The sequence below is a fragment of the Burkholderia sp. PU8-34 genome (assembly GCF_053427725.1).
In genome coordinates this window covers 1-56,021 of the sequence record NZ_JBSAXC010000022.1, presented here as the reverse complement: position 1 = coordinate 56,021, position 56,021 = coordinate 1, and the positions used below count along the sequence as shown (strand labels likewise).

Genomic DNA, 56,021 nt, shown 5'->3' with positions numbered 1-56,021 from the left:
TTCTATTACATCTTCGATGGCGAGCCGGCGGCCGAGAATGGCTTCCTGCAGCTGCGCGACGACGTGCCGGGCCTCGGCCTCACGCTGAAGACCGAGTTCCTCGACCAGTTCGACATCGTGGAGTGACCATGCACGCACGTTACCAGGGCGTCTTTCCGGTGGCGCCGACGATCTTCACCGCGGACGGCGCGCTCGACCTCGCCGGCCAGCGCCGCGCGATCGACTTCATGATCGACGCCGGTTCGCACGGCATCTGCATCCTCGCGAACTACTCCGAGCAGTTCGCGCTCGGCGACGACGAACGCGACGTGCTGACCCGCACCGTGCTCGAGCATGTCGCCGGCCGCGTGCCGGTGATCGTCACGACGTCGCATTTCAGCGCGCGGATCTGCGCGGAGCGCAACCGGCGCGCGCAGGCGCTGGGCGCATCGATGGTGATGGTGATGCCGCCGTATCACGGCGCGACGTTCCGCGTGCCGGAGGCGTCGATCCATGCGTTCTTCCGCGAAGTGAGCGACGGGCTCGACATTCCGCTGATGATCCAGGACGCGCCCGCGAGCGGCACGACGCTGTCGGTCGACTGTCTCGCCAGGCTCGCGCGCGAGATCGACGCGGTGTCGTACTTCAAGATCGAGACGCCCGGCGCGGCGGCGAAGCTGCGCGAGCTGATCCGCGTCGGCGGCGACGCGATCGAAGGGCCGTGGGACGGCGAGGAGGGCATCACGCTGCTCGCCGATCTCGACGCGGGCGCGACGGGCGCGATGACGGGCGGCGGCTATCCGGACGGGATCCGCAAGATCACCGACGCGTATTTCGCGGGCCGCCGCGATGAAGCGTGCGAGCAGTACGCGCGCTGGCTGCCGCTGATCAACTACGAGAACCGCCAGGCGGGTTTTCTGGCGGCGAAGGCGCTGATGAAGGAAGGCGGCGTGATCGCGTGCGACCGGCCGCGTGCGCCGTGGCCCGACCTTCATCCGGATATGCGGGCGGGCTTGCTCGACGCGGCACGGCGGCTCGATCCGCTCGTGCTGCGCTGGGGGCGTTAGGTGCGTTAGGTGCGTTAGGTGCGTTAGGTGCGTTAGGTGCGGTAGGCGCCGGTTCGCGCGCGGGGCGAGCTTCGCGGTAGTCACGTGAGCCGCACGTGCCGCGCCGACGGGCAGACGTTCGCAACGATGCGGAACGCGCGTGCATTACGCATCGGGCATCGGCGGCCGCCCCCGCGCAGGTTCGTCACGGCATGACAGCGGTCCATCAGAAGGCCGCCGCAGCCATCACCAACAAAGCTGTGCATGGGATGGGAGCAAGCGCCAAAGCGCCAACTCCCATCGACTGCGAAGCATGGGACCGGAGTCAGTGCCAAAGCACCAACTCCGGTCGACAGGAGACAACATGAACACATTGACCCCGGCCACCCCGGCCTACGAAGCCGGCGAAGCGATTCCGCGACGCCGCTGGCTGCGCGTGATTCCGCCGCTGCTGCTCGCCTGCATCATCTCGTACATGGACCGCGTGAACATCGCGTTTGCGATGCCGGGCGGGATGAATGCCGATCTCGGGATGGATGCGACGATGGCCGGCCTCGCCGGCGGGATCTTCTTCTTCGGCTACCTGTTCCTGCAGATTCCCGGCGGCCGGCGCGCCGCGCTCGGCAGCGGCAAGCGCTTCATCGCGTGGTCGCTCGTGAGCTGGGCCGTGCTGTCGGCGTTGACGGGCCTCGTCACGCACACGTGGGAACTGCTGACGCTGCGCTTCCTGCTCGGCGTCGCCGAGGGCGGCATGCTGCCCGTCGTGCTGACGATGGTCAGCAACTGGTTCCCCGACCGCGAGCGGGGCCGCGCGAATGCGATGGTCATCATGTTCGTGCCGCTCGCCGGCATGATCACCGCGCCGCTGTCCGGCTTCATCCTCGCCGCGTACGACTGGCGCCACCTGTTCTTCAGCACGGGCGCGCTGTCGCTGCTGTTCCTGATCGTCTGGCTGCTGTTCGCCGACGACAGCCCGGATACCGCGCGCTGGGTGTCGCCGCGCGAGAAGGCGTACATCCTCGACGCGCTGCGTGCCGAGCAGGAGCGCAAGCGCGCGGCCGGCACGCCGACCGCGGCGTCGTTCGGCGCGTTGATGCGCAACCCGACGATCTGGCTGCTGATCGCGATCAACTTCTGCTACCAGGTCGGCATCTACGGCTATACGATGTGGTTGCCTACACTGCTGAAGAACCTCACGCACACCGGGATGGGCAAGATCGGCCTGCTCGCGATGCTGCCGTACGTCGCGATGATCATCGGCATGTTCGCAACGTCGTATTTGTCGGACCGAACCGGCAAGCGCCGCCTGTTCGTGCTGCTGCCGCTGGTCGGCTTCGCCGCGTGCCTCGCGCTGTCGGTGCTCACGCAATCGACGATGCCCGTTTCGTTCGCGTTCCTGATCGGCTGCGGGTTCTTCCTGCAGGCGGCGGCCGGCGTGTTCTGGGCGATTCCGCCGAAGCTCTGCAGCGTCGAGACGGCCGGCAGCGCGCGTGGCCTGATCAACGCGCTCGGCAACCTCGGCGGGTTCTGCGGCCCGTATGCGGTCGGCGTGCTGACCCAGCACGTGAGCTCGGCGGCAGGCGTGTACAGCCTCGCGGTCACGCTCGCGGTGGCGGGCCTCCTCGCGCTGACGCTGCCGAAGCGCTGCGAGGACTGACGCGGACTGGCGCGCGGCTTCGCGAGCGCAATGCAAAGAGCCGACACTGGCCGCGGCGCGATGCGCGTGCCGCGGCGACACATCGAAGAACGGAGACTCACGATGAACGACATCCTGTTGCTGGTGCAGAAGTGCGCCCATACCTTCAGCTTCTACGATCTCGAAACGAAAACGGCGCTCAAGCACATCGTGCTGCCGAACTTCCCGCATGAATTCACCGTCGACGCGAACAACCGCTACGCGTACGTCGGCATCTTCGGCATCGAGACTGCGTGGTCGCGCGGCCACGAAGGCGATCACCGCATTGCCGAGATCGACCTCGTCGAGCGCACCCACACGCGCATGCTCGACCTGTGGCCGTACTACCGGCCGCACGGGATGGCGAGCGACAGCGAGGGCCGGCTGTATGCGATGAGCGAGGCGCACGACATGCTGCTCGTGTTCGATCGCCCGACCGTGCAGCCGGTGCCGAACATGGCGGTGCCGTCCGGCGGCGTGAAGACGCACCTCGTAACGCTGACGCGCGACGCGAGCCGCGCATACGGCGTGCATCTGCTGTCGAACACGGTCACGCAGTTCCATCCGCGCGACGCGACGGTCGCGCCGCGCGCGGTGATGCCGGGGCCGCGTCCGGAAGGCAACGCGCTGTCGAGCGACGAGCGCACGCTGTACGTCGCGAACCGCGGCGACGACACGCTGGTCGCGATCGACACCGGCACGATGACTTGCGGCCGCCGCGTGAAGACCCGCAGCGATCCGAACCGCATCTACCGGACGAGCGCGCCGGACGGCCGCGACCTGCTGCTGCTGACCAACTCGGGCGAGCAGTCGATCTCCGTGTTCGATGCCCAGCAACTCGAGGAAATCGAGCGCGTCGCGCTGCCCGCGAACCCGACTGCGCTGTCGTTCCATCCGTCGCGCCGTGCGGCCTATGTGTCGTTCCAGGACGACTACGTGCGCGAACTCGATCTCGATAGCTGGCGTTTCGTCAGCGCATTGCCGACGCTGCGTGAGCCGGATGCATCGTATGTACTCGCCGGAACGCGCTGACGGGCGCGACGGGGCGCCGCCGGACGGCATGCCCGATGCGCTCGTCGATGCGCATCACCACCTGTGGCGGCTCGATGCCGGTGCGCACTATCCGTGGCTGCAGGATCAGTACGATCCGGCGCGCTTCATGTTCGGCGACTACGCGGCGCTGTGCCGCGATTTCGGCGTCGACGAATACCGGCGGGCCGCGCACGGCGCACCGCTCGTCGCGAGCGTGCACGTCGAGGCCGAACGCGCGCGCGACGAGGCGCTCGCGGAGACGCGCTGGCTGCACGACGTCGCGGCTGCACAAGGGCTGCCGTCGGCGATCGTCGCGTGGGTCGACCTGCTGGCCGACGACGCAGCGGAGCGGCTCGCCGAGCAGGCCGCGTGGCCGCGCGTGCGCGGCGTGCGCTTCAAGCCGCGCACCGCGCCCGCGCCCGACGCGGCCGTCGACGGCCCCGGCACGCTGCGCGATCCACGCTGGCCGGCCGCGCTTGAACGGCTCGCTGCGCACGGCCTATGCTGGGATTTGCGGGTGCCGTTCTGGCATCTCGGCGACGCGGCGGCGCGGCTCGCGGATGTGGCGGCCGTCGACGTGGTGCTCGAACACGCGGGATTGCCGTGGGACCGCTCGGACGCGGGGCTCGCGCGCTGGCGGCGCGGGATGGAAGCGCTTGCTGCGCTGCCGCGCGTGTCGGTGAAGCTGTCCGAATTCGGCTTGCGCGATGCGGCGTGGAACGACGCGGAGAACCGGCGGATCATCCGCGACGCGATCGAGATATTCGGGTGGGAACGGTGCCTCTTCGCGAGCAATTTCCCGGTGGCGGGGTTGCGCGTGACCTATCCCGCGCTGCTGCGCACGTTCGCCGGCGCCATGGCCGACCTGAGCGACGCGGCGCGCCGCGCGATCTGGCACGACAACGCGGTCCGGATCTACCGGATCGATCTCGACGAACCACACAAGCAGGCAGGTAGATGATGCAGATTTCCGGACAGATGGTGATTGGCGGCGCGTCGGTGCGCGGCACGGCAGGGGCGCTGCGCGCATTCGATCCCGCGCGTGGCGTCGAACTGGAACCCGAATTCGGCGCGGGCGACGCGGCGGACGTGGATCGCGCGTGCAGCCTCGCGGCCGCCGCGCTCGATCCGTTCCGCGCGATGCCGCTCGACGTGCGCGCACGTTTTCTCGACACGATCGCCGACAACCTCGTCGCGCTCGGCGACGCGCTGATCACGCGCGCGCATCAGGAATCGGCGCTGCCCGTCGCGCGGCTCGAAGGCGAGCGTGCGCGCACGGTCGGCCAGCTCAGGCTGTTCGCGGCGCTCGTGCGCGACGGCCGCTGGCTCGGCGCGACGCTCGATTCCGCGCAGCCTGATCGCCAGCCGTTGCCGCGGCCCGACCTGCGCCTGCGGAAGATTCCGGTCGGCCCGGTCGCGGTGTTCGGCGCGAGCAACTTCCCGCTCGCGTTCTCGGTCGCGGGCGGCGATACGGCGTCGGCATTCGCGGCCGGGTGCCCGGTCGTCGTGAAGGCGCATCCCGCGCATCTCGGCACGTCCGAACTGGTCGGGCGTGCGATCCAGCAGGCGGTGGCCGCGTGCGGGCTGCCGGAAGGCGTGTTCTCGCTCGTGATCGGTGCGGGCAACGCGATCGGCGAGGCGCTCGTCGCGCATCCGGCGATCAAGGCGGTCGGCTTCACCGGCTCGCGCGGTGGCGGGCTGGCGTTGATGAACATCGCGGCGAAGCGTCGCGAGCCGATTCCCGTTTATGCGGAGATGAGCAGCATCAACCCGTTCTTCGTGCTGCCCGCCGCGCTCGCGGCGCGCGGCGGCGAGATCGCGCGCGGCTTCGTCGAATCGCTGACGCTCGGCGTCGGCCAGTTCTGCACGAACCCGGGGCTCGTCGTCGTGCTCGACGGGCCCGACACGCAGGCGTTCGTCGACGCCGCCGCGCAGGCACTCGGGCAGAAGGGCGCGCAGACGATGCTGACGACGGGGATCGCGGCCGCCTATCAACGCGGTGTCGCGCAGCGGGCGGCGTCGGCGGGCGTGAGCGCGGTTGCCCAGGGTGTGCAGACCGGCGCGCAGGCCGGCTCGCAAGCGGCAGTGGTGCCCGCGCTGTTCGCGACGACGCAGGCCGCGTTTGTCGCGGATACCGCGCTCGAGGACGAGATCTTCGGGCCGACGTCGCTGATCGTCACGTGCCGCGACGTCGACGAGATGATCGATCTGGCCGAGCACGTCGAAGGTCAGCTCACGGCGACGCTGCATCTCGAACCGGCCGACTATGCGCTCGCGCGGCGGCTGTTGCCGACGCTCGAACGCAAGGCCGGGCGCATTCTCGCGAACGGCTATCCGACCGGTGTCGAAGTCGCGCATGCGATGGTGCATGGCGGGCCGTTCCCGGCGACGTCCGATTCCCGTGCGACGTCGGTGGGGACGCTCGCGATCGAGCGGTTCCTGCGGCCCGTGTGCTATCAGGCGCTGCCGGCGGAACTGCTGCCGGAGGCGTTGCAGGATGGCAATCCGCTGGGTGTGTGGCGGTTGAAGGATGGAGCGTTCGGGAAGGGGTAAATGGAAGTTGATGAGGCGGCTGGTGAAGCGGCCGACGGCGGACAGGCCAGCGCCGGGTGAAACAACGGGCATGCGCCTGACCTTTGTGTGTCCCGGTCAGGGGCGGCTGGTTGAAATGGTGCTGCCGGGGCTCAGCACGCGTGCCACCATTTGACGAACCGCTTGCCTTGCCTGCCGCGCGGCCGGCTCATCGTAGGCGACCGTCACCCCTCGTTCGACACAGGGGTCGTTGTACGAAAAGGGTTCCTGGGTCTTCGCGTTGACCAGCACGCCGTTATCCAGTTCGATTTCCCGGCAATTCCGGGTGGTTTGGGCCTGCGGCAACTGAACCGGTGGCCGGAGCGCCAGCGAATCGAACTGATGATGGGCCCCCGGGTATTCGGTCAGCAGCACATCGTTGCCTTTTGCTTTCAGGCGTTCCACATAGGCGCGGCAGGACGCAACCGGGTTGTAGTTGTCCGCCGCGCCCTGGAATATGCGCACCGGCTTGTCGACGAGGCTGTCGTCCTCGCGATACGTGTAGGTGCAGTCCGGGTAAAACGCGATATAGGCCGCGAACTGTGTGCCGGGCACGGCATGCATTCGGTGAAATCGCTTCAGGCTCGCATAGAGCGCATTTTGTCCGCCTCGCGAAAACCCGATGAGCATGATCCGCGCCGGATCGATCCGCGGGTGTCTGGAAAGCACGCCCAGCGCGCGATATGCGTCCTCGGCCTGGGCCAGCCGGGGAAGCTGGGCTTGGTCGTTGTTGGTGTTGACGATGTTGCGCCCGGAAAAGCTGTCGAGGACGAACGTCGCGACGCCCATGTCGAGCAAATCGTGTTCCCAGTCGGTCACGCCACTCGACACGCCGCCCGAACCGTGCAGCAGGATGACCAGCGGAAGCCGCGTTGCTTTACTGTCGGGAAGGCGAAGGACGCCTGCGATCGTCACCGCTCGGCCGTCCTCGTGGCCGGCCAGGAATTCCTGATCGGTCATCGTGACGGTCTGGATCGGAATGACTTCGGTGCGGACCACCTGCGTCAGTCCCGCACGCGGCAGGAACACGAGTGCGAACAGTGTGGCGAGCCGCACAACGTAGCACGCGCATGTCGGCCTCATGGCAGCCTCCTTCTTCGACCTTGACCTGTGCAACAGCCTGCATGCGCAGCACCATCACGCAAGCATATTAGGTGGCAAAGCTCGCCGCTGCCAGGGACGCGGGCTGGCTGTATTGCCGCACCCGGAGCGATGGTGGCCCAATGCACACATTCGGCGATGGGCATATTGGGGTGTGAACAATCGAAGTCGCCGGCGGGCGGACGGCAGATGGCCCGGATTTCTGGCACCATCAGGCGGCACCGCGCGCGATCGCCGCCGCGGCAGGACGATTCGAATGAAGAGGGAGACAATGCGATGCGCTCAGCACCGCAATCCGCGCACGCCGACGCCTTGACGCCGAACACCGGCGCGAACGAACCCGACCGCCTGGCCGCATGGCGGCTCGCGATCCGCCTGTCGCTCGGCAGCGCGATCGCGCTCGGTCTCGCCCGCTTTTCCTATGCGCTGCTGCTGCCGCCGATGAAGGCCGACCTCGGCTGGAGCTTCGCGCAGGCCGGCGCGCTGAACACCGCGAACGCCGCGGGCTACCTGCTCGGTGCGCTGGCATTTCCATTGCTGTCCCGGCGCTGGCGGGCCGGCGCGCTGCTGACCGCCGGATGCGCGATCACCGCGCTGCTGATGGCCGCATGCGGGATCGTCGCCGATTCGAATGCGCTGCTCGTGCTGCGGCTCGCGACCGGCATCGGCAGCGCGCTGATCTTCGTCAGCGGCGGGGTGCTCGCGGCGCGTCTCGCGTCTGCCGTGCCGCGCGATGCCGGCTTGCTGCTCGGCCTCTACTACGGCGGCACCGGGTGGGGCATCGTCGCGTCGTCGCTGCTCGTGCCGGCGACGCTCGCGCCCGGGCCGCACGGCTGGCAGCGCGCGTGGTTCTTGCTCGCGCTCGCCTGTGCGCTGTTCGCGGGCGTCGCGGTGTCGGCCGCGACGCGCATCGAGCATGCGCATGCGGCTTTCGTCCCGCCGCGCAACCGGGCCGCGCCGGCCGACCCGGCGGCACATGTCGCGCGCTTTTCCTTCGCATTGGCCGGATACGGCTTGTTCGGCGTCGGCTACATCGGCTACATGACGTTCATCGTCGCGCTGCTGCGCGGCGCAGGGATGAGCGGTGCCGTCGTGTCGGGCTTCTACGTGATGCTCGGCGTCGCGACGGTCGTGTCGGCGCGGCTGTGGTCGACGCTGCTCGACCGCATGCGCGGCGGCCAGGCGCTTGCCGTGCTGAACGCGCTGCTCGGCGTCGCGACGCTGATGCCTGCGCTCGTCGTGCATCCGGCGGTGGCGTTCGCGTCCGGCGTGCTGTTCGGCGCGACGTTCCTGTCGGCGGTCGCGTCGACGACCGCGTTCGTGCGGCACAACCTGCCGCCCGACGGCTGGGCGAAAGGGATCAGCGCGTTCACGACCGTGTTCGCATTCGGGCAGATCGCGGGGCCGGTCGCGATCGGCTGGGTGTCGGACAGTGCGGGGCTCGCACGCGGGCTCGTGTATTCGGCGCTGGTGCTGTTCGCGGGCGCGGCGCTTGCCTTGTGTCAGCGGGCGTTGCCCGCCCGCTCGTAAGCCTTCGCATGCCGGTCATCCTGCGGGTGCTTCGCGCGACGCCGGATGCATCGTGTCCAGCACGATCCCGAATGCCACCATGCCGTCCGGCGCGCTGCCGTGCTGCGCGATCCGGCGGTTGACCGATTCGTCGGCGTGCGGGTTCACGGCGCGCACGCGGCCCGCGCGACGCGATGAAACGCGCGGCTGAAATAGATCAGGCTGTCGCCGTCGGCGCGCATCCTGATCGCCGACGCCTGCACGAACATGACCGAATGCGAACCAACTTCCTTCAGCTCGACGATCGTGCCCTGCAGGCTCGCGAGCGCGTCGCGCAGCACGGGCACGCCGTGCTCGCCGTCGTCCCACACGGGCAGGTCGAAGCGCCGCGCCATCGGCAGCTCGGTCTGCCCGGCGAATTGACGCGCGAGGGTTTCGTGCTCGGCGGGCAGCACGTTGATGCATACGCGGCGGTTCTGCTCGAACGTCGCATGCATCGCGCTCGATCGGTTGATGCAGACGAGCAGCGTCGGCGGCGCGTCCGTGACGGAGCAGACGGCGCTCGCGGTGATGCCGCAGCGGCCGTGCGGGCCGGCGGTGGTGATCACGTTGACGGCGGCGCCGAGATGGGCCATTGCCTGTCTGAAATGCCGTTGCGCGTCGGACGGATCTTGGCCGGGGGGTCGCGGGGTGTCGGACATGTGCGCTCCTGGTTGGGCGGATATTGCGATGGCGCGTCGTGCAATGCACGGGCGACACGCGAATGAAGACAGCGTACGCGACGAAAAAACGGAAGGCCATTCGCACGATTGGCGTCGAAGATGGCGTTGCTGCCAACGCGTCTAAAGGTTCTACCTAGGCGGTTCGCGCGCTGCGCGGAAAAACACGCGAGCACGCGTTTCATCTCTACGTAAAGGGGTTTTCGGGGTTTTCATCAACATTTCGGCTCGTTATGATGTGCCGCAACTCCTCCAAAAGACGAGGCGGTGACGCGAGCGGAACGCCGCCTGCATCACGCCCGATATCCCCCGATATTTCGCGAGACACCCGATGACGTCATCCGCTCCAATCGTATATATCGTCGACGACGACAACGGCATGCGGACGTCCCTGGCGTGGCTGCTTGAATCGGTCGGCATCCGGTCCGAAGGCTTCGCGAGCGCGACCGACTTCCTCGCGCGCTTCGACGCGACGGTTCCCGCCTGCCTCGTGCTCGACGTACGCATGCCGGAAACGAGCGGCTTCGACGTGCAGGCCGAACTGAACGCACGCGGCGCGACGCTGCCGGTGATCTTCGTGAGCGGTCACGGCGACATTCCGATGTCGGTGCGCGCGCTGCAGAACGGCGCGATCGATTTCGTCGAGAAGCCGTACAACTCGCAGCAGATGCTCGAGCGCGTGCAGCGCGCGATCAAGCTCGCGCAACAGCGACATGCGGCGGGGCAGCGCCATCGCGAATTGCGGCAGCGGCTCGATGCACTGACCGCGCGCGAGCAGGAAGTGCTGCGTGGCGTGATCGACGGCAAGGGCAGCAAGCAGATCGCGTCGGATCTGTCGATCAGCGTGAAGACCGTCGACGTCCATCGCGCGAGCATCAAGGAGAAGCTCGGTGCCGCATCGATCGCGGCGCTCGTGCGCGACGTGCTGGCGGTGTGGGGCGACGGCGAGCATCCGCCGCGCTAGCGGCGCGTTCACGCTAACAGCGGGAACAGGTCATGGACGCGTGACGCATCGCGCGCGGCGGCCGCCGGTGCCGGGCCGCACGTTCTCGACGCCGCAGGCGGCGAAATATCCCGATCAACGCATGTAAAGCCCGCCGTTGATGTCCCAGCACGCACCGTTCGCGAAATGCGCGTCGCCGGACGCGAGCAGCACAGCCGCATCCGCGACGAACGCCGCCGAGCCGAGCCGGCCGCCGGGCAAGCTGGCGAGCACCTGCCGGAGCTTGTCCGGCGACACGCTCTCGTAGACGATCGGCAGGTCAAGCGGGCCGGGCGAGATCGCGTTGACGGTCACGCCTTGCGCGGCGAGATCGCGTGCGAACACCTTGGTCAGCGTCAGCGTGCCGCCCTTCGCGGCCGCGTAGTGCGCGCCCGTCGCCGAGCCGCCGTTCTGCCCGGCGAGCGATGCGATGTTGACGATGCGGCCCTCGCCGCGCGTCGCGAAGTACTGGCCGAACACCTGGCAGCCGAACAGCACGCTGCGCAGGTTCACGTCGATGACCTGGTCGAATTGTTCGGCCGTGATCTCCATCGCCGGCACGACCTTCGACGCGCCTGCATTGTTGACGAGCGCATCGACGTGTCCCCAGCGGGCGACGAGCGCATCACGCGCGGCTTCGAATTCGCGCTTCGACGTCACGTCGAGCGGTAGCCCGATTGCGCGCTCGCCACCCGGATCGAGTGCGTGCGCGTGGGTCTGCACGGCGTCGTGTGCGATGTCGGCGAGCGCGACGCGGTAGCCGGCCGCATGGAATCTGGACGCAATGACGGCGCCTAGCCCGCGCGCGGCGCCGGTGATGAGTACGACTCGATCGGACATGGATCGGGGCTCCCTCGATGAGGTGCGCGAGCGTGCGCACCGGGTGGATGTCATGCGGCGAAGGCCGCTTCGAAATGCGCGGCGACCGCGCAGACGTGCTCGTCGGCGCCCTTGCGGCCGACGATCTGCAATCCCGCTTTCAGCGGCGAGCCGGCGACCGGCAGCGGCACGCTGATCGCGGGATGGCCGCTGAGGTTGAACGGACGGATCAGCGACGACATCGCGATCACCGAGGTGCCGCCGCGCGCGGCGTCGAGCGTGATCGGCAACGCAGGCAGCGTGGGCAGCACGAGCACGTCGACGTCGGCCAGCGCGCGGTCGACCTGCTCGGTGAAGCGCTGGCGCACCTGCTCGGCGAGCGCGAGTGCCGCGGACGTCGTCATCGCGGCGGCGCGCAGCCGGGCATCGAGATCCGCGCCGAGCTTGCCAGATGCGACGAGATGGCCGAAGGCCTGCGAGGTTTCCGCGTTGATCACGGCGAGCCCCGCGTCGAACGCTGCGCGAAGGTCGCCGAGCACGATCGCCTGCGACCGGCATCCGGCCTGATGGACGGCGTCGTCGAGCGCGGCGAGGATGGCCGCGTCCGCATCGACGGCGATTTGTCCGACGGTGCAGTCCGCCACCGGCTGCAGCGCGCGCGCACGGTCGAACCCCGGCGCGATTGCCGCCATCGCGGCGGCCAGCGTGCCGACGTCGCGCGCAAGCGGCCCGACGCAATCGAGTGTCGATGCCGCGGGCGCGACGCCGCGCCGCGACACGCGCGCGAAGGTCGGCTTCAGGCCGATCACGCCGCAGCAGGCGGCCGGGCCGCGGATCGAGCCGCCGGTGTCGGTGCCGAGCGCGGCGTCGACCGTGCCGAAGCCGACGAGCGACGCGGAGCCGCTCGACGAGCCGCCGGGAATGCGCGACGCGTCCTGCGGATTGAGCGGCGTGCCCGTGTAGTCGTTGATGCCGGTCATGCCGAACGCGAGTTCGTGCATGTTCGCCTTGCCGGCGATCTGCCAGCCGGCGTCGAGCAGGTGCTGCACGACGTCGGCGTGGCGCGCGGCGGGCGCGGCGTCGGCGAGCGCGCGGCTCGCGGCGGTGGTCGGCCGGCCGGCGATGTCGATCGTGTCCTTGATCGCGATCGTCGGGCCGGGGCCGCCCAGCGTGAAGGTGTCGATGAATCCGGTCATGGGCGGGCTCGCATGATGACGTTCGGGTGGGTTCAGGGCCGGGAAGCGGCGGCGAGCGGCCATGGGCCGTTCATCAGCCGCTCGGTACGGAAATGCCGGATCAGCCAGGTTGCGCCGCCGTCGGCGGGAACGAAGTCGACGGTGAGCCGCGCGGCGATGAGCTCGGCCGACGCATCCGCATAGCGCGACGCCTGCAGCATGATCCAGCGGCCGCATGCGGTTGCGCCTTCGGCGCCGACTTCGATCGATTCGGACGTCAAAAAATGCACGTTCGCGGAGAAGTGCGGATCGGGCGGCAAATAGCGCCGCAGCATTGCGACGATTTCCGCCGTGCCATGCACGCGGCCGAACTTCCGCGCGTACTGCGGGCCGATGCCTTCCCACACCGCGTCGTCGGCGAACAGGCCGGCGAGTGCCGGGCCGCTGCCGGCGTCCTCGGGCACGTCGCACAGCGCCATGTAGCGCGTCATCGTCGCGCGCACCGCGCGCTCCGCGTCGAGCAACGCGATGCGCGCGGCGAGCGCGGCGAGCGTGTCGAGCGAGACCGGCGCAGTGGTCGGGAGCGTGTTCATCACGCGCCTCACTGTGCGGGGCGCGCGGCCGCCGGCACGGTCAGCGCGCGGCCGACCCGCGCCTCGATCTTGCCGTAGCGCCAAAGGTTGTATTCGCCGACAGGCGTCGTGCGGTACAGGTTGCAGACGGCGACCGCGGTGTCGAAGTCGGCGACGTCGGCCATGATGTAGAAGGTCCATGGCGCGCCGTCCGACTGGCCGACGACGAGGCGGTCGTCGTCCATCACGCCGAGCACGCGCACGCCGGGCATGGCTTCGACCGCGGCGAGCATCGCGCCATACGCCTGCCAGACTTCGCCGATCTTCTCGCGCGGCAGGTCGAAGAAGTTTTGCGTGACGCCACAGCAGAACAGCACGCGCAGCGGCAGCGGAGGGGTATCGGACATGATGAGGGGCTCCTTTGTGAAATCCGGGTGATGGCGATCTGGTTACAGGTATCCGGCGAACGGCGTGGCGCCGGTGAACACCGCACCCGCCGCGTCGAAATTGCCTTCCGCGAGGAACGCGTGCTGCGTGACGACCATCGCGTCGCGCAACAGGCGCTGCAGCGGATGCGTGCGATAGATCGCCGGCGTGCCGCCGAGGCGGTACGCGCGCTCGACGACGCTCGCGCCTTCGCGCGCGATGTGCGTCGCGGCGAGGCGCAGCAGGCTGACCTGCTCGGCCGTCACCGTGTCGCCGGCGAGGATCGAGCGCCACACGCCGTCGGTCGTCTCGTAGAAGAACGCGCGTGCGGAACGCAGCTGCGCTTCGGCCTTCGCGAGCTCGATGCGGAAGTACGCGCGATCGGCGAGACGCGGCGCGCCGGTCGTCGTCTTGCGCCCGCCGGACATCTGGTTCGCGACGTCGAGCGCCGCGCGCGCGAGGCCGAGGTTGACGACGGCGAGGACCTGCGACGCGTAGGCGATGGTCGGGTAGCGGTACAGCGGCTCGTCGACGGTCGGTTCGCCGCCGCGCACGAAAGTCCATTCGTGCGGCACGAACCGGTCGGCGACGCGCAGGTCGTGGCTGCCGGTGCCCTGCATGCCGACCACGTTCCAGTTCTCGACGATCTCGACCTGCTCGGGACGGAACACGGCGGTGCGCGGCTTGCCCGGCGCCTCGTCCAGCGCACCCGGCACGCTGATGCCGACGCCGAGCCAGTCCGCGCCCTTGCAGCCGCTCGCGAATTTCCACGTGCCGTTCACGCGCCAGCCGCCCGTTTCGGGCTGCGCCGGCTGCACCGGGAACAGGCCGCCCGCGAACACCTGGTCGGGGCCGCTCGCATAGAGCTCGGCCTGCGTGTCGAGCGGCAGCGCGGCGAGATAGACGTTCGCGGAGCCGAAGCTCGCCACCCACGCGGCGGAGCCGTCGGCGGCCGCAATCCGCTCGATCGTCGCGAGGAATTCGGCCGGCGCGCGCGCGTCGCCGCCGAAGCGGCGCGGCGTGCCCGCGCGATAGATGCCGGCCCGCTTGAACAGTGCGATTACATCGCGCGGCACGTGCGACAGGCGGTCGAATTCGTCGCGCCGTGCGGCCACGGTGGCGATCACTTCGTCGAGCGGCAGCAGCGGCTCGACGGAAGCGTCGCACACGGGCGACGGCTGGGCGGTATCAAGGGCAAATGCGGCGTTCGGCATGGCAGGCTCCTGTTCGGCATGGGTGTCGTGCGCAGGTCGACGGTGACGCGCGGTCGCGGCGCACGGAATGAAATGGTCCGAGCCAGTCTAGAAACACCATAAACACGCATCAATTGGTGCGATGGGCGGCGTTACTGGTGCCGTTCCCCGTCGCGCTAAAGAAATCTTCAGATGCGGCTGCCGCGCCCCGGTGTTATGGTGCAAAGCGAGAACGCGCCGCGCGACACCGCCGGCCGGCCGCCGAGTCCGATCATGAGTTTTCCTGCCGAAGACGATTTCCACCGCCTGCTCGATGCGCTGACGTCGTGCGTGCTGCTGCACGATGCGCAAACCAAGGCGATCGTCTGGGCGAACCGCGCCGCATGCATCGCGCTCGGCTTTTCGGTCGAGGAACTGCTGCCGCTGAAGGCGCCGGACATGACGCGCCCGGAACCGAAATACCGTCGCGAGATCGGCGTGAGCGCGATGGACCGTGCGATCACCGACGGCCCGCAGGTGTACGAATGGTGCTACCGGTCGCGCACGGGCGTCGACATGCTGTCCGAAGCGATCGCGACCTATGTGCCGCTGCGCGAGCGCGACGTGGTGATGGTGCAGTTCCGCGACATCAGCGCGGAAGAGGCGACGCGCCAGGCGCTGCGCCGCTACGAAGCGCGCTTGCGCGAGTTCATGCAGGATCTCGACGAGGGTGTCGCGGTGCTGACGCCGCGCGGCGGCGTGCAGTTCATCAGCGAATCGGGCCGCCGCGTGCTCGGGCTCGCGCCTGACGAAGCGCTCGGCGACGTGCTCGACTACTGCAGCGAGGCCGATCGCGACCGCCTGATCGCGCAACTGCGCGATGCGCCGAGCGTGCGCCCGTCGGAGCCGCAGCGCTACCGGATCGTGCGGCGCGACGGCACGGCCGGGTGGTTGCGCGTCACGTGCCGGCACGTCGAGATCGAAGGCGATCTCGACGGCCTGCTGATCCACTTCCGCGACATCAGCGACGAGGTCGCGATCGAGGACACGCGGCGCGCCGAGGCGCGGATGCTCGAATACGCGGGCCGCTACAACGCGATGGGCGAGATGGCGACCGTGATCGCGCACGAACTGAGCCAGCCGCTCGCGGCCGTGCGCAATTTCATCGAAGGGGCGATCCAGCGGCTGAATGCGGGCGGCGCGGCCGACGACGCGGTCTGGGGGCTGCGCAGCGCGGACCGGCAGGCGGAACACGCGGCGCTGATCATCAAGAGCGTGCGCGAATACATCGTGAAGCGCGAGCCCGTCGTCGCGGTGGTGGACCTGCGCGAGATTCTCGCGGACGTCGCGTACTTCATCGAGTTGCGCGCGAAGGAGGCGGGCGTGGCCGTCACGATCGCGCAGGCCGACCATGCGCTGCCGATTCGCTGCGAGCGTGTGCTGATCGGCCAGGTGATCCTGAACCTTGCGTTCAACGCGATCGAGGCGTTTGCCGGGTTCGAACGTACGCCGTGCGCGCTGGTGCTCGGCACCGCACTCGCCGCGGACGGACGGGCCGAATTGCGCGCAATCGACAATGGCCCCGGTGTCGCCGACGACGCGCACGAACGGCTGTTCGACGGCTTCTCGTCGTCGAAGGCGGGCGGCAACGGGATCGGGCTGTCGCTGTGCAAGAGCATCGTGACGCGGCACGGCGGCCGGATTTGCGCGAGCCGTGCAGTGGGCGGCGGGCTCGACTGCCGCGTGGCGCTGCCGCTCGCCGGCGTGTAAGCGTGCCGCCGCATCACGGCGGCGCGTGGGCGTGCGAGACGCGGCCGGCGAGCGCGGCATGGTCAGCGTCCGAGTGCGCGCGCGGTCTGGCCGCCGATGCCGAAGTCGGTGTTCGGAATGTCCTTGATCATTACGCGCGTCGCCTGCAACGGCGCGTCGAGCACCTGCGCGCTGGTCTCGGACAGCGCGGCGATCAGCGCGCGCTTCTGTTCGTCGGTGCGTCCGGCAATCAGGACCGCGACGATCACGGGCAGCGACGGCGGCGCGCCGTCGGCTGCGCTGCGTCCGCCGAGGCCGATATGCGTGGCGGGCAGCTCATTCAGCAGGATCCGCACGGATTCCGCGGGCGCGCCGATCGCGTCGACGGTCGCGCCGGTCAGGCGCGCGATCAGCTCCGCTTTGCGTGTGTCGGCGTGTCCCGCCGGCAGGAAGACTTCGAGTGTGGGCATTGGAGGTCCGGTCCGGGCAATACGTGAGCGGTTCGAAACGGGTTCGCCGGCGCGCTGGCGATGACGAACCCGCCGAGGCTCAGAGCAGGAAGCCGATCGCGCTCAGCGCTTCGGTCGAATCGATCAGGCGCACGACTTTCTCGGCGATCCGCATCTCGCCTTCGGCGTCGACGTGCAGCCGGTGCGTGACGTCGGCGGCGAACAGCGTCGCTGCGCCGCGCTTGTAGGCGACCACGACCTGCGCGGATTTCAGCTCGATGCTGTCCGCCGTGCCGCTCTCGAGCGTGAAGCGCGACACGGTGCGCACGGTGCGCGCCGCATCGGACGCGGACGCCGAATAGCCGGACGTCATCCGCTGCACGCGCTTCTCGCGCATGTCGTGATCGTCGTACACGTAGTTGAGCGTTGCCGCGAAATCGGTCGCGGCCGGATCGATCGGCACGACGTAGTGGCCTGCCGGATCCCACAGGTCGAGCCACGTGCGATAGTCGCGGCGGTCGAGCAGTTCCGCTTCGCGCCACACGAATTCGACCGCGTGGGCAAAGGTCTGCTGCGAGAAGAGTGCGTTTCGGTCATCCATCATGCCTGCTCCATCATCTTGCGCCATTGTTGGTATGCCTCGCGCATGCCCGTCTCGTCGGTTGCGTGCGCGGTCTTTTCGCCGTTCGCGGCGGTCGTTTCGCGGTTCAGACCGCGGTTGACGAGGATCGGCACGTCCGGCCCCGCATGCGCGCCGCGCTGCACGCGCTCCCACGCCTCGGCATCGTCCGGGCTGCCGAAGCCGAACGGGCCCTGGAAGTGCTCGTGGATACGCAGCCGCACGCGGTTCGCTTCGTCCGGGCCGCCGTCCATCGCGAGCGCGACGTGGCGGATCTCGGTCTCGTGCGCGGAAATCGGCCGCAGCACGCGGAAGAACGCCATCGACAGCGCGAGGTTCGGGAACAGGTTCAGGTTGAAGCCGACGCCCATCAGCGAGCGCACGATCCGGCGTACTTCCTCGGGCGTGTGACGCTCGGCGAGCGTCGCGGCCAGTGCATCGAAGCGCTCAGGCAGCGGCGCGCCGTCGTCCTGGTCGAGGTCGACCAGGTCCGGCACGAGCACCGCGAGGCTGTGGCCGTTGCCGAGCGAGCGGCAGAACGCGTCGTCGCTCGTCATGAAGCTCGTGACCGCGGCGGCGGTTTCGTCGTCGATCGACTTCATCCACGACTTGTGCACGACCGGGAAGTGATACAGGTCGGTGGTGTTCTCGAGCTGGATCTTCCAGTTGCCCTTGAACTTGAACTTGTGCTCGCCGTTCGCCTTGATCGGGTAGCCGGCGCCCTGCTTCATGAACAGATCGATCCACGGCTTCGCGCCGCCGAGAAAATCCTCGAGCGGCTCGATGTCGTCGTTGAAGCTTGCGAAGATCAGGCCCTGGTAGACGCCGACGCGCAGCTTTACGAGCGGCAGGTCGCCTTTCTCGCACACGCCTTCATAGCCGTCGCCATACGGCAGCGCGCGAAGCGCGCCGTCGAGCGCGTACGACCAGCTGTGGTACGGGCACGTAAAGCCTTTCGCGTTGCCCTTGTGTTCCTCGCAGACGGTCGCGCCGCGATGGCGGCAGCGGTTCTGCAGCACGTTGATCGCGCCGGTCTTGTCGCGCACGACGATCACCGGCTGGCGGCCAATCGTCGTCGTCACGAAATCGCCCGGATTCGGCAGCTCGCTTTCGTGCGCGACCCAGATCCAGGTGCGGTAGAAGATCCGTTCGAGCTCGGCTTCGAACAGCGCGGGGTCGTGATACATCGCGGGCGCAATGCGATCGGCCTGGGCGAGGCCGCGCAGCGCGCTGGTATCGATCGTCTGGTAAGGAATGTCGCTCATCGTCGTCGTGGGGAATGAATCGCGAAGCGGTCGCGAGGTCTCGGTTGCTAGGCATGCGTACTGGCAGCGTGGCCAGTCTCGCGCTCGTGCATATATCCGTCAAATTGATCTAAATGTGATTATCAAATAAACCCGATAAATAATAAGACGGCGCCGACTCGCGCCCGTCGTGCCGGGCCGGCGCCGCGGCGAGACGGGCGAGGCCGGCCATGCAGCCGCATTGGCGGCGCTGCCGGGCCGGTGCTCAGAACTTGTGCCGCATGCCGATGCGCACCGTGCTCTGGCGATCGCTGGTGGACGGCGTCAGGTTGTTGATTGCCGCGACCGCCGCGTTACCGGTCGAGTCGGTGCCCGACGCTTTCTGGTAGACGCCGATCACGTACACGTCCGTCCGCTTCGACAGGAAGTAGTCGGCGCCAATGGCGCCCTGGTAATAGCGAGCGCTCTGGGCGGACCGCGTCGCGGTCGCCGCGCCGCCTCCGGACGTGAAATCGAACGCGGTGCCGAGCACGAGCGCGGACGTGAGCTGGTACTTGAAGTTCACTTCGACGTTGTCGAACGTCGCATGCCCGCGGTAGCCGAGCGGATTCGGTCCGGATTCCGCGGTATCGCCGAGGTTCCTGAACTGCGTGTTCGAGTAGGTTGCGCCGAATGTGGCTGCGCCGATCGCATACGCGGCGCCCACGGCGGCGACCTGATAGGTTCGCGCGGACGCATAGCCGCTGTACACCGGCGACGAGATGAAGTTGCCGCTTGCGGTGGCCGCCGTGCTCGCGCCGTTGTCGCCGAAGAACCCGACGTTCGGATTGCGCACGTTCAGGTATGCGGCGCCGGCGGTCAGCGGGCCGTTCGCATAGCCGACGCCGATCGACCAGACCTGGTTGCGCGTCGCCTCGCCGGCGACGCCGCCGAGGCTGTACACGCCGCCGAGCCGGAATCCGTAGAAGGTCGGGCTGGAAAACTTGATCGCGTTGTTGACGCGATACGCGTTGTTCAGGTTGTCGAGATCGCCCGGATGCGCGGTGACATACCCGCCCCATTGCGTGCCGGCTTCGAATGGTCCGACGAAATCGACGACGGAGTCGTACTGGCGGCCGGCCAGCACCGTTCCCCATCCGCCCGACAGCCCCACGTATGCCTGGCGCCCGAACATCAGGCCCTGCGTACTGCCGCGATTCTTCTGGCCGAGCGAGCCGGTATTCGGATCGAAGCCGTTCTCCAGCGTGAAGACCGCGCGCAGCCCGCCGCCGAGATCCTCGCTGCCGCGCAATCCCCAGCGGCCCGCCTGCATGACGCTGCTCGACAGGCCGTACAGGCTGTGTCCGCCGGCGTTCGACGTCCAGCCGACGCCATCGTCGACGATGCCGTACAGCGTTACGGCGCTCTGCGCATGAACAGCTCCAGCGAACACGGCGAGCATGCCTGCCGTCAACGGATGCATCTTCATAGGTTTGTACTCCTTGTCAATCGGTCGGTTGGAAAACGGGGAGGGGAGTTCGCGGGCATGCGGGCAGCAGCCGACACGACGGTCATGCCTGCCCGCACGCGGCCACAGGGACGCGTCGGCCTCGCAACGCGCACGGTCGATTGCCGGACCGGCGGATGCGCTCGAACGCAGCGGACACCGTGTCGCGCCCAGCAATCTATGACGTCGAATTTACGGGGGCAAATCAATCAAATAGGGGTGGCACGATCGACCGGACTGATCGGCCGCCGCGTCGCGTCGGTCAGCGGCGCAGACGCCGGTCTGATGCGATGCATGCGGCAGGGCAGAGACCATGCACGCGATTCATGGACGGCATTTTTGGCGGGAATTTGACCGTGCATCGCGCCGCTCTTATCGTGGGTCCGGCGTAGAGAACTGACTCGATCGCGGACCTGCCAGCCGGATTCCATATGAGCAGGATTACTGACTTTGATCCACAGATCCCCATGAACTCACCAGCGCCCACCTCAGCGGTCACGCTCTCCGCCTCGCCCCATTCGAGCGCGGTCCGGCGTGCGGTCACGACGGCCGTGCTCGGCCAGGTCCTCGAATGGTATGACTTCTTCCTGTACGGAACGGCCGCCGCACTGATCTTCGGCAAGCTGTTCTTTCCGGTCGGCAGCGATCCGCTGACCGGAACGATCGCCGCGTTCGGCGGATTCACGGTCGGCTTCATCGCGCGGCCGATCGGCGGGCTGATCTGCGGCCACATCGGCGACCGCTACGGCCGCAAGACGGTGATGATGCTGACGATGTTGACGATGGGCATCGCGACCGTCGGGATGGGACTATTGCCGACCTACCGGGAGATCGGGATCGCCGCGCCGGTCGCGCTCGTGCTGCTGCGCGTGCTGCAAGGTCTCGCCGCAGGCGGGGAGTGGAGCGGCAGCATCCTGCTGATCCACGAGAACGCGCCCGCGTCGCGCCGTGGCGCACTGGCCGCGTGGAGCCCGTGCGGCGCCGCCTTCGGGTTCGTGCTGTCCACGGCGGCATTCCTGCTGATCCAGCAGCTTGCGCCGGCGGATATCGAAAGCTGGGGCTGGCGCCTGCCGTTCGTCGCCAGCATCGTGCTCGTCGTGCTCGGTCTGTGGATGCGTCGCTCCGTCGGCGAAAGCGCGGCATTCGCCGAAGCGAAATCCGCGCATCGTGCGAGCGCCACGCCGATCGTCGACGTGTTGCGCGAGTGCCCGCGCCAGGTGCTGACCGTGTTCGGCCTGCGATTCGGCGAAGGCGCCGTGTCGTATCTGTTCTTCGCGTTCTCGCTCGCCTACGGCAAGTTCATCGGCCTCAATTCCACGTGGCTGCTGAGCGGTCTCGTGATCTCGATGCTGCTGATGATTCCGGTGACGCTCGTCACGGGTCAGCTGACCGACCGGATCGGCCGCAAGCCGATGTACCTGATCGGCGCGATCGCGGTCGTGCTCGTCGCTTACCCGTATTTCGCGATGCTGAACTCCCACCAGTTCCCGCAGGTCCTCGCCGCGCTGATCCTCGCCAACAGCGTGACGATCGGCATCCTCGAAGGCGCGCAGCCGGCGTTCATCAGCGAGCTGCTGCCCGTGCACCTGCGGTTCTCGGGGCTCGGCATCGGCCGCGAGATCTCGTCGGTGCTCGGCGGCGGGCTGTCGCCGATGATCGCGACCGCGCTGCTCGCCCACTTCCGCAGCGCGACGCCGATCGTGATCTATCTCGTGATCCTCGGTGCGATCACGGTCGCCGTCACGTGCATCGCGCCGGAAACCTACCCGAAGGCGCAGCGCGACCGGGATGCGGTCAAGCCGCGCTGACCTGACCGTTCGTTTAGCCTCCCAATCCAGAGACTCTTCACTTCAGGACATCATCATGCAGCTCGCTCAAGTCATCCATGAAACCCTGCCGGACGACGTGCCGGGCCGAACCTTCGGCAATGCGCCGCATGTCGCGGACGCAGCGCCGCTGCCGCTCGACGCGGTGATCGCCGAGGTCGAACGCCGCCGCGACGAGTTCGACCGGCTGTCGCACGTACCGCGCGACGTGATCGCCACGATGAAGCGCGCCGGCATCTTCCGCGCCGGCACGCCGCGCCGCTTCGGCGGCGACGCGTTGCCGCCGCACATGTTCCTCGCGATGCTCGAACGGATCGCGATCGCGGACGGCTCCGCGGCGTGGGTGGCGGCGTTCGGCTCGGCCAACACCTACCTCGCCGCGTTGCCGCTCGACACGCAGCGGAAGATCTATGCGGACGGCCCGGACCAGGTGTTCGCAGGCGGGCTCTATCCGCTGCAGCCGGCGAGCCCGGCGCCGGGCGGCTACCGCGTATCCGGGCGCTGGCGTTTTGCGAGCGGGTGCAAGGGCGCCGACTGGATCGGCGTGGGGATCGGTGGCGCGCCGGCCAACGGCGGCGCGCCCGGCAAGCCGTTCACGGCGGTCTTTCCCGCCGCGGAAGTCGACATCGTCGACAACTGGCAGGTGGTCGGCATGCAGGGCACCGGCAGTCACGACCTCGCGCTGCACGACAAGTTCGTCCCCGCCGAATGGACGTTCGTGCGTGGCGGCGAGCCGACCGTCGACGAACCGCTGTACCGCTATCCCGCCGTGTCCTACCAGGCCCAGGTGCATGCGGCCGTGAACGTCGGCCTCGCGCGGGCGGCGCTCGATCTGCTTGCGGGCATGTCGGGCGTGACGAAGACGACGACCGGCGCCCCGCGGCTCGCCGACCGTGCGTACTACCGCGCGGGCCTCGCGAAAGCCGAGGCGAACTGGCGCAGCGCCCGCGCGTTTTTCTACGACTCGGCCGAATCGGCATGGGCGTCGCTGCTGAAGGGCAATCCGGTGTCGGCGTCGCAAGCCAACCTGTTGCGATTGAGCGCGACCCATGCGGCGCAGGTGTGCGCGGAGGTCGTGATGCAGGCCTATCAGCTGGCCGGCACGGCCGCGATCTATCGTGAAAGCCGCCTGCAGCAGCTCGTGCGCGATTCGATCGTGGTCACGCAGCACGCGTTTCTCGGCGAAGCGACGTACGACAATGCGGGCGCCGTCTTCGTCGGCACCGCACCGGTCACGCCGTACCCGTGATGCGCACATCGCGCCACGAACCCTCGCAACTGGAGTCTTCGATGAACGACACGATCAATCAGGACGATACCCTTCGTCACTTCCGGGAGGCGATGTCCCGCCTGCCCGCCGCGGTCAACGTCATCACGACCGATGGCACGCACGGCCGCTGGGGCATCACGGCGAGCGCGGTCTGTTCCGTGACCGACACGCCGCCGACCATGCTGGTCTGCATCAATCGCAACAGCCGCGCGCACGACGTGATGCGCGGCAACGGCAACGTCGCGATCAACCTGCTGCCGCCGACGTGCCAGGACATTGCGCAAGCGTTCGCCGGCATGACGTCGGCGCCGGCGGGCGCGCGTTTCGACGGCGCTCACTGGCGGCCCGGGCACACCGGCGTGCCGGTGCTGGCGGACGCGAACGTCAGCCTGGAAGGGCGCATCGTCGACAGCAAGGCGGTCGGGTCGCATACGGTGATGTTCGTCCGGATCGACCATATCGCGCTGCATTCGGAAGGCGACGGGCTGATCTATTTCGGCCGGGCCTTCCACCGGCTCGCGCATCCGCTTGCGGCGTGCGCGAGTGGCACGGGCACGGGCGCGATCGCGAGGTGACGCATGGAGGTGTGTCTTTTCCTGATCGCCGATCACGCGGGCGGCGAAGCGCTTCCGCCTGATGCGAACGAGGCTGGGGTGATGTTGCGCGGGCTGCCGCAGTTGAAGCGGCTCGTCACGCATCGCCCGATCGCGCTGCAGGCGGACCGGGCGGATCCCGCGCCGCGTCCCCCCGCGCCGTCATGCGTGCTGCAGTGCTACGTCGACGAGCTCGCCGCGCTCGAAGCGATGCTCGTGCCCGATGGTCCGGCGCATGCGTTCGTCGCGCATTGCCGCGCGCACGGACATCGCGTCGCGCAGCAGGCGATGGCCGTGCGCCGGATGGTGGCGGTTCATGGACGCGGCGTGCGTGAAGCGGACGAGCGATGCACGTACCTTGTCAGCTACGACGGCGACGCACGCGACATGAATGCGTGGCTCGCGCATTACCTCGATCACCACCCGCCGCTGATGGCGCAACTGCCGGGCGTTCGCGAGATCGAGATCTACACGCGCGTCGACTACCGGTCGGCGCTGCCGGTTCCGCGTGTCGACGCGATGCAGCGCAACAAGGTCGTATTCGACGACCCCGATGCGCTCGCGAACGCGCTGGCATCCCCGGTGCGCCGGCTGATGCGGCAGGATTTCGACGCGTTGCCGCCGTTCACGGGGGCGACGCCCCATTTCCCGATGGCAAGCCGTGTTTATGAGATAACATCCAGTCGATAGTGCGGCCGGCGCACTGACAACGAACGGGCGGGGGCCGCCGGCGATGGCGTTTCGCCATGCCGCCGCAACGCGCGGCGGTGCAGGGCGCCCGCCCGCGATTCGCGAAGACCATGACGAAATCGAACCCGGTTGTCACCGACCTCAATCTGCTGCGGGTGTTCCTGGCGATTTCGGACTTGCGCAGCCTGACGGCTGCCGGCGAGCGGCTGGGGCTGACACAGCCGGCCGTCAGCCATGCATTGCGGCGCCTGCGCAAGCTGTTCGACGATCCGCTGTTCGTTCGCACACCGGGCGGCATGGCCCCGACCGACGCCGCGCGCCAGTTGCACGGCCCGCTGACCAAGGCGTTCAGCATCATCAATCTCGCCGTCCAGCAGCTCGCGCATTTCGATCCGGCCACGGCGGAACGCGTGTTCCGGATCTCGATGTCCGACATGTCGGAGTTCTATTTCCTGCCGCCGCTGCTCGCGAAGCTGGCGGAAATCGCGCCGGGAATCCGGCTCGAAATCGCGAGCGCGGCGGTCGATGCAGTCAGCGCGGCGATGCGCGGCGGCGAGATCGATCTCGCGCTCGGCTACGTGCCCGAGCTCGACCCCGGCTGCGTGAGCCAGACCTTGTTCTCCGACGAGCATGTGTGCATGGTGCGAGCGGGACATCCGCTGCGCAAGCGCGTGCCGACGCGGGACGACCTGACCGCGCTGCGCTACGTGTATGCGAGCAGCAACGCGACCGGACACCGGATGGTCGAGAAATGGCTCGACGAGCTGCACTTCGAGCGTACCGTCGTGCTGCGCCTGCCGCACTTCATCGTCGCGCCGGAGATCGTGCAGCACACCGACCTGGCGATCATCTTTCCGCGCAGCATCGCCGAGCGCTTCAACCGCGGCCGCGCGTTCCGGATCTTCCCGCTGCCGTTCGCGTTGCCGCCGATCGAAATCCAGCTCCATTCGCATGTGCAGTTTTCGACGGATCCGGGCGTCGCATGGCTGCGCGGGCTCATCTACGAGATGTTCCATCGGCCCGACGCGTGACCGTGGGCGCAGACGCACGACATAGGGCACAGCCATCTTCAATATCCGACCGGCCGATTTAAAATCCGTGCAAGAATCAATCCGGCAAATATTGGAGACTGGCATGACATCCGTCGATCATCTCGATCTGAACCTGTTGCGCGTGTTCCAGGCGATCGTCGAGGAGCGCAGCCTGACCAAGGCCGGCGAGCGGCTCGCGCTGTCGCAGCCGGCCGTCAGCTATTCGCTCGGCCGGCTGCGCACGCTGTTCGACGATCCGCTGTTCATCCGCACGCGCGCCGGCATGCAGCCGACGCCCGTCGCGCTCGAGCTCGCCGGCATCGTCGGCAAGGCGCTCGACATGGTGCGCGAGGCGCTGCGCTATGCGGAAAGCTTCGATCCGGCGGTCAGCACGCGCACGTTCCGGCTCTCGCTGTCGGATGCGGGCGAGATGGCGTACCTGCCGGCGATCTGCCAGGCGCTGCGCGAACGCGCGCCGCGCGTCACGCTCAGCGTGCGGCCGATGCCCGTCGAGGAGATCGAGGAGGCGCTGCGCGCGAGCAGGCTCGATTTCGCGATCGGCAACCTGCCGGAGCTGATGCCGCGCACGCGTCACCGGCTGCTGTTCGAGGAGAGCTACGTGTGCATGACGGGCCGCCGCCGCGGGCTGCCGACGACGGACGCGCTGAGTCTCGAGCAGTTCCTGTGCGCGTCACACGTGCAGGTGAAATCGGTCGAGCACAGCCATCACGCACTCGACGACGCGCTGCGCGCGCAGGGCGTCGGCCGCAACATCGCGCTGGAAGTCCCGCATTTTGTCGCGCTGCCGGGCATCCTGACCGTCACCGACCTGTACGCGACACTGCCGAAGCGCCTCGCGCAGATCCTGAACCGCGACAACGCGTTCCGCATCTATGAACTGCCGGTGCCGTTGCCGTCCGCGCCGGTGACGATGCATTGGCACGAGCATTTCCACGAGGACGAGGGCATCGCGTGGATGCGGGAACTGATGGCCGACATCGTGCAGCGCTTCGAGCAGATGTGACGGGCGTGCCGGCGTGGCGGTGCGTCACGCCGGCGGCACGCGTCACAGATCGAGCACGAGCACCTGCGAACGGGCGCGCGACACGCAGCAGCAGATCACCGCGTTGCTCGCGCGTTCGGCCTTGCTCAGGCAATGGTCGCGATGGTCGGGCTCGCCTTCGACGACCGGAATCATGCAGGTGCCGCACACGCCTTCGCCGCACGACGTGTCGATCTCGATGCCGATGCCCGCGAGCGCATCGACGATCGATACGTCGCGATCGACCTGAACCGATTGCCCGCTGCGCTGCAGGCGCACTTCGAACGTGCCGGCCGTCGCGTTGTCTTGCGGTTGCGGTTCGGCCGAGAAACGTTCGAGGTGGATCGCATCGTCAGGCAGGCGCATGGTGGAGGCCTCGACCACGCGATCCATGAATGCCGACGGGCCGCACGTATAGACGTGCGCGCCGTCGCCGAGCGCCGCGACGCAACGTTCGAGCTCGCCCGCAAGCGCATCCGGCTCGACCCCGTAATGGAACGTGATGCGCGACGCGAACGGCGCGGCCGACAACTGCGCACGGAACGCCGCGTGCTCGCCGCTGCGCGCGAAGTAGTGCAACTGGTAGCGCGCGCCGCTTTGCTCGAGCCGATACGCCATCGACAGCAGCGGCGTGATGCCGATTCCCGCCGCGATCAGCACGTGCTCGCGTGCGTCGCTCGCGAGCCTGAACAGGTTGCGCGGCGCGCCGATCCACAGCTCCGCGCCGACCTGCACGTCGTCGTGCAGCGAACGCGAGCCGCCGCGCGATGCGGCTTCCTTCTTGACCGCGAACAGATAGCTCGCGCGTTCGTCGGGGTGACCGCACAGCGAGTATTGCCGCGTGATGCCGGACGGCGCGGTGACGTCGATGTGGGCGCCGGGTTCATACGCATCGAACGGCTGGCCGTCGACGCGCGAGACCCGGAAACAGCGGATGTCCTGCGCTTCATCGATCAGCGCATCGACCCGCACCTTGTGGCGGTTCGCTTCCATGAGAAATCCAGTCATGAGTTCCGAAGGGGCTGCCGGCGCCGATGCGCGTTGGGGCAGCCTGCAGTTGAGGATAGGGAGCGCGGTTTCATAAATCAAATCGATTAAAAATCGATCGTTGAATCAGTCACATCGATAATTGCTCGCGTATCCGGCCGACGGGCCGGATACGTATTGCGTCAGCTTGCCGCCGATCCGGAGGCTTCGACGGCCGGTTCGCTTTGTTGCGCGGCCTCGACCGGCGCGCTGCCGTGCTGCTCGCGATCGAGGCTCTTGCGGTACTGCCGGCATCCGGCGCCGAGCAGCAGCGTGGCGAGCACCGCCGCCGCCAGATTGACGATCGCCATCGAATGGCCGACCGCCGCGGGGGCGCCGAACACGCGGTCGGTGAACAGCGCGACCGTGGTCGTGCCGAGCCCGAGCCCGATCAGGTTCGACACCAGCAGGAACAGCGCCGAGACCTGCGCGCGCATCTGATTGGGCGCGAGCGCCTGCATGGCGGCAGCGGAGGTCGGCAGCGGGAACGATGCGAAGAACATCGCGGCGACGAGCAGCGCGAGCGACGTCGGCAGATGCTCGACCTGCGTGAACAGCGCGGCGGGAATCACGAGGCACGCCGCACCGATCGTGCCGGCGCGCAGCGGCGCGTCGGCATGGCCGCGGCGCAGCAGCCAGTCGTTCAGCCAGCCGCCGCAGAAAACGCCCGCCGTGTTCGCGACGAGCAGCACGGTGCCGAGCGTGTAGCCTGCTTCGACGGCCGTCATGCCGAAGTGGCGGATATAGAACGCAGGCGTCCAGCTCAACAGGCAGTACAGCGTCATCGCGTAGAACGAGAAGCCGAGGTAGTGGCACGCGAACGTGTTGCGGTGCTTCGCGACGAAGCGCAGCGCGTCGGCAATCGATACGCGCCGGATGCCGCCCGTGCGATCGTGCGCGAGCCCCTTGCGCTGCGGATCGCGGATCGTTGCGGCGAACAGCAACGCGATCAGCACGCCCGGCAGGCCGACGATCAGGAAGGTGACCTGCCACGCATGCACCTGGCCGACGAGCGGCAGCGTAAACACGCTCGCATGCTTGAGCAGCGCGATCACGTAGCCGCCGACCAGGAACGCGACGCCGCCGCCGATGAACGAACCGAGCGAATAGACGGCGACCGCGCGGCCGAGCTTCTCTTTCGGAAAGGAGTCGGCGAGCATCGAGTACGCGGCGGGCGACAGCGCGGCTTCGCCGACGCCGACACCCATGCGCGCGGCGAACATGTGCAGGAAATGCTGGCTGAGCCCGCACGCCGCAGTGGCGACACTCCAGAGCGCAATGCCGAGCGAGATGATACGGGGCCGGGCGTAGCGATCGGCGAGGTAGGCGATCGGCATGCCCATCAGCGCATAGAACAGCGAGAACGCGAAACCGTTCAACAGGCTGAACTGCGTATCGCTGAGATGCAGGTCGCGCTTGATCGGTTCGATCATCAGCACGAGCACCTGCCGGTCGACGAATGAAAAGACGTACGCGAGCATGCAGATCAGGACAACATACCACTCGTAGGCGTAGCGCTTTCCGGCGGGATGGGCGGCAGTGGGTGCGGACATGGCGATTCTCCGGGAACAGGCATTGGATGGGACGATCGGCGCTGCCGTCACGACGGCTCGAATGGCGCGGCAATCCGGTGTGCGCGATCGAGCAAAGAGCGTAGTCAACCAATTTCCCGCGACATAGTCGGGGCAACGGCGCTGCGATATGGGTATGTGCCGACGTGGATAAAGGAAATACCTAGCGGAAATGTTGTCGAATCACCGGGAAGATTGCCCCGGTGACGACAGCACGGGTCGGTTGATGTTCAGGATTATTGAATTATTTCGTCGGCACGTGCCGGCAGTCGCCCAGTCGTTACGTGGCGTCGCCGAACGAATCGGCCCTGCCTGCCGCCCGCGTTTCGCGCATCACGCACAGCGTGACGACGGTGATCGCGCCAAGCGCGACGAGGAACAGCGACACCGGCCACGACGCGTGATAGCGCGCGAGCAGCGCGGTCGCGATCAGCGGCGACATGCCGCCGGCAAAGATCGATGCGACCTCGTGACCGAGCGCGACGCCCGAGTAGCGCACTTCGGTGCTGAACAGCTCGCCGACGAGTGCGGGAAGCGTGCCGATCATCGCGCCGTGGCTGACCGCGGTGCCGATCACGAGCGCGAGCCAGACGAGCGCGGTCACGCGCGTGTCGAGCAGCCAGAAGAACGGGAACGCGCAGGCGATCAGGCTGAGCGCGCCGATCAGGTAGACCGGCTTGCGGCCGATCCGGTCCGACAGCCGGCCCCACGCGAGCATCGCGGCCATCTCCACGACCATCGCGATCATCACCCCGGTCAGCATCACGCTGTTGGAAATGCCGACGTACTTGCCGTAGACGAGCGAGAACGCGAGGAAGATGTAGGCGCCGCCGTTCTCGGCAACGCGCAGCCCCATCGCGAGCAGGATCTCCTTCGGATGCCGCCGGATGCACTCGACGATCGGCAGGTGTGCCGGCTCGCCGCGCTGGCCCGCCTGCTCGAAATCCCGGCTTTCCGGCAGGTTGCGGCGAATGTAGATGCCGATCGCGAAGATCGCCACGCTCGCCAGGAACGGCAGCCGCCAGCCCCACGCGTGGAACGCGTCGGCGGGCAGCGCCTGCACGGCGAGGAAGGCCGCGGAAGACAGCACGAAGCCGCCGCCGACGCCGAGCTGGCTCCACGCCGCGTAGTAGCCGCGCCGTTCGGGTGGCGCGTTTTCACTGATCATCAGCACGCCGCCGCCCCATTCGCCGCCGGATGCGATGCCCTGCAGCAGCCGCAGTGCGACGAGCGCGGCCGGCGCCCAGACGCCGGCCTGCGCGTAGGTCGGCAACAGGCCGATCGCGAACGTCGACGCACCCATGATCAGCAATGTCCAGACGAGCGACGCCTTGCGGCCGTAGCGGTCGCCGACGTGGCCGAACACGATCCCGCCGAGCGGGCGTGCGACGAAGCCGAGCGCGAACGCCGCGAACGCGGCGAGGCTGCCGGCGAGCGGCGACGCGCCGGGCGGGAAGAACACATGCCCGAACACGAGCGCGGCGGCCGTGCCGTAGACGAAAAAGTCATACCATTCCATCGCATTGCCGGCGACGGAGGCGATGACGATCTTGCGGAGCTGCCGGTCGGCCAGCGGCTGCGCGGTGCTCGGGTATTGCACGGTGTCGGACGGGGTCATGGCGGACTCGGCTGGGGGAATGCGTGCCGTCTCGATCCGGCATCGCTGGCGACAAGTGTTGTCGGGCCCGCAAACCCCGGTCAAATCCGCTGAAAAAGGCCAGTGCCATCATTCTCACAGATGATGGTCGCGGCTGCCGGCGGGCCGCACGATCATGCGGCCCGCCGATTCACCCCCTTACCGCTCGATCTGCCTGTTCCACCGCGTATCCCACTGTGCACGCCGCGCGTTGATCGCGGTCCAGTCGACAACCGTCACCTTGCGCACGAGGTCGTCGACGTTGCCGAGGCTCTGCGCCATCGGCGCCGGCATCTTCGCGAGGCGGTTGGTCGGAATCTGCTTGCCGGCTTCGGCGGCCTTCGTCTGCGCGGGTGCGGACAACAGGAACTGCGCGAGCTTCTGCGCGAGTTGCGGATCGGGATTGTTGGCGACGACGCACAGGTCGACGAGCAGCAGCACCGGCCCTTCCTTCGGGTTCGCGTACGCGACCGGAATGCCCTTGTCCTGCAGGTCGCCTACCGCGGTCGGCGTCAGCGGGAACAGCGCGGCCTCGCCGGTCTGCACCATCTCGGAGATCTTCGCCGAGTTCGGAATGTATTCGACGACGTTCGGGCCGACCGTGCTCGCCCACTTGCTGAAGGCCGGCTCGACGTTCTGCTCGTTGCCGCCGAGCAGGCGGTTGATCGCGAGGAAGCCGTGCAGCCCGAACGTTGATCCGTCAGCTTGCTTACGCAAGCCCTTCATGTCCATCCCCTCCCGTGCGGCGCAGCCAGCCCGCACGCTTTCGTTTCCCTTGCGGGGTCGAACCTCCGTCCTCCCGATTGGCTTCCATTCGATTTTCAACTGATGTCCAGTTGAACATTTCATTTCTGAATGTGATTGTGGCTGGCTACTATCCAGCGAATGTCTATACAACGCCGTCGGCGCGCATGGACAGATCCATCAGAACATCAATGAGCGGGTTTGGAGACGAGATGACACAGATGTTGCGAAAGAAGGGTGGAAAGACGGGCGCCGCATGCCTGTGCGTGGGCATCGGCATGCTGTTCGCGGGCGCCGCGCACGCGCAGTCGACCGTGACGCTCTACGGGATCGTCGACGCGGGCGTGACCTACACGAACAACATGAAGGGCCACTCGGCGTGGCAATTCACGGGCGGCAACGAATCGGGCCCGCGCTGGGGCCTGCTCGGCTCCGAAGATCTCGGCGGCGGCCTGAAGGCGAACTTCCGGCTCGAGAACGGCTTCAACGTCGCGAACGGCGCGCTCGGGCAGGGCGGCCGGATGTTCGGGCGATCGGCGTGGGTGGGCCTGAGCGGCACGAACTGGGGCGCGGTGACGCTCGGCCGCCAGTACAACTCGACGCAGGACATCCTCGGTTCGCTGCAGATGAGCAGCTTCCTCGCGCAGTACTCGACGCACCCGTTCGACAACGACGACATCAACAACACGTTCCGTACCAACAACGCGGTCAAGTACGTGTCGCCGAAAATCGCGGGCGTGCAGGCGAACCTGATGTACGGCTTCTCGAACTCGACCGGCTTCGCGAACGACAACACCTGGAGCGCGGGCCTCACGTACGCGAACGGGCCGCTCAACGCGGGCGCCGCGTATGCGCGGATGAACCATCCTGCGAGCAGCGCGACGGGCGCCGTCGCGTCCGACAACTATTTCCCCGCGTCGGCGTCGGTGTTCGGCGCGAGCCTCGCGAGCGCGATCCGCCAGGAGATCTGGGGCGCGGCCGCCAGCTACGCGATCGGGCCGGCGACGCTCGGCCTGCTGTACACGGGTTCGAACTTCGGGATGGCGACGGGCGGCACGCTGCGCTTCAGCAACTACGAAGGCAGCCTGCGCTACTGGGTGACGCCCGCGCTGATGGCCGCGGCCGGCTACACATACACGCGGGTCGCGCGTGGCGACGAGAGCGGGCATTACCACCAGGTGTCGGCAGGCGTGCAGTACCTGCTGTCGAAGCGCACCGACGTGTACGTGAACGGCTTCTACCAGAAAGCGTCGTCGGCCGTCGGCCAGGCGTGGATCGACGGCACCGGCAACCCGTCGTCGACCACGTCGCAGGTGGCGGTCGTCGCCGGCATCCGTCACAAGTTCTGATTCGACCGCGTCTTCCGGGAGGCTCACATGAAACTCAAACTGTTGCTGGCGGCGCTGCCGTTTGCCGGGATGTATGCGGGCGGCTCGCTCGCCGAAATGCAGCCGCTGTTGTTCGGGCTGCCGTTCCTGCTCGTCTGGAACCTGATCTGGATGGCGGCGACGGCCGCGATTCTCGCGATCCTGTTCCACCTCGACGAGCGCGACGCGGCCCGCGACGGCCGCACGGGAGACGCGCGATGAACGCATCGATCTTCATCATCGCCGCGTTCGCGGTGTTCGCGCTCGCGATCGGGCTGAGGGCGCGGCGCGGCCGCAAGCTGAGCCTCGAGCAATGGGCGGTCGGCGGGCGCGGTTTCGGCTCGCTGCTCACGTTCCTGCTGATGGCCGGCGAGGCGTTCTCGACGTTCTCGTTCCTCGGCGCGAGCGGCTGGACCTACAGCAAGGGCGTGCCGGCGTTCTACATCCTGTCGTACGGCTGTCTCGCGTTCGTGATCGGCTACTGGATGCTGCCCGCGATCTGGCGCTACGCGACGGAGCGCGGGCTCGTGTCGTTCGCCGACTACTTCGCGTCGAAGTACGACAGCCGCGCGATCGGCGTGCTCGTGTCCGTCGTCGCGGTGTTCGCGATGGTGTCGCTGCTGATGATCCAGTTGCGCGGGCTCGGCGTGATCGTGTCGGAGATGTCGTACGGGCTGATCCCGCAATCCGCCGCGATCTGGATCGCCGCGACGCTGATGGCGCTCTACATGGTCGTGTCGGGCATCCACGGCTCGGCGAGCATCGCGATCTTCAAGGACGTGCTGATCCTCGGCATCGCGATCTTCCTCGGCCTCTACCTGCCGATCCACTACTTCGGCGGCCTCGGCGAGATGTTCGCGAAGATCGACGCCGCGCATCCGGAGCTGCTGCGGATGCCCGAGCACGGCTTCAACCTGAGTTGGTACAACTCGACGATCCTGCTGACGTCGCTCGGCTACTACCTGTATCCGCACGGCTTCACCGCGATCTATGTCGCGAAGGACGAGCGGGCGCTGCGCCGCAACGTGATCCTGATGCCGCTGTACCAGGTGCTGATCGCGTTCCTGTTCCTCGTCGGCTTCGCGGCGGTGCTGACCGTGCACGGGCTCGAGGGCGCGCAGACCGATCTCGCGCTGCTGCGGCTCGTCAAGCAGACGTTCCCCGCGTGGTTCGTCGGCATCGTCGGCGGCACGGGTCTCCTGACCGCGCTCGTGCCGGGCTCGCTGATCATGCTGAACGCGTCGACGACGATCGCGCGCAACATCTACCGCGAAGGCTTCGCGCCGAACGCGACCGACCGCGACGTCGCGCGCGTCGCGCGGATCGCACTGCCGATCTTCACGCTCGTCGTCTATTTCGTGCTGCGCGGCGGCGCGACCTTCGTCACGCTCGCGATCTTCTCGTCGAGCCTGCTCACGCAACTCGTGCCGATGCTCGCGTCGAGCTTCCTGAAGCGGCCGTTCGGCACGCGCGAGGCGGCGTTTGCCGGGATCGTCGCGGGCGGTATCGTGATCGCGCTCACCAACTACTACGGCGTGACGCTCGCGTCGCTGTTCCCGGGCGCACCCGGCACGCTGACTTCCATCAACCCCGGGCTCGTCGCGCTCGCCGTGAACGCGCTGGTGTTCACCGCGATCAGCGCCGTGCAGCGCAGGCTGCGGGCCCGCTTCGCCACGACGGTCGAATCCGCATGACGACACATTCTTCTTCTCTCCTGATTTCCAACGTCCGGCTGCCGGACGGCCGTGCGGCAGCCGTGTCGATCGACGGCGGCCGGATCGCGGCCCTCGGGCCCGGCCTGACGCCGGCGCCGGGCGCCGCGGTCGAGGACGGCCGCGGCGCGCTGCTGCTGCCCGGTTTCGTCGAAGGGCACACGCACATCGACAAGAGCAACTGGGGCCGCCCGTGGTACCGCAACGAGGTGGGTCCCGCGCTCACCGATCGCATCGACAACGAGCGTGAATGGCGCAAGACGTCGGGGCATGACCCGGGCGCGCAGTCGCTCGCGCTCGCGCGCGCGTTCGTCGCGGCCGGCACGACGCGGCTGCGCACCCACGTCGACGTCGATACGGACGGCGGCCTGCGCTATCTCGACGGCGTGCTCGGCACACGGCAGGCGCTCGCCGATACGCTCGACATGCAGATCGTCGCGTTTCCGCAGTCGGGGATGCTGATCCGCCCGGGCACGGTCGAGCTGCTGTCGCGCGCGCTCGATGCGGGCGCGGACGTGCTCGGCGCACTCGATCCCGCGCTGATCGACCGCGATCCGGTCGCGTCGCTGGATGCGACGTTCGCGCTCGCCGGACGCCACTGCAAGCCGATCGACATCCATCTGCACGAACCGGGCGAGATCGGCGCGTTCACGCTGAACCTGCTGCTCGACCGCGTCGCGGCGCTCGGGATGCAGGGGCAGGTCGTCGTCAGCCACGCGTTCTGTCTCGGCGCGTTGCCCGAGCGCGATCGCGACGCGCTGCTCGACCGGCTCGCGAGCCTGAACGTCGCGCTGCTGACGTCGGCGCCGCCGTCGCGTCCCGTGCCGCCGCTGAAGACGTGCCGTGAGCGCGGCATTACAGTCTTCGGCGGCAACGACGGCATTCGCGACACGTGGTCGCCGTACGGCGTGCCCGACATGCTCGAGCGCGCGATGCTGATCGGCATGCGCTTCGACCTGCGCCGCGACGACGATCTCGCGATCGCGCTCGATTGCGTGACGGATGCGGGCGCGCGCGGCTGCGGCTTCGCCGACTACGGGCTGCACATCGGCGCGCGCGCCGATCTCGTGCTCGTCGACGCCGAGACGGTCGCGCATGCGATCGTCGCGCGGCCCGTGCGCCGGCTGGTCGTCGCGAACGGGCGCATCGTCGCGCGCGACGGCGCATTCATCGGCGCATGAGCGCTCGCGGCGCCGGAACACATCGAACCAGAAAAGGACACGACGCAATGCATACCGAGGACAATCGCGAAGCGATCGACGTGCTGATCGCGCACGGCTGCGTGATCACGCTCGATCCGCAGCGGCGCGTGATCGAGAACGGCGCGGTCGCCATCAAGGGCGAGCGCATCGTCGCCGTCGGCGACACCGATGCGCTGCAGGCGCGCTATCGTGCGGCGCGCACGATCGATGCGCACCGCAAGGCCGTGCTGCCGGGCCTCATCGACGCGCATGCACACGCTGGCCACGCGATGCTGCGCACGATCGGCGGCGCGGACGGCGATGCGTGGTCGGCCGCGGCCGAGACCATCTACACGCGCGCGTCGGACGAGGCATTCTGGGAGGCCGAGTCGCATCTCGCGGCGCTCGAGCGCCTGAAGGCCGGCGTGACGACCGGCGTGTCGCTGCTCGGCGGCGGCAACTCGATCATGCGCGTCGACGATCCCGTCTACGCGCGGCGACATTGCGACGCGGTCGTGCGCACCGGCACGCGCTCGATCGTCGCGGTCGGCCCGTCGCGGCCGCCGGCGCCGCGCGCGTATACGCGTTATACGCCGGACGGCAGCGAGACGCGCGACATCGATTTCGACACGATGTACGACGTGTGCGAGCACATCATCGACACCTGCCACGGCGACGCCGACGGCCGGATCCGGATCGCGCTCACGCTGCCCGTCTACGGCCCCGAGCACGATCCGGAACTCGCGCAATACGAGCGCGACTTCCGCGAGCAGGCCGCGCGCTACGGCGCGCTTGCGCGCGCGCGCGGCCTCACGTTCACGCAGGACGGCCATCGCGCCGGCACGCTTGCGTTCGCGCATCGCGAACTCGGGCTGCTCGGCAGCATGTCGTTCATGTCGCACAGCATCGACCTGACCGACGACGACATCGCGGCATGCGTGGAAACGGGCACCGCGATCGTCCATAACCCGAGCGCGATCATGTCGATCATCGGACGCTGCCCGGTGCCCGAACTGATCGACGCGGGCGTCACGGTGGCGATCGCGTCGGACGGCGCGGCGCCCGATCGCGGCTACGACATGTTCCGCCACATGTGGCAGTGCATGCACTACCATCGCCGGCACTTCCGCGATCCGGACGTACTGCCGCACGGCAAGGTGCTGGAGATGGTGACGATCGACGCGGCAAAGGCGCTGTCGATCGACCACGAAGTCGGCTCGCTCGAGGCGGGCAAGCTCGCGGACATCATCCTGGTCGACCTGTTCCGGCCGCACATGATGCCGATGAACATGCCCGTCTATCGTGTGACCTGCTTCGCGAACGCCGGGGACGTGTGCATGACGATGGTCGGCGGCCGGATCCTGATGGAGGACCGGCGCGTGCTGTCGGTCGACGAGCACGCGATTCTCGAACATGTGACGGAAGTCGCGGAAGCCACGTATGCACGCAGCGGGCTGCGTCATCTGCTCGACGAGCCGGCGACGCTGTGGGGGCGCAGCCACTACTGAATGACTGCCCGAGCGTTGTTGCCCGGCGGCACGTCGGCAAGGCCGGTCCGGTTCGGGCCGGCCTTTTTGCGGTTCTTCGCCGATTTCCGGGCAGCGCGCTGCAAAGTGCCGGAGCTGCGCCAGGAATGGGTATTCACCTCTGCCATCAATCAGACATTTGAGTGATCGCTTCGCGTTGGAAGCGGCCGTTTGGGTAACAGCAGACGAATCCGACGCCCGCACATTCAGATTGTCGACCGAATCCAATTCGGCTCCAGTCGGCGGCCGTACATCACACACTGAGCCGGTGCGTCCCAGTCGACGCGTTTCACCGCTGAAACGCTTTTCGCGCGCGCCCGAGGGCGGGCTTTCGGAATCCGTGACTGAACGGCCATGGTGCGATTCGTGCGTGCTCGAATCTGCCTCACGTGTGGGCCAAGCATCCAACCGGGACTGGCTTCAATAGCTTGGCCATTGCCTTCGCCCGTTCCCCCGAATTCGGCTTCCAGGGCTACGACGCCCGTGTCGCGTTTCTGTTCAAAGGAGTGAACGATGGAATCCGCATGCAAGCGATTCGGTGGGGGACATCGCATTTCCCGCGCCGTCATGATCGTCGCCCTGATGTCTTTCCAGGCCTGCCAGCTCGCCTCGGCCCAAACGCTTGCGATACATGATCTGGGTACGCTTCCGGGTGGTGACTACAGCTCGGCTGCCGCGATCAACAATCGCGGAGATGTGGTCGGTACATCGCGCACCGTGGTCAACACGAACACTGAACGCGCCTTTCTTTATCGGCAAGGCGTCATGACCGACCTTGGCGCCCTTCAAACTGGCGACAGCAGTTTCGCGCATGGAATCAATGACCGCGGACAGGTCGTGGGAGGTGCGCCCGCCGGGCCATTGCTCCGGCATGGCCAGGCCACGCACGCCTTCTTGTATGACGGCGGTGTCATGACGGATCTCGGCACGTCAACCTACGTCGGCAGCGAGGCCTACGGCGTGAATCAGCATGGCCGCGGGCAAGTGGTCGGAACGCTGTATGTCGGGATCAGAGGCGAAGGACACGCTTTCCTCTATGAGAACGGGCGCATCAACGACCTCGGATCGCTTCCGGACAATCCGTTTTACCTCGACAGTTATGGTGCGGCGATCAACAATCGTGGGCAAGCAGTCGGCACCGCCGGGCTGAGGATTCATTTCCACGAGCCGCCGCACGCGTTTCTTTACGAAAACGGCGTGATGAAGGATCTCGGTACGCTTGCCGGCGACAAGTACAGCTATGGCAACGCGATCAACGATAGCGGCCAGATCGTCGGCGAGTCGCGCGACGCTGCCGACCATGTTCACGCGTTCCTGTATCAGAACGGGATCATGACCAGCCTTGACACGCTGCCCGGCGGCAGCTACAGCACGGCGTCAGGAATCAACAACCGGGGGCAGGTGGTCGGCACGGCGGACAACGGCCACGGAGAATTGCACGGGTTTCTATACGAAAACGGCGTCATGACCGATCTCGGTGTGCTTCCGGGCGGCAACAGCAGTTCGGCTTTCGGGATCAACGAGCGCGGTGACGTGGTGGGCGAAGCATCGACCGCGAGCGGGCAGACGCACGCTGTCCTGTGGAGCCGATAGACGGATCACGCGTTTGTCGCACGTGCGATCCCCGCATGGTTCGCGCGTTTGGGGGCGGTTGTTTCGTTTCGAGCGCGCAATGCGCTCCGTGAGCGTCGCCAGTCGACGGGGCGTGCCGGTTGGGAGTGACCTAAATGGCGATCGAGTACTTTGCAGAGAGCAATCCGGCTACCCGAAACCTGCCGCGCTCGCTGGCGACCAAAGCCGGCGATCTGGTGTTCGTATCCGGTCAGGTCGCCAGAGACGAGGACGGTACCATCGTCGCTGGCGGGATCGACGCGCAGACGCGCCGGACATTGAAGAACGTCGCTCACATACTCGCGCTTGCGGGGTGTACGCTCGAGGACGTCGTGAAAATCACCGTCTGGCTTGAAGACGCCCGCGACTTCGATGAATTCAATCGCGTCTACGCGGAGTTTTTCCCCGGGAACAAGCCGTCGCGTTCGACATTACAGGCGACGAACATGGTCGGCACCAGAATAGAAATCGAGGCCATCGCTTATCGGCCCTGAGCGACACCTTGCGGATCATCTGCAGTCTTGACAGTCCGCCTTTACTTCGAGCGCGCGACCAAGGGGAGCATCGACCACTTTAGTGCGTTGCTGGACGGCCGATACTGTACGGCGAGCCCGATCATGTCGTCCGGAAAGCTCGTGAACTCGCATCTGCAATGGAGGCGTGCGCTCGAGGTCTGAATCGGACGCCGACTCGCGGGCGTTCGCGACTGGCGGACGCCGATAACCACGGAAGGCAACCATGTCGAAACTGATCGAAGCAATGACGAGCGCCATCGACAGCCTCCTGCCCGAGCTCGAGGCGATCTACAAGGACCTGCACCAGAACCCTGAACTGTCGATGCAGGAAGTCCGCACTGCGCGGATCGTTGCGGATTACGTAGAGAAGTTCGGCTACGAGGTCACGCGCAACGTGGGCGAGACGGGCGTGGTGGCTGTGCTGGGCAACGGTGCCGGGCCGACCGTGATGCTGCGCGCCGACATGGACGCGCTGCCGATGGCCGAAGCCACAGGGCTGCCCTATGCGAGCACTGCAAGAGCAAAGGATGAAGAGGGCGTCGAGGTTGGCGTCGCGCATTCGTGCGGTCATGACATGCACGTGACCTGGCTGATGGGTGTCGCGCGCCTGATGGCCGAACATCGCCATGTCTGGCGTGGCACGTTGATGGCCGTTTTTCAACCCGGAGAGGAAGTGGCGCGTGGTGCACGCGCCATGATCGACGACGGGATGGCCGAGCGCTTTCCGAAGCCCGACGTCATTCTGGGCCAGCACGTGATGGTCGGCGCGGCGGGCACGGTCGGTCATCGAAGCGGTACGATTCTCTCCGCGGGCGATAGCCTCAAGGTGAAGCTGTTCGGCCGCGGCTCGCACGGCTCGCAGCCACAGACCTCGATCGATCCGGTCATCATGGCGGCGTCGACGACGCTGCGCCTGCAGACGATCGTGTCGCGCGAAATCTCGCCACGCGACAGCGCGGTGCTGACCGTCGGTGCCCTGCAGGCGGGCACGAAGGAGAACATCATCCCCGACGACGCTACGCTCAAGCTCAACATGCGCACGTTTGACGAAGACGTGCGCGAATACATGCTCGGCGCGATCCGCCGTATCTGCTGCGCGGAATGCGCGGCCTCGAACGCACCGCGCGAGCCGGAATTCACGACGCTATCGAGCTACCCGCTCACGATCAACGACGCCGCCACGAACGAGCGCGTGCGCAACGCATTCGCAGCACATTTCGGCGAGCGCGCCTATGAAACGCAGCCCGCGGCAGCAAGCGAGGACTTCAGCGTGTTCGGCCGCGAATGGGACGTGCCCTACGCGTTCTGGTTCGTCGGCGGAACGGATCCCGAAACATTCAGGAAAGCGGTGGCCGAGAAAAAGCTCAACGAAATTCCGAGCAATCATTCGCCGAAGTTCGCGCCGGTGCTCGATCCGACGCTGCGCACCGGGCTGGAAGCCATGCTCTTCGCAGCCGGCGCCTGGCTCGACGAGGACGACGAATCAGCGTGAAATCCCACGCCGTGGACCGGGAAATCTACGCGTCGGCCACACTGCTCGGCGCGGGTGTGCAGGTCGCGTTTTTCCATGCGGGATGGACGAACTGGTCGAGGCTCGAGCGCACCTTCAGGACACGTTGCGGCGTACCGAAACGGAAGTGAGCGTCACGCGACGGCAACGGGCTGAAACAAACCTCGTCCACCCACAACGCGACGCGCGCAGCCAGGTCGCCGACCACGCGCCCGCCGATGGCCTCGTCGGCCGCGCTGGATCGTCACGCCGGCGCTTATTGCCCTCCGCGGTAGTAGCTCTGATTGAGCCGATCGAGCTCGCCTGACTTCTGCGTGCTGATTAGTTCCTGCTTGACCTGCGCGCGCGTGAGCGATGCAGGGCCGCCCGACTGCGACCCGGCACTGGGCATCCCGCCCACCGCGGTGGCGCTGATCGCGGCGTCGGATGGCGTGTTGCCGAACGCGCTCGTCGCTGACTTGGCACCTCCGTCTGCCTGGGCAATTCCGGCCGCACCCAGCATGCAGACTGCGGCCAGCGCCTTGTATACAGTCTTCATAGTGGCACCTCACATGAAAAGACATTACGACTCGTACTGTGTAGACGGCGCCGATGTGCGGCCGTCCGCGAAATTCGACGCGCCTCGCCCCAGCGGCAGCATCGGCCGCAACAGCGCGCGCCGCGTCCGACGACGCGCGAGCATTCCGCTTTCTCGCTTCTGCCATCAGCGGCTTCGCACGTTCTACGCCCCCGTCGATCAAACTTCGCATTCCTCTGGTGACTTCCCCCGGGCCAGCGCATTCGCACACGAATGCGCAACATTGCCTCGCAGCGGCCTCGCGCATGTCTTGTCCATCGTCTTGCCTGCGCATCGTGCCGCAACGCGGATCGAACATTCCGGTGGCACGCGCCGCCTGTCGGGCGGATCGCGCGCCTCGAGCCACGGCGCATCGGGCCGTGCAACCGGCAGGAATGAACAATGGTAGAAACCGCCGGCCGGATTAACGCCCCCTGAGAAGGGGGGTATTTGCGGAATTTGCCAACTTGCCGGACTAAAACCGGGGGGCGGGTCACCCAGTTCGTGATCAGCGCTGTAAATCCCGGTGAGCAGGACCACCAGCAAGCTGTTCCGCATGCGGCAGGCCAGTTGGGGGACGACAACGGCAGTTCACGAGTGTCTGCTTTCTCGCAAGCTGGACGGCATTTCAGGATCGTTAAGCAACATCCACCGCAATCCGCGAAGAATCTTTTTCATCGGCGAGCCTGTTGCCGGAAACGAAGAAGGGGCGTCGCGCTGATGCGCGACGCCCCTTCGCGTTTGCCGGCGGGTGCGGCCGGCCGCGTTTTCAGTTGTAGATGTCGAACGAGAAGTACTTCTTCGCGATGCGCTGATAGGTGCCGTCCTGGATCAGGCTCGCGAGCGCCTGGTTGATCTGCTGGCGCAGCGCGTCGTCGTCCTTGCGCACCCCGATCGCGGAGCCGACGCCGAGCGTCTTCGGATCGTGCAGCGGCGGGCCCGCGAATTCGAAGCCGGCGCCCTTCGCGGTCTTCAGGAAACCGAGGTCGGCCTGCACCGAGGACTGCAGCGACGCGTCGAGGCGGCCCGACAGCAGGTCCTGGTAGACGAGATCCTGCGTCTGGTACGTGCGGACCACGACGCCCTTCGGCTCCCAGTACGTGCGGGCATAGGTTTCCTGCGTCGAACCCTGCTCGACGCCCACGCTCTTGCCCGTCAACGATTCCGGCGTCGGCTGCAGGTTCGAGCCGCGTCGCGCGACGAGCCGCGGCGGCACATTGTTGATCTTGTCCGTAAACGCGATCTGCGCGAGGCGTTTCTCGGTCACGCTCATCGACGACAGCACGCCGTCGAACTTGCGCGCCTTCAGCGCCGGAATCATCCCGTCGAATGCGTTCTCGACCCACACGCAGCGGACCTTCATGCGTTCGCAGATCGCGTTGCCGAGATCGATGTCGAAGCCGACGAGCTTGCCGTCCGGCGCAAGGGATTCGAATGGCGCGTAGCTGGGATCGACGCCGAAGCGCAGGATCGCCGGGTCCTTCGCATGCGCGGCGGCGGCCGTCAGCGCGAGCGCGACGGCCATGACGAGCTTTTTCATTGATGTCTCCGATTGATGTAATTGGCTCGAAAGCGGTTGCGTGGCCGGTCTGCATGACTGCCCGCGGCCGGCCGCGCCGCGGACAGGCGAGCGGGTTCCGGCCGGATGCCGGCGCCCGCCCGGGTTCGGCTCAGCGCACGGCGCCGACGATGCGCGCCATGCTGCGCCGGTAGCTGACAGGGGAGAACACGGCGTTCAGCGCGGCCATTGCGACGACCAGCGCAACGTGCATCCACCATGCGATCGCGAAGCCGCCGCCCGCGTCGCGCAGCCAGCCGATCAGCCAGGGGCTCGCCGCGACGATCAGGAAGCCGATGCTCTGCACGAACGCGGCGAGCGCGCCCGCGAGCCGTGCGTCGGGCAGATGGTCGAGCGTCACGATCAGGCTCATCGAGAAGAACCCGCCGAGGCCGAGGCCGGCGCTCGCGACCCAGAACCACGGCGCAAATGCGGGCAGCGCGGCGAATCCGGCGAAACCGGCAGCCTGCAGCGCGAGCGTGAGCCACAACACGTTGCGCCGGTCGCGCGAATGTTTCGCGAGCATCGGCATCGCGAGCGCGCCGGTTGCCTGGAACACGGCCATCCATGCGAGAAGGTTGCCGCTCGCTTGCGCACTCATGCCGACGCTGCGGTAGAACGCGGGCAGCCAGGCGACGAGGCTCGCATAGCCGCTGTTGCAGAGGCCGAAGAACAGCGCGAGCTGCCATGCGCGTGCAATGCGTGCGAACGCAGCGACGGGGGGCGGTGCCGTGGCGGCGCGCACCGCGTCGCGCGGCGCCTTCGCGCGCCACAGCACGAGCGTGACGAGCGCGGGCACAGCCCACACGGCGAGCGCGAGATGCCAGCCGCCGCGCGCGGCGAGCCACGGGCCCGCGATTGCGCCGAACGCGCCGCCGCCGACCAGCGCGGCCGAATAGAGGCCCATCGCGAGCGGCAGCCGGTCGACGAACCAGCGCTTCGCGAGGCCCGGCACGAGCGCCTGGACCACGGCGACGCCGGCGCCCGCAACTGCGGCGCTGGCAATCAGGCCCGCGCTGCCGGCCGTCCACAGCCGCGATGTGCAGCCCGCGGCGATCAGCAGCAGCGCGGCGCTCAGCGCCCGCTGCTCGCCGAGGCGCCGTGCGAGCCCGACCCCGACGCCCGCGATCACGCCCATCAGGACGAACGGCAGCGTGGTCAGCAGCGCGGCGGCGCGAAAGCCGAGGCCCGTGTCGGCGCGCACGAGGTCGAGCACGGGGCCGAACGCGGTCAAGAACGGGCGCAGGTTGAGTCCGGCCAGCACCAGCAGTGCCAGCGCGCCATAGGACACGGAAACCGCGTGCGGTCGGCGAACGGCTTGCGCGGTGCCGGGGTCAGTCATCGGGATGCTCCAGGGAGGGCGGGCCAGCGGCCCGGTCGTGCGATGCTGAAAGGGTAAAGGCGCGCCTCGCCAGTTGAAAATTAAATATTCGACTGGCTTCCAGTGCGGAATTCGATAGGGGCGGAAGGGATGGGCGCGGGTGTCGGCGAGGGGCGAACCGCGCGCCGCGAAGGTCAAACCGTCACGACGATCTTCCCGACTTGCGCGCCGGCCTCCATGTACCGATGCGCATCGGCGATGTCCTCGAACGCGAACGTGCGGTCGATCGACGGCTTCAGCGCGCCTGCCGCGAGCCCGTCGGTGATGAAGCGCTTGGCCCGCTCGAGCCGCTGCGGATCGCCGCTGATCTCGAACAGCTCGTAGCCGCGCAGCGTCAGGTGCCGGGCGAGCAGATCCATCACGGGCACCACGATGTCGCGCGTATCGAGCGCGCCGTACTGGAAGAACGTGCCGTGCGGGCGCAGCGCGCGCAACTGGTGGGCCGCGTCCGGCCCGCCGACCGGATCGAACGCGATGCGCGCGCCGGTTCCGCCGGTCAATCGCAATACTTCCCGCGTCAGGTCTGTGCCGCTGCCGACGATCACGTGCGCGGCGCCGGCGTCGAGCAGCGCCTGACGCTTCGATTCGCCGCGGGTCAATGCGATCGGCACCGCGCCGATATGGTTCGCGATCTGGATCGCCGCCTGTCCGACGCTGCTCGATGCCGCGCCGATCAGCACGGCGTCGCCGCGCTGCAGCCCGCCGAGCTCGATCAGCGCGCCGTAGGCCGTGACGAACATCATCCACGTGGCGGCGGCTTCCTCGAACGAGAGGCTGGCCGGATGCCTGACGACCGCATGCGCCGGCACGTTGACACGCTCGCCATACATTCCGTAGTCGGCAAACGAGAACGCTGGCACGACGCTCACCGCGTCACCTTCGGCAAGGCCCGTCACGCCGGGGCCGACTGCCGCGACGACGCCCGCCGCCTCATAGCCGAGCGTCGCGGGAAAGCGCGGCTCGATCGTGTAGTTGCCGGTCCGGTACATGACTTCCGCGCGATTGAGGCCGATGGCCTTCACGCGAATCTGGATTTCGTCGGCGCCCGGTGCGGGCACGTCGACGTCGTCGATCTGCAGCACGTCGGGACCGCCGATACGGTGGAAACGAACGACACGGGACATGGACTTCTCCTTCGTTGAACGATGATCGGAACGCGCGGCGCTGCGACGGACGTCGTGATGCGGGCGACGTGCTGCGATGTGCCGGGATCGCATCGTGCGATCTCGCGTTTGACGAGGAGAACTGTAGGGCGCGGGCGGCGCGCGATAAACGCGCGACGGCATTACTGATTGTTATTCGACGAATAACAATGCGCGGGAGCAGGCGTCAGACGGGGTAGCGGCGTGCGAACAATTCGGTGAGCCAGTCGACGAACACGCGAACCTTGTCCGGCAGATGCGTGCGGTTCGGGTACAGCACGGAGACGGGCTTCGGGACGGCCGCGATGCCGGGCAGGATCTCGATCAGCTGGCCCGAGTCGATGTACGGCTGCAGCGCGGGCCGCAATGCCTGCACGATGCCGAGGCCGGCGAGCCCGCAGGACAGCAGCGCTTCCGAGTTGTTCGTGAGGAGACTGCTGGCCAGTTTCAGCGTGACGATTTCGCCGGCCGGGCGGAATGCCCACTCCATCACCTTGCGATTGGGGCCTGTGAAGAAATTGACCGCCCGATGCGCGCGCAGATCGTCGAGCGTACGCGGCAAGCCGTGACTGGACACATAGGCGGGGGACGCGCACGTGACCATCGGGATCATGCCGACCGTGCGCGCGACCATGCTCGAATCCCTGAGTGTGCCGACCCGCACGACGCAATCGATCCCCTCGCCGATCAGGTCCGCCGGCTGATCGCTCGCGCCGAGCACGACGTCGATCTGCGGATAGCGCTGCTGGAACTCCGTCAGTGCCGGGATCACGACCGTCTTCGCGAGCGCGACCGCGATGTCGAGGCGCAGCCGCCCCTTCGGCGCAGTGCGTTGCCGGGGGAAAGACGCAAACGCGTCGTCGATGCTCGCGAGCAGTTGAACGCAGCGCGTGTAGAACGCCTCGCCTTCGGCGGTCACGCTGACACGACGCGTGCTGCGGTTCAGCAGCCGGATGCCGAGTTCCTGCTCGAGTTGCTGCACGGCCTTCGTGACGGCCGGGCGGTGCAGTTGCAGCGTATCGGCGGCTTGCGTGAAGCTGCCGCGCTCGACGATCCGTACGTAGATCTGCATCGCTTGCAGACGATCCATCGGCATGTCCTGATCTCGTGGCGAACGGCAATCTTCGCATGGCCGCCGATGCACGGCTTGCGCGGAACGGACGCGGGCATCGTGCGCATTCGCGCGGCATGCTCGGACGTTGCGGCACGCCCGCGCCGTGCGGTCATCCAACCGGATGCAGATCCTGCAACAACGTCGGCACCAGCTCCGACACCGTCGGGTGAATGTGCATCGCGCGGCTGATCGTCGTGTACGGCGCGTTGGCCGCCATCACGTCGAGCAGCGCATGCACGACCTCGTCGCCCGTCACGCCGAGAATCGACGCGCCGAGGATCGCGTGGCTGTCCGCATCGACGATCACCTTCATGAAGCCCTGGCTCTCGCCTTTCTCCACCGCGCGCCCGACGCGTGTCATCGGGCGGGTGCCGACCAGCAGCCGGCGTCCCGATTGCATCGCTTCGGTTTGCGTCATCCCGACGCGGCCGAGCGGCGGGTCGATGTACATCGCATACGCGGGGATGCGGTCCGACACCTTGCGCGGATCGTTGTCGAGCAGGTTGGCCGCGACGATCTCGTAGTCGTTGTACGACGTATGCGTGAACGCGCCGCGGCCGTTGCAGTCGCCCATCGCCCAGATGCCGGGCACGTTGGTGCGCAACTGCTCGTCGACCGGGATGTAGCCGTGCGCATCGGTGGCGATGCCGGCCCGGTCGAGCCCGAGGTCGTCGGTGTTCGGCACGCGGCCGACCGCGAGCAGCAGGTGCGAGCCCGCGGCTTCGCGCGCGCCGGTTGTGCAATCGAGCCCGACAATGACGCGCTCGCCGTCGCGCCGCGCGCTCAGGCAGTTCGCGTCGAGCTGCACGTCGATGCCTTCGTTCTCGAGGATCTCCCGCACGGCCTGCGACACGTCCTCGTCCTCGCGGCGGATCAGGCGCGGGCCTTTCTCGACGATCGTCACGCGCGACCCGAAGCGCCGGTACATCTGGCCGAACTCGAGCCCGACGTAGCTGCCGCCGACGACGATCAGGTGCTCGGGCAGGAAGTCGACGTCCATCATCGTCGAGTTGGTCAGGAACGGCACCTGGTCGAGGCCCGGCATCGGCGGCACCAGCGCGCGGCCGCCGACGTTGATGAAGATTCGTTCCGCTTCCAGCACCGTGTCGCCGACGCGGACCGTGCGCGCGCTGTCGAAACGCGCGTGGCCCTCGAACACCGTCGCATGCTCGAGGCCGCGCATCCACTGTTCGACGCCGCGGGTCGAGCGCCCGGAGATCTCGTCCTTGCGCGCCTTCACGCGCTTCATGTCGACCGTGACCGGCCCGCCGACCGCGACGCCGTATTCGGCGGCCCGCCGCGCGAGATGCGCGGCATAGGCGCTCGCGATCAGCGTCTTGGTCGGGATGCAGCCGGTGTTCACGCAAGTGCCGCCGAAGCGGCCCCGCTCGATCACGGCAACCTTCATGCCCGCGCCGGACAGCCGTGCGGCGAGCGGCGGGCCGGCTTGCCCGGTGCCGATGATGATCGCATCGAATCGTTGGGTCATCGCGTCCATACCATCTCCTTCGCCGCAGGTGCGTCGTGGGCAAGGCGTTGCGCAAGCGGTGTGCCCGCCTGCCGGGCCGCATGCGCGTTGCGCCGACTGCCTATGGTAGACCTGTCGGCCGGCGATCACGACCGGTTCGTGCGGCGCGCGTGCGGGTCGCAGCGGAACGTGACGAAGCCGGTCCGGTGCTGACCGCGCGCGGCCTGCCGTCGTCCACCGCCGCATCCGGCCGCTTTCGGCCTGGCGTGAAGCGTGCCAGAATCGCCGTTCGGATCGTTCAGCATCACGCGTTGGCTCCGGCGGACCGGGGCCGTTATCTGGAGGAGCTTCCGATGACCGCTTCCGCTGCCGTGTTCGGCATTCTGGTCGCGCTGTGGCTGGGCGCGATGATTCCCGGCCCGAGCTTCGTGCTCGTCGCGCGCAATTCGATCGGCCTGTCGCGCCGCGACGGCCTCGCGACCGCACTCGGCATGGGCGCCGGCGGGATCTTCTTCGGCGGCATCGCGCTGGCCGGCCTCTATACGCTGCTGCAGGCGGTCGAATGGCTGTACGTCGGCCTGAAGGTCGCGGGCGGCGCGTACCTGATCTACATGGCGTCGAAGATCTGGCGCGGCGCGGCCCACCCGATCGCGATGGACGATCCGCAGGCCGCCCGCGCGGGCAGCGCGCGCAAGTCGTTCTGGACGGGCCTCACGACCCAGCTCAGCAACCCGAAGACGGCCATCTGGTATGGCAGCATCTTCGCGGCGCTGTTGCCGCAGCATCCGCCGCTGTGGTGCTATCTCGCGCTGCCGCCGCTCGTGTTCGGCGTCGAGTTCGGCTGGTACACGATCATCGCGCTGTGCTTTTCCAGCCGCCGGCCGCGCGAGCTGTACCTGCGCGCGAAGAAGTGGGTCGACCGGATCGCGGCGGGTGCGATCGCGGCGCTCGGCGTCCGGCTGATCCTCACCGCGCCGAAAGCGGGGATCTGACCCGCTGGCGGCCACGGGCACGTACACGTGCGCGGGCTCGTACACGTACGCGGGCACGGGCACGGGCACGCGCACGGGCCACGGCCACAGCCACCGGCCACAGCCACCGCCCACCGCCCACCGCCCACCGCCCACCGCCGGCCGTTCATCGCGTGTGCGGCGACCGTTGACCGTGATGCCGGATGTCCGGCGGCGCTCGCCGGACTGCCGTTTACGCCGTTCACGCGGCCGACGCCGCCCGCTTCAGCGGCATTCCCGATCTTCGCCCGCCACCCCCGATTTCGCTGCCGGCCTTGTGCGGCGGGCGTTCGCGCCGCCGCCACCCGGTCCCTGACCCGCCCGCCGACCGCAAACTGACGGTCCACCCCTCGCCGACGTGTAAACTGCTGCCTTTTTTGACGGTAGCTGTCATGGTGCAAGCACCCCCGCGCATGGCATTGAGCGGTCCGACGCTCGTTCGCCTGCTCGCGCGCCTGGCGGACGCCGACGTGCCCGAATCCCGGCAGACGCTCGCGGACCGGCTGAGCCAGTGGCTCGGCTGGACGGACGCGATCACGCTGTCGTCGGCGCTGAGCGCGAGCCCGCCCGCCGTCGCCGGCAGCGCGCGCGCGTCCGGCGGCGACGCGGAGCGCGAATGTGCACGCGTGCGCCACGAACTCGCGCAGGCAATCACCGGCGGCAGCCGGCCCGCCGCCGGCCGCCGCACGGGTGCGCTGCCGGCGCCGCCGGCAGCCGACACGGCCGATTTCGCGGATTTCCGTCAACGCTACCTGTCCCGGCAGCAGGAGATGGAGACCGCGATCTGCCAGTTGCGCGGCCGCCTGCGCGTCACGCTCGCCGCGCGCACGCCCGGCATGGCGCGGCTCGCGACGCTCGACGCGATCATGGAGCGGGTGCTCGGCGCGCGTGAGCGCAGCCTGCTGGCGACCGTGCCGGCGTTGCTCGGCGCGCACTTCGAGCGCCTGCGCGGCGCGCAACGGCAGGCGCTCGCCGACGCCGAGGCGTCGGGAAGCGCAGAAGGAAGCGCAGAAGGAAGCGCGGCAGGCACCCCGGCAGGTACCCCGGCAGGTACCACGGCAGGTACCACGGCAGGTACCACGGCAGTTGCACCCGGCGCATGGCTGGACGTATTCCGCGCGGATATGCGCAGCGTCCTGCTCGCCGAACTGGAAATCCGGTTTCAACCGGTGGAAGGGCTGCTCGCGGCGCTTCGCACCAGCTAATCATCACGTTATGTCCAGAATTCGTTTTGATCTCGTTGTATTCGTGGCCGGTCTGCTCGCGGTGTGCTGGATCGGCACCGGCTATGTCGTGTCGAATCCGCTGGCGGCGGCTGTCACGCTGCTGATCGGAGCCTGCTACCTCGCCGGCGCGTTCGAACTGTGGCGCTACCGGCAGGCCACCGCGACGCTTGCGCGCGCCGTTGCCGACCTGTCGACGCCGCCGACGAAGCTCGACGCGTGGCTCGACACGCTGCATCCGGGCCTGCGCAGCGCGGTGCGCGCGCGCATTGAAGGCGCGCGCGCGGCGCTGCCGGGGCCGGCGCTCACGCCGTACCTGGTCGGCCTGCTCGTGCTGCTCGGCATGCTCGGCACGCTGCTCGGGATGGTCGTGACGCTGAAGGGCACCGGCGCGGCGCTGGAAAGCGCGACCGACCTCGATGCGATCCGCGCGTCGCTGATCGCGCCGGTCAAGGGGCTCGGGTTCGCGTTCGGCACGTCGATCGCCGGCGTCGCGACGTCCGCGATGCTCGGGCTGCTGTCCGCGCTGGTCCGCCGCGAGCGGATCGACGCGGTGCAGCAGCTCGACGCGAAGATCGCGACGACGCTGCGCGTGCATTCGTCCGCGCATCAGCGCGACGAATCGTTCCGGCTCCTGCAGCAGCAGGCCGACGTGATGCCGGCGCTGGTCGATCGGCTGCAGACGATGATGACGGCGCTCGAGCAGCGCAGCGTCGCGCTGCACGCGCAGCAGCTCGACAACCAGCAGGCGTTCTTCGACCGGACCGACCAGGCGTATGCGCGGCTCGCGTCGAGCGTCGGGCAGTCGCTGCAGGACAGCGCCGCCGAGAGCGCGCGGGTGGCCGGTGCGGCGCTGCAACCGGTGATGGAAGCGACGATGGCGGGGCTCGAGCGCGAGATGGCCGTGATGCGCGATACCGTCACGCACGCAGTCGAGCGGCAGCTGGACGGCCTGTCGAGCGGCTTCGAGGCGACCACGGCCAACGTGACGGGCATCTGGAACCGCGCGCTGGCCGATCATCAGCGCACGAACGAAGCGGCGGCCGAGCATCTGCGCGGCGCGCTCGCGCAGTTCACCGACACGTTCGCGCAGCGCTCGACCGCGCTGGTGGAGGGTGTCGCGACGCGTCTCGAAGCGACCGAGCAGCGCATGTCGGACGCATGGAACCACGCGCTGGCGCGGCAGGAGCAGGTCGGCGAGACGCTGGCCGGTCACAACGCACGGGCACTGGAATCGGCTGCGGCGACGTTCGAGCAGCATGCGGCGTCGCTGCTGCGCACGGTGGGCGATTCGCATGCAGGGCTGCAGACGGATCTGGCATCGCGTGACGAAGCGCGGCTGGCGGCGTGGACCGCATCGCTCGCGGCAATGTCGGCTGCGCTGCGCGACGAGTGGGCGCAGACCAGTGCAAACAACACGAGCCGTCAGCAAGAGATCTGCGACGCGCTCGCGCAAACCACGCGTGACATCACCGCGCAGGCTGCGACGTTCGAGCAGCATTCGGCATCGCTGCTGCACACGATGAGCGAATCGCATACGGGCCTGCAAACCGAACTGGCGTCGCGTGACGAAGCGCGGCTGGCGGGGTGGACCGCATCGCTCGCGGCAATGTCGGCTGCGCTGCGCGACGAGTGGGCTCAGACGAGTGCAAGCAATACGAGCCGTCAGCAAGAGATTTGCAATGCGCTCGCGCAAACCACGCGCGACATCAGCGCACAGGCTGCGACGTTCGAACAGCATTCGGCATCGCTGCTGCACACGATGAGCGAATCGCACACGAACCTGCAGACAGAGCTGGCGTCGCGCGACGAGCAGCGCCTGTCGGCATGGACCGATTCGCTCGCGTCGATCGCGGCCAAGCTGAGCCACGAATGGGAGCAGGCGAGCACGCATACCGCGACCCGCCAGCAGGACATCTGCGACGCGCTCGCGCAAACCACGCGCGACCTCACCGCACAGGCCGAGACGTTCGAGCAGCATTCGGCCGCGCTGCTGCGCACGATCGGCGAATCGCACGCGAACCTGCAGACGGAACTGGCGTCGCGCGACGAGCAGCGCCTGTCGGCGTGGACCGACGCGCTCGCGTCGATGGCGGCCGCGCTGCGCGACGAATGGGCGCAGACGAGCGCGCACGCGGCGACTCGCCAGCAGGACATCTGCGAGACGCTGGCGCGCACCGCGAACGACATCACCGCGCAGGCGCAGGCGCACGCGAGCGACACGATCAACGAGATCTCGCGGCTCGTGCAGGCCGCATCGGAAGCGCCGAAGGCTGCGGCCGAAGTCGTCGCCGAACTGCGCCAGCGCCTGTCGGACAGCATGGTCCGCGACACCGCGATGCTCGAGGAGCGCAGCCGCCTGCTGGCGACGCTCGAAACGCTGCTCGACGCGGTCAACCACGCTTCGACCGAACAGCGCAGCGCGGTCTATGCACTGGTCGGCACGTCGGCCGACCTGCTGGAGCGCGTCGGTGCGCGCTTCAACGACACGGTCGATGCGGAATCCCGCAAGCTCGACGCCGTTGCCGCACAGGTGACGGCCGGCGCGGTCGAGGTCGCGAGCCTCGGCGATGCGTTCGGCATGGCCGTGCATGCGTTCGGCGAATCGAACGACAAGCTGCTGTCCCACCTGCAGCGAATCGAAGCCGCGCTCGAGAAATCCCTTGTGCGCAGCGACGAGCAGCTCGAGTACTACGTCGCACAGGCGCGCGAAGTGATCGACCTGAGCATGATGTCGCAGAAGCAGATCGTCGAAGACCTGCAGCATCTCGCCGGCCGGCGAGCGTCCGTCGGAGCGTAACGCATGCACGACGAAATCGACGGCGGCGCGGAATCGGTCGCGCCGGTCTGGCCCGCGTTCGCCGACCTGATGTCGGTGCTGCTCGGTGCGTTCGTGCTGATCCTCGTCGGCGTGATCGGCATGCAGCTTCAGGTGACGTCGAAGCTCGAGGAGGCGATCAAGCAGCGCCAGCAGGAAGCGCAGCAGCGCAAGCTGCTCGAGGAAGCCCTCGCGGGGCCGCTCGCGGCCGGCCGCGTGACGCTCGTGAACGGGCGCATCGGCATCAGCGGCAACGTGCTGTTCGCGCTGAACTCCGACCAGATCCAGCCAGAAGGCCAGGCGCTGCTGAAGACGCTGGCCGGCCCGCTGGCCGCGTACCTGAAGACCCGCGACGAGATCCTGATGATCAGCGGCTTCTCCGACGACCAGCAGGTGCGGGCCGGCAACCGCCTGTTCGCGGACAACTGGGAACTGTCGGCCAAGCGCGCGCTGACGGTCACGCGCGCGCTGATCGACGCGGGCGTGCCCGCATCGTCGGTGTTCGCGGCCGCGTTCGGCTCGCAGCAGCCGGTCAGCGCGAACACCGACGAAGCCGGGCGCGCGAAGAATCGCCGCGTCGAGATCGCGCCGGTGCCGCGCCAGTCCGCATCGAATGGTGGCCACCGTGTGCAGTGACGCGATGGCGCCGCGCGCGATGCTCGACGCATGGCGCGAGCGTGGCGAGCATCGGCTGGACCCCGTGCGTTTTCATCTGATGGACGCACTGGAGCGGCGCGCGGCCGGCCACGACGGCGACGCGCGCCGCCTGCTCGACGAGCGGCTCGCGAAGCTGCTGGCCGGCTATGCGGACGATGTCGCGCGTGCGTCGTCGAATGCTGGCGATACCGGCGATACCGGCGATACCGGCGATACCGGCGATATCAGCGATATCAGCGATTCCAGCGATATCAGCGATTCCAGCGATTCCGCGGCCAATTCGGCGCCGGGCAAACCGGCGCGCGGTGCGTTGGCGGGGCTCGTCGATCGCATCGCGCGCGACGCGCAGGCGGACCGGGCCGGGATCGATCCGGCCATGATCGAGTATTTCCGGGCCACGTGGTCGAAGGTCCGCACCGAGAAGCAATACCGGCAGGCGCTCGATCAGGTGCCGCGCAATGCGGGCCCGCTCAATTCGAACAGCCTCGTGCACCGGTCGCTGTCGCTGATGCGCGACCTGTCGCCCGGGTATCTGCAGCAATTCCTGTCGTACGTCGACGCGCTGTCGTGGCTCGAAGATCTCACCGGCGGCGGCGCGCAGCCGGAGAAGGAAGCGCCGCGCGCGAAGGGTGTGAAGAAGGCGGCGCGGGGGAAGGCGCGGTAGTCAATCCGGGTCGCGTGTCGGTTCGATGGCATTGCGCAATGCATGCAACGCGTCGGCCAGCGCGCTCGCGAACGGCGGATATGCGGCGATGCCCGCGGCGTCGAGCTGGCTGCCGAGGATCGGGATCGCGACCGATGCATCTTCGACGAGCCGCGCCGACATGATCGACAGCGTTTCCTTCAGCGCCGCGTCCGCGTGCATCGCGCGCGGCGACGCGTTGAGCACCGCCACCGGCATGTGCACGAACGCGTCACAGCCGACGACCCAGTCGAGCGCATTCTTCATTACGCCGGACACGCCGTGCGCGTACTCCGGGCTCGCGATCAGCACGCCGTCGGCCGCATTCAAGCGGTCGATCAGGTCGCGCACGGGTTCGGGTGTCGGGTATTCGGCGTCGGGGTTGAAGAGCGGGAACTGGTCGAGACGCTGAAAACGCGCGATGCGCATGCCGGCCGGCGCGACGGCAGCGGCGGCGTCGAGCAGCGCCGCGTTGTACGAGCGGGACCGGAGGCTGCCGCAGAGCGCGACGATGTCGACGCGCGAGTGGGTGTCACGGTGGGATTCGGTCGGCATGGACGGAGAGCTTGGGGACAATGACGCGTGTTGATGCGCAGCGCGCGGTTGCAGGATTATCGCATTGCATCGGCGAAATCCGGGCCGGATGCCATCGTCCGATTGCACCTCCTTGCGCCGTCGGCATCACCGGTTCGCCGCCACCTCTCTGCCTGTCCGAACGATAACCGTACCGCGATTCGCCGCTGCCCGGCGGCCCCGTGCCATCTACGGAATAACCCTGTCGACACCATCCCGATAAGAAAATTAGATGGACATCCGTGCCGGATTCGGCACATGCCCGGCAAGCCCGAAACCTACAATCCAACCTGTCCGATTCGAAAGACGTGGTGGATTCAAATGACTGACAAGGCAATGCTGGTGGTAAGCGCGCACAGCGCGGATTTCGTATGGCGCGCGGGCGGTGCGATCGCGCTGCACAAGAAAAACGGATACCGGGTCAAGGTGGTCTGCCTGTCGTTCGGCGAGCGCGGCGAATCCGCGAAGCTGTGGCGCAAGGGCGAGATGCATGCGGTGTGGGACGGCGGGGCTGACCGGCGGTGAAGCGAGCGGCGCAACGACATCACTCTGCGACGACCTTGAGCGCCGTCTTTCGCCAACGCGCGCTCCGTTGCTGCTACGACTTCATGCTTGCGTGAGCCTTCCGCAACATTTTGTGACGATTTCTCGATCGCCGGAATA

General features: G+C 67.8%; 53 protein-coding genes and 2 pseudogenes (1 of these 55 running past the window's edge). 31 read left to right on the top strand and 24 right to left on the bottom strand.

Annotated features, from left to right (window positions below; genetic code table 11):
- The 6 genes from ACV22Z_RS32105 to ACV22Z_RS32080 form a co-directional block, all read left to right on the top strand.
- Positions 1-126 carry the final stretch of an L-rhamnonate dehydratase gene (locus ACV22Z_RS32105; RefSeq protein ID WP_448080264.1) on the top strand. Its footprint begins 1,047 nt before the window's first position, so 126 of the gene's 1,173 nt are visible here — the last part of the coding sequence; the start codon falls outside the window, past its left edge; it ends in the stop codon at positions 124-126.
- A 2-nt stretch (positions 127-128) separates the two neighbouring features.
- A complete protein-coding gene (locus ACV22Z_RS32100; protein ID WP_448080263.1) occupies positions 129-1,046 on the top strand; it encodes a dihydrodipicolinate synthase family protein in 918 nt (305 codons plus the stop codon).
- Between the two features lie 343 nt (positions 1,047-1,389).
- The gene (locus tag ACV22Z_RS32095) at positions 1,390-2,682 is read left to right on the top strand and encodes an MFS transporter (protein ID WP_448080262.1); all 1,293 of its coding nucleotides are present in this window, start codon (positions 1,390-1,392) and stop codon (positions 2,680-2,682) included.
- A gap of 102 nt (positions 2,683-2,784) precedes the next feature.
- Positions 2,785-3,732, top strand: coding sequence for a YncE family protein (locus ACV22Z_RS32090; RefSeq protein ID WP_448080261.1), 948 nt, complete (start codon positions 2,785-2,787; stop codon positions 3,730-3,732).
- Positions 3,710-4,693 carry an amidohydrolase family protein gene (locus ACV22Z_RS32085; protein WP_448080260.1) on the top strand — a complete coding sequence of 328 codons (984 nt, stop codon included), beginning with the start codon at positions 3,710-3,712 and terminating at the stop codon, positions 4,691-4,693. The genes ACV22Z_RS32090 and ACV22Z_RS32085 overlap by 23 nt, the downstream gene beginning before the upstream one ends.
- Positions 4,693-6,285, top strand: coding sequence for an aldehyde dehydrogenase (NADP(+)) (locus ACV22Z_RS32080; protein WP_448080301.1), 1,593 nt, complete (start codon positions 4,693-4,695; stop codon positions 6,283-6,285). Before ACV22Z_RS32085 ends, ACV22Z_RS32080 begins: the two co-directional genes overlap by 1 nt.
- Positions 6,286-6,381: 96 nt before the next feature.
- Here ACV22Z_RS32080 and ACV22Z_RS32075 read toward each other — a convergent pair whose 3' ends face one another.
- A complete protein-coding gene (locus ACV22Z_RS32075) occupies positions 6,382-7,386 on the bottom strand; it encodes a dienelactone hydrolase family protein (RefSeq protein ID WP_448080259.1) in 1,005 nt (334 codons plus the stop codon).
- A gap of 294 nt (positions 7,387-7,680) precedes the next feature.
- Here ACV22Z_RS32075 and ACV22Z_RS32070 point away from each other — a divergent pair, with 294 nt between their 5' ends.
- A complete protein-coding gene (locus tag ACV22Z_RS32070; RefSeq protein WP_448080258.1) occupies positions 7,681-8,934 on the top strand; it encodes a YbfB/YjiJ family MFS transporter in 1,254 nt (417 codons plus the stop codon).
- Between the two features lie 15 nt (positions 8,935-8,949).
- On the opposite strand, the gene ACV22Z_RS32065 is transcribed toward ACV22Z_RS32070, so the two are convergent.
- Together ACV22Z_RS32065 and ACV22Z_RS32060 are read right to left on the bottom strand one after the other, a co-directional pair.
- Positions 8,950-9,081: a hypothetical protein gene (locus tag ACV22Z_RS32065; RefSeq protein ID WP_448080257.1), complete on the bottom strand. Its 132-nt coding sequence runs from the start codon at positions 9,079-9,081 to the stop codon at positions 8,950-8,952.
- Entirely contained in the window at positions 9,078-9,614 is a 537-nt protein-coding gene (locus tag ACV22Z_RS32060; RefSeq protein ID WP_448080256.1) for a flavin reductase, read from the bottom strand. Before ACV22Z_RS32060 ends, ACV22Z_RS32065 begins: the two co-directional genes overlap by 4 nt.
- Before the next feature lie 349 nt (positions 9,615-9,963).
- On the opposite strand from ACV22Z_RS32060, the gene ACV22Z_RS32055 reads away from it, so the two are divergent.
- Positions 9,964-10,596, top strand: a complete 633-nt coding sequence (locus ACV22Z_RS32055; protein WP_448080255.1) for a response regulator transcription factor — start codon at positions 9,964-9,966, stop codon at positions 10,594-10,596.
- 114 nt (positions 10,597-10,710) lie between these two features.
- On the opposite strand, the gene ACV22Z_RS32050 is transcribed toward ACV22Z_RS32055, so the two are convergent.
- The 5 genes from ACV22Z_RS32050 to ACV22Z_RS32030 are packed head-to-tail and all read right to left on the bottom strand — an operon-like array spanning position 10,711 to position 14,820.
- Positions 10,711-11,454 (bottom strand): SDR family NAD(P)-dependent oxidoreductase, encoded by a 744-nt coding sequence (locus ACV22Z_RS32050; protein ID WP_448080254.1) that lies wholly within the window; start codon positions 11,452-11,454, stop codon positions 10,711-10,713.
- A gap of 50 nt (positions 11,455-11,504) precedes the next feature.
- A complete protein-coding gene (locus ACV22Z_RS32045; protein WP_448080253.1) occupies positions 11,505-12,629 on the bottom strand; it encodes an amidase in 1,125 nt (374 codons plus the stop codon).
- A gap of 32 nt (positions 12,630-12,661) precedes the next feature.
- Positions 12,662-13,201, bottom strand: a complete 540-nt coding sequence (locus ACV22Z_RS32040) for a nuclear transport factor 2 family protein (protein ID WP_448080252.1) — start codon at positions 13,199-13,201, stop codon at positions 12,662-12,664.
- Between the two features lie 8 nt (positions 13,202-13,209).
- Entirely contained in the window at positions 13,210-13,587 is a 378-nt protein-coding gene (locus ACV22Z_RS32035; protein ID WP_448080251.1) for a hypothetical protein, read from the bottom strand.
- Positions 13,588-13,629: 42 nt separating this feature from the next.
- Positions 13,630-14,820, bottom strand: coding sequence for an acyl-CoA dehydrogenase family protein (locus tag ACV22Z_RS32030; RefSeq protein ID WP_448080250.1), 1,191 nt, complete (start codon positions 14,818-14,820; stop codon positions 13,630-13,632).
- A gap of 171 nt (positions 14,821-14,991) precedes the next feature.
- Here ACV22Z_RS32030 and ACV22Z_RS32025 point away from each other — a divergent pair, with 171 nt between their 5' ends.
- Entirely contained in the window at positions 14,992-16,548 is a 1,557-nt protein-coding gene (locus tag ACV22Z_RS32025; protein WP_448080249.1) for a PAS domain-containing sensor histidine kinase, read from the top strand.
- A 62-nt stretch (positions 16,549-16,610) separates the two neighbouring features.
- Here ACV22Z_RS32025 and ACV22Z_RS32020 read toward each other — a convergent pair whose 3' ends face one another.
- The 4 genes from ACV22Z_RS32020 to ACV22Z_RS32005 all read right to left on the bottom strand — a co-directional run bounded on the left by ACV22Z_RS32020 (position 16,611) and on the right by ACV22Z_RS32005 (position 20,307).
- On the bottom strand, positions 16,611-16,997 hold the full coding sequence (locus ACV22Z_RS32020) for a tautomerase family protein (protein ID WP_448080248.1): 387 nt from the start codon (positions 16,995-16,997) through the stop codon (positions 16,611-16,613).
- A 79-nt stretch (positions 16,998-17,076) separates the two neighbouring features.
- Complete coding sequence (locus tag ACV22Z_RS32015; protein WP_448080247.1) at positions 17,077-17,580, bottom strand: aromatic-ring-hydroxylating dioxygenase subunit beta; 504 nt, start codon at positions 17,578-17,580, stop codon at positions 17,077-17,079.
- Positions 17,577-18,860: an aromatic ring-hydroxylating oxygenase subunit alpha gene (locus tag ACV22Z_RS32010; RefSeq protein WP_448080246.1), complete on the bottom strand. Its 1,284-nt coding sequence runs from the start codon at positions 18,858-18,860 to the stop codon at positions 17,577-17,579. The genes ACV22Z_RS32015 and ACV22Z_RS32010 overlap by 4 nt, the downstream gene beginning before the upstream one ends.
- Before the next feature lie 244 nt (positions 18,861-19,104).
- Positions 19,105-20,307 carry a porin gene (locus ACV22Z_RS32005; protein ID WP_448080245.1) on the bottom strand — a complete coding sequence of 401 codons (1,203 nt, stop codon included), beginning with the start codon at positions 20,305-20,307 and terminating at the stop codon, positions 19,105-19,107.
- A gap of 485 nt (positions 20,308-20,792) precedes the next feature.
- Here ACV22Z_RS32005 and ACV22Z_RS32000 point away from each other — a divergent pair, with 485 nt between their 5' ends.
- The 6 genes from ACV22Z_RS32000 (at position 20,793) to ACV22Z_RS31975 (ending at position 26,759) form a co-directional block, all read left to right on the top strand.
- Entirely contained in the window at positions 20,793-22,133 is a 1,341-nt protein-coding gene (locus tag ACV22Z_RS32000; protein ID WP_448080244.1) for an MFS transporter, read from the top strand.
- 55 nt (positions 22,134-22,188) lie between these two features.
- Positions 22,189-23,400, top strand: a complete 1,212-nt coding sequence (locus tag ACV22Z_RS31995) for an acyl-CoA dehydrogenase family protein (RefSeq protein ID WP_448080243.1) — start codon at positions 22,189-22,191, stop codon at positions 23,398-23,400.
- Between the two features lie 41 nt (positions 23,401-23,441).
- Entirely contained in the window at positions 23,442-23,996 is a 555-nt protein-coding gene (locus ACV22Z_RS31990) for a flavin reductase (protein WP_448080242.1), read from the top strand.
- A 3-nt stretch (positions 23,997-23,999) separates the two neighbouring features.
- Positions 24,000-24,704 (top strand): ethyl tert-butyl ether degradation protein EthD, encoded by a 705-nt coding sequence (locus ACV22Z_RS31985; protein ID WP_448080241.1) that lies wholly within the window; start codon positions 24,000-24,002, stop codon positions 24,702-24,704.
- Between the two features lie 110 nt (positions 24,705-24,814).
- Positions 24,815-25,735 carry a LysR family transcriptional regulator gene (locus ACV22Z_RS31980; protein ID WP_448080240.1) on the top strand — a complete coding sequence of 307 codons (921 nt, stop codon included), beginning with the start codon at positions 24,815-24,817 and terminating at the stop codon, positions 25,733-25,735.
- Positions 25,736-25,838: 103 nt separating this feature from the next.
- Positions 25,839-26,759, top strand: coding sequence for a LysR family transcriptional regulator (locus ACV22Z_RS31975; RefSeq protein WP_448080239.1), 921 nt, complete (start codon positions 25,839-25,841; stop codon positions 26,757-26,759).
- Positions 26,760-26,801: 42 nt separating this feature from the next.
- Here the strand turns inward: ACV22Z_RS31975 and ACV22Z_RS31970 are convergent, their stop codons facing one another.
- The 4 genes and pseudogenes from ACV22Z_RS31970 to ACV22Z_RS31955 all read right to left on the bottom strand — a co-directional run.
- Entirely contained in the window at positions 26,802-27,770 is a 969-nt protein-coding gene (locus ACV22Z_RS31970; RefSeq protein ID WP_448080300.1) for a PDR/VanB family oxidoreductase, read from the bottom strand.
- A 176-nt stretch (positions 27,771-27,946) separates the two neighbouring features.
- A complete protein-coding gene (locus tag ACV22Z_RS31965; RefSeq protein ID WP_448080238.1) occupies positions 27,947-29,356 on the bottom strand; it encodes a spinster family MFS transporter in 1,410 nt (469 codons plus the stop codon).
- 298 nt (positions 29,357-29,654) lie between these two features.
- A complete protein-coding gene (locus ACV22Z_RS31960) occupies positions 29,655-30,992 on the bottom strand; it encodes an MFS transporter (protein ID WP_448080237.1) in 1,338 nt (445 codons plus the stop codon).
- A 177-nt stretch (positions 30,993-31,169) separates the two neighbouring features.
- A pseudogene (locus tag ACV22Z_RS31955) lies at positions 31,170-31,721 on the bottom strand (extracellular solute-binding protein); the annotation flags it as partial.
- Positions 31,722-31,975: 254 nt separating this feature from the next.
- Here ACV22Z_RS31955 and ACV22Z_RS31950 point away from each other — a divergent pair.
- From ACV22Z_RS31950 to ACV22Z_RS31910, 9 genes are all read left to right on the top strand, one after another.
- The gene (locus ACV22Z_RS31950) at positions 31,976-33,103 is read left to right on the top strand and encodes a porin (RefSeq protein ID WP_448080236.1); all 1,128 of its coding nucleotides are present in this window, start codon (positions 31,976-31,978) and stop codon (positions 33,101-33,103) included.
- A 27-nt stretch (positions 33,104-33,130) separates the two neighbouring features.
- Complete coding sequence (locus ACV22Z_RS31945; RefSeq protein WP_448080235.1) at positions 33,131-33,343, top strand: DUF3311 domain-containing protein; 213 nt, start codon at positions 33,131-33,133, stop codon at positions 33,341-33,343.
- Positions 33,340-34,815 (top strand): sodium:solute symporter family protein, encoded by a 1,476-nt coding sequence (locus ACV22Z_RS31940; protein WP_448080234.1) that lies wholly within the window; start codon positions 33,340-33,342, stop codon positions 34,813-34,815. The genes ACV22Z_RS31945 and ACV22Z_RS31940 overlap by 4 nt, the downstream gene beginning before the upstream one ends.
- On the top strand, positions 34,812-36,014 hold the full coding sequence (locus tag ACV22Z_RS31935) for an amidohydrolase family protein (protein ID WP_448080233.1): 1,203 nt from the start codon (positions 34,812-34,814) through the stop codon (positions 36,012-36,014). The genes ACV22Z_RS31940 and ACV22Z_RS31935 overlap by 4 nt, the downstream gene beginning before the upstream one ends.
- 47 nt (positions 36,015-36,061) lie before the next feature.
- Positions 36,062-37,522, top strand: a complete 1,461-nt coding sequence (locus ACV22Z_RS31930) for an amidohydrolase family protein (protein ID WP_448080232.1) — start codon at positions 36,062-36,064, stop codon at positions 37,520-37,522.
- A gap of 531 nt (positions 37,523-38,053) precedes the next feature.
- The gene (locus ACV22Z_RS31925; RefSeq protein WP_448080231.1) at positions 38,054-39,133 is read left to right on the top strand and encodes a DUF3466 family protein; all 1,080 of its coding nucleotides are present in this window, start codon (positions 38,054-38,056) and stop codon (positions 39,131-39,133) included.
- 134 nt (positions 39,134-39,267) lie between these two features.
- Positions 39,268-39,645 (top strand): RidA family protein, encoded by a 378-nt coding sequence (locus ACV22Z_RS31920; protein WP_448080230.1) that lies wholly within the window; start codon positions 39,268-39,270, stop codon positions 39,643-39,645.
- Positions 39,646-39,889: 244 nt separating this feature from the next.
- A complete protein-coding gene (locus ACV22Z_RS31915) occupies positions 39,890-41,158 on the top strand; it encodes a M20 family metallopeptidase (protein ID WP_448080229.1) in 1,269 nt (422 codons plus the stop codon).
- The gene (locus ACV22Z_RS31910; RefSeq protein ID WP_448080228.1) at positions 41,155-41,307 is read left to right on the top strand and encodes a hypothetical protein; all 153 of its coding nucleotides are present in this window, start codon (positions 41,155-41,157) and stop codon (positions 41,305-41,307) included. The genes ACV22Z_RS31915 and ACV22Z_RS31910 overlap by 4 nt, the downstream gene beginning before the upstream one ends.
- 125 nt (positions 41,308-41,432) lie before the next feature.
- Here ACV22Z_RS31910 and ACV22Z_RS31905 read toward each other — a convergent pair whose 3' ends face one another.
- Positions 41,433-41,714, bottom strand: a complete 282-nt coding sequence (locus tag ACV22Z_RS31905) for a DUF4148 domain-containing protein (protein WP_448080227.1) — start codon at positions 41,712-41,714, stop codon at positions 41,433-41,435.
- A 544-nt stretch (positions 41,715-42,258) separates the two neighbouring features.
- Here ACV22Z_RS31905 and ACV22Z_RS31900 point away from each other — a divergent pair.
- The gene (locus tag ACV22Z_RS31900) at positions 42,259-42,453 is read left to right on the top strand and encodes a hypothetical protein (RefSeq protein ID WP_448080226.1); all 195 of its coding nucleotides are present in this window, start codon (positions 42,259-42,261) and stop codon (positions 42,451-42,453) included.
- A gap of 48 nt (positions 42,454-42,501) precedes the next feature.
- Here ACV22Z_RS31900 and ACV22Z_RS31895 read toward each other — a convergent pair whose 3' ends face one another.
- The 6 genes from ACV22Z_RS31895 to ACV22Z_RS31870 form a co-directional block, all read right to left on the bottom strand.
- On the bottom strand, positions 42,502-43,272 hold the full coding sequence (locus ACV22Z_RS31895; protein ID WP_448080225.1) for an ABC transporter substrate-binding protein: 771 nt from the start codon (positions 43,270-43,272) through the stop codon (positions 42,502-42,504).
- Positions 43,273-43,402: 130 nt separating this feature from the next.
- Complete coding sequence (locus tag ACV22Z_RS31890) at positions 43,403-44,632, bottom strand: cyanate transporter (RefSeq protein ID WP_448080224.1); 1,230 nt, start codon at positions 44,630-44,632, stop codon at positions 43,403-43,405.
- A 173-nt stretch (positions 44,633-44,805) separates the two neighbouring features.
- Positions 44,806-45,795: a zinc-dependent alcohol dehydrogenase family protein gene (locus ACV22Z_RS31885; RefSeq protein WP_448080223.1), complete on the bottom strand. Its 990-nt coding sequence runs from the start codon at positions 45,793-45,795 to the stop codon at positions 44,806-44,808.
- A 205-nt stretch (positions 45,796-46,000) separates the two neighbouring features.
- Positions 46,001-46,903, bottom strand: coding sequence for a LysR substrate-binding domain-containing protein (locus ACV22Z_RS31880; RefSeq protein WP_448080222.1), 903 nt, complete (start codon positions 46,901-46,903; stop codon positions 46,001-46,003).
- Between the two features lie 133 nt (positions 46,904-47,036).
- Positions 47,037-48,416, bottom strand: coding sequence for an FAD-containing oxidoreductase (locus ACV22Z_RS31875; RefSeq protein WP_448080299.1), 1,380 nt, complete (start codon positions 48,414-48,416; stop codon positions 47,037-47,039).
- Between the two features lie 125 nt (positions 48,417-48,541).
- Complete coding sequence (locus ACV22Z_RS31870) at positions 48,542-48,703, bottom strand: hypothetical protein (protein WP_448080221.1); 162 nt, start codon at positions 48,701-48,703, stop codon at positions 48,542-48,544.
- Between the two features lie 45 nt (positions 48,704-48,748).
- Between ACV22Z_RS31870 and ACV22Z_RS31865 the strand changes: the two genes are divergently transcribed.
- From ACV22Z_RS31865 to ACV22Z_RS31845, 5 genes are all read left to right on the top strand, one after another.
- The gene (locus ACV22Z_RS31865; protein WP_448080220.1) at positions 48,749-49,387 is read left to right on the top strand and encodes a LysE family translocator; all 639 of its coding nucleotides are present in this window, start codon (positions 48,749-48,751) and stop codon (positions 49,385-49,387) included.
- A gap of 410 nt (positions 49,388-49,797) precedes the next feature.
- The gene (locus tag ACV22Z_RS31860; RefSeq protein ID WP_448080219.1) at positions 49,798-50,610 is read left to right on the top strand and encodes a DUF3348 domain-containing protein; all 813 of its coding nucleotides are present in this window, start codon (positions 49,798-49,800) and stop codon (positions 50,608-50,610) included.
- 10 nt (positions 50,611-50,620) lie between these two features.
- A complete protein-coding gene (locus ACV22Z_RS31855) occupies positions 50,621-53,428 on the top strand; it encodes a DUF802 domain-containing protein (RefSeq protein ID WP_448080218.1) in 2,808 nt (935 codons plus the stop codon).
- Positions 53,429-53,431: 3 nt separating this feature from the next.
- Positions 53,432-54,082 (top strand): OmpA family protein, encoded by a 651-nt coding sequence (locus ACV22Z_RS31850; RefSeq protein ID WP_448080217.1) that lies wholly within the window; start codon positions 53,432-53,434, stop codon positions 54,080-54,082.
- A complete protein-coding gene (locus ACV22Z_RS31845; protein WP_448080216.1) occupies positions 54,072-54,767 on the top strand; it encodes a DUF2894 domain-containing protein in 696 nt (231 codons plus the stop codon). The genes ACV22Z_RS31850 and ACV22Z_RS31845 overlap by 11 nt, the downstream gene beginning before the upstream one ends.
- On the opposite strand, the gene ACV22Z_RS31840 is transcribed toward ACV22Z_RS31845, so the two are convergent.
- Positions 54,768-55,340, bottom strand: coding sequence for an NADPH-dependent FMN reductase (locus ACV22Z_RS31840; RefSeq protein WP_448080215.1), 573 nt, complete (start codon positions 55,338-55,340; stop codon positions 54,768-54,770).
- A gap of 339 nt (positions 55,341-55,679) precedes the next feature.
- Between ACV22Z_RS31840 and ACV22Z_RS31835 the strand changes: the two are divergent.
- Positions 55,680-55,847, top strand: a pseudogene (locus tag ACV22Z_RS31835) (PIG-L deacetylase family protein); the annotation flags it as partial.
- Positions 55,848-56,021: the final 174 nt, after the last annotated feature.

What these genes read in the sequence shown, in the direction of transcription:
- ACV22Z_RS32100 (WP_448080263.1), top strand. Translation starts at nt 129, where the DNA reads ATGCACGCACGTTACCAGGGCGTCTTTCCGGTGGCGCCGACGATCTTC.
- ACV22Z_RS32095 (WP_448080262.1), top strand. Translation starts at nt 1,390, where the DNA reads ATGAACACATTGACCCCGGCCACCCCGGCCTACGAAGCCGGCGAAGCG.
- ACV22Z_RS32090 (WP_448080261.1), top strand. Translation starts at nt 2,785, where the DNA reads ATGAACGACATCCTGTTGCTGGTGCAGAAGTGCGCCCATACCTTCAGC.
- ACV22Z_RS32085 (WP_448080260.1), top strand. Translation starts at nt 3,710, where the DNA reads ATGTACTCGCCGGAACGCGCTGACGGGCGCGACGGGGCGCCGCCGGAC.
- ACV22Z_RS32080 (WP_448080301.1), top strand. Translation starts at nt 4,693, where the DNA reads ATGCAGATTTCCGGACAGATGGTGATTGGCGGCGCGTCGGTGCGCGGC.
- ACV22Z_RS32075 (WP_448080259.1), bottom strand. Translation starts at nt 7,386, where the DNA reads ATGAGGCCGACATGCGCGTGCTACGTTGTGCGGCTCGCCACACTGTTC.
- ACV22Z_RS32070 (WP_448080258.1), top strand. Translation starts at nt 7,681, where the DNA reads ATGCGCTCAGCACCGCAATCCGCGCACGCCGACGCCTTGACGCCGAAC.
- ACV22Z_RS32060 (WP_448080256.1), bottom strand. Translation starts at nt 9,614, where the DNA reads ATGTCCGACACCCCGCGACCCCCCGGCCAAGATCCGTCCGACGCGCAA.
- ACV22Z_RS32055 (WP_448080255.1), top strand. Translation starts at nt 9,964, where the DNA reads ATGACGTCATCCGCTCCAATCGTATATATCGTCGACGACGACAACGGC.
- ACV22Z_RS32050 (WP_448080254.1), bottom strand. Translation starts at nt 11,454, where the DNA reads ATGTCCGATCGAGTCGTACTCATCACCGGCGCCGCGCGCGGGCTAGGC.
- ACV22Z_RS32045 (WP_448080253.1), bottom strand. Translation starts at nt 12,629, where the DNA reads ATGACCGGATTCATCGACACCTTCACGCTGGGCGGCCCCGGCCCGACG.
- ACV22Z_RS32040 (WP_448080252.1), bottom strand. Translation starts at nt 13,201, where the DNA reads ATGAACACGCTCCCGACCACTGCGCCGGTCTCGCTCGACACGCTCGCC.
- ACV22Z_RS32035 (WP_448080251.1), bottom strand. Translation starts at nt 13,587, where the DNA reads ATGTCCGATACCCCTCCGCTGCCGCTGCGCGTGCTGTTCTGCTGTGGC.
- ACV22Z_RS32030 (WP_448080250.1), bottom strand. Translation starts at nt 14,820, where the DNA reads ATGCCGAACGCCGCATTTGCCCTTGATACCGCCCAGCCGTCGCCCGTG.
- ACV22Z_RS32025 (WP_448080249.1), top strand. Translation starts at nt 14,992, where the DNA reads ATGCGGCTGCCGCGCCCCGGTGTTATGGTGCAAAGCGAGAACGCGCCG.
- ACV22Z_RS32020 (WP_448080248.1), bottom strand. Translation starts at nt 16,997, where the DNA reads ATGCCCACACTCGAAGTCTTCCTGCCGGCGGGACACGCCGACACACGC.
- ACV22Z_RS32015 (WP_448080247.1), bottom strand. Translation starts at nt 17,580, where the DNA reads ATGATGGATGACCGAAACGCACTCTTCTCGCAGCAGACCTTTGCCCAC.
- ACV22Z_RS32010 (WP_448080246.1), bottom strand. Translation starts at nt 18,860, where the DNA reads ATGAGCGACATTCCTTACCAGACGATCGATACCAGCGCGCTGCGCGGC.
- ACV22Z_RS32005 (WP_448080245.1), bottom strand. Translation starts at nt 20,307, where the DNA reads ATGAAGATGCATCCGTTGACGGCAGGCATGCTCGCCGTGTTCGCTGGA.
- ACV22Z_RS32000 (WP_448080244.1), top strand. Translation starts at nt 20,793, where the DNA reads ATGAACTCACCAGCGCCCACCTCAGCGGTCACGCTCTCCGCCTCGCCC.
- ACV22Z_RS31995 (WP_448080243.1), top strand. Translation starts at nt 22,189, where the DNA reads ATGCAGCTCGCTCAAGTCATCCATGAAACCCTGCCGGACGACGTGCCG.
- ACV22Z_RS31990 (WP_448080242.1), top strand. Translation starts at nt 23,442, where the DNA reads ATGAACGACACGATCAATCAGGACGATACCCTTCGTCACTTCCGGGAG.
- ACV22Z_RS31985 (WP_448080241.1), top strand. Translation starts at nt 24,000, where the DNA reads ATGGAGGTGTGTCTTTTCCTGATCGCCGATCACGCGGGCGGCGAAGCG.
- ACV22Z_RS31980 (WP_448080240.1), top strand. Translation starts at nt 24,815, where the DNA reads ATGACGAAATCGAACCCGGTTGTCACCGACCTCAATCTGCTGCGGGTG.
- ACV22Z_RS31975 (WP_448080239.1), top strand. Translation starts at nt 25,839, where the DNA reads ATGACATCCGTCGATCATCTCGATCTGAACCTGTTGCGCGTGTTCCAG.
- ACV22Z_RS31970 (WP_448080300.1), bottom strand. Translation starts at nt 27,770, where the DNA reads ATGGAAGCGAACCGCCACAAGGTGCGGGTCGATGCGCTGATCGATGAA.
- ACV22Z_RS31965 (WP_448080238.1), bottom strand. Translation starts at nt 29,356, where the DNA reads ATGTCCGCACCCACTGCCGCCCATCCCGCCGGAAAGCGCTACGCCTAC.
- ACV22Z_RS31960 (WP_448080237.1), bottom strand. Translation starts at nt 30,992, where the DNA reads ATGACCCCGTCCGACACCGTGCAATACCCGAGCACCGCGCAGCCGCTG.
- ACV22Z_RS31950 (WP_448080236.1), top strand. Translation starts at nt 31,976, where the DNA reads ATGTTGCGAAAGAAGGGTGGAAAGACGGGCGCCGCATGCCTGTGCGTG.
- ACV22Z_RS31945 (WP_448080235.1), top strand. Translation starts at nt 33,131, where the DNA reads ATGAAACTCAAACTGTTGCTGGCGGCGCTGCCGTTTGCCGGGATGTAT.
- ACV22Z_RS31940 (WP_448080234.1), top strand. Translation starts at nt 33,340, where the DNA reads ATGAACGCATCGATCTTCATCATCGCCGCGTTCGCGGTGTTCGCGCTC.
- ACV22Z_RS31935 (WP_448080233.1), top strand. Translation starts at nt 34,812, where the DNA reads ATGACGACACATTCTTCTTCTCTCCTGATTTCCAACGTCCGGCTGCCG.
- ACV22Z_RS31930 (WP_448080232.1), top strand. Translation starts at nt 36,062, where the DNA reads ATGCATACCGAGGACAATCGCGAAGCGATCGACGTGCTGATCGCGCAC.
- ACV22Z_RS31925 (WP_448080231.1), top strand. Translation starts at nt 38,054, where the DNA reads ATGGAATCCGCATGCAAGCGATTCGGTGGGGGACATCGCATTTCCCGC.
- ACV22Z_RS31920 (WP_448080230.1), top strand. Translation starts at nt 39,268, where the DNA reads ATGGCGATCGAGTACTTTGCAGAGAGCAATCCGGCTACCCGAAACCTG.
- ACV22Z_RS31915 (WP_448080229.1), top strand. Translation starts at nt 39,890, where the DNA reads ATGTCGAAACTGATCGAAGCAATGACGAGCGCCATCGACAGCCTCCTG.
- ACV22Z_RS31905 (WP_448080227.1), bottom strand. Translation starts at nt 41,714, where the DNA reads ATGAAGACTGTATACAAGGCGCTGGCCGCAGTCTGCATGCTGGGTGCG.
- ACV22Z_RS31895 (WP_448080225.1), bottom strand. Translation starts at nt 43,272, where the DNA reads ATGAAAAAGCTCGTCATGGCCGTCGCGCTCGCGCTGACGGCCGCCGCC.
- ACV22Z_RS31890 (WP_448080224.1), bottom strand. Translation starts at nt 44,632, where the DNA reads ATGACTGACCCCGGCACCGCGCAAGCCGTTCGCCGACCGCACGCGGTT.
- ACV22Z_RS31885 (WP_448080223.1), bottom strand. Translation starts at nt 45,795, where the DNA reads ATGTCCCGTGTCGTTCGTTTCCACCGTATCGGCGGTCCCGACGTGCTG.
- ACV22Z_RS31880 (WP_448080222.1), bottom strand. Translation starts at nt 46,903, where the DNA reads ATGGATCGTCTGCAAGCGATGCAGATCTACGTACGGATCGTCGAGCGC.
- ACV22Z_RS31875 (WP_448080299.1), bottom strand. Translation starts at nt 48,416, where the DNA reads ATGACCCAACGATTCGATGCGATCATCATCGGCACCGGGCAAGCCGGC.
- ACV22Z_RS31865 (WP_448080220.1), top strand. Translation starts at nt 48,749, where the DNA reads ATGACCGCTTCCGCTGCCGTGTTCGGCATTCTGGTCGCGCTGTGGCTG.
- ACV22Z_RS31860 (WP_448080219.1), top strand. Translation starts at nt 49,798, where the DNA reads ATGGTGCAAGCACCCCCGCGCATGGCATTGAGCGGTCCGACGCTCGTT.
- ACV22Z_RS31855 (WP_448080218.1), top strand. Translation starts at nt 50,621, where the DNA reads ATGTCCAGAATTCGTTTTGATCTCGTTGTATTCGTGGCCGGTCTGCTC.
- ACV22Z_RS31850 (WP_448080217.1), top strand. Translation starts at nt 53,432, where the DNA reads ATGCACGACGAAATCGACGGCGGCGCGGAATCGGTCGCGCCGGTCTGG.
- ACV22Z_RS31840 (WP_448080215.1), bottom strand. Translation starts at nt 55,340, where the DNA reads ATGCCGACCGAATCCCACCGTGACACCCACTCGCGCGTCGACATCGTC.